We start from the raw sequence: 56,898 nt of genomic DNA, 5'->3' as shown, positions 1-56,898 counted from the left end.
TAATATAGAAATGAAATGTGTCAATTTTATGAGTATATTGCGATAAACAGATGATAAGCGTATAATACATGTTATATGTGAAAACGTATTATTAAAATAAAAAAATGTTATATAAAAATGGAAAGGAAAGGGCAGAAATATGGGAGAGAAAAATCAAGTATTAGCTAGACCACAAAGAAGAAAAAGGAAGTTTGATATTTCTAGCCCAGTGGGCATTATAGTAGGTTTCATTATAGTGATAGCGGCAATTATGCTTGGTGGCGGTGGAATAAAAGCTTTCAAAAACTTTTTAGATATTTCATCTATTTTAATTGTCATAGGGGGAACAACAGCGACAATTGTTGTGGCATATCGATTTGGAGAAATAAAAAAATATACGAAAAGCATTTTTACTGTTTTACATAGAAGAGAAGAAGATTTAGAACAGTTAACGGATTTGTTTGTCGATTTTTCGAAAAAGTCTAAAAAGAACGGCTTGCTTTCTTTAGAGGTAGATGGAGAGCAAGTAGACAATCCTTTTATTCAAAAAGGAATTCGATTAATGTTAAGCGGTTACGATGAAGATGAATTAAAAGAAGTGTTATTGAAAGATATTGAAACGGAAGTGTATGAGTTAAGAAAAGGAGCAGCATTATTAGATAAAATTGGTGATTTTGCTCCAGCTTGGGGAATGATTGGTACGTTAATCGGTCTTATCATTATGCTCCAAAACTTACAAGATACATCGCAAATTGGTACAGGAATGGCAGTTGCGATGTTAACGACATTATATGGGTCTGTACTTGCGAATATGATTGCAATCCCTCTTGCGGAAAAAGTATATCGTGGTATTGAAGATTTATATACAGAGAAGAAGTTTGTAATAGAAGCAATTTCAGAATTGTATCGTGGACAAATCCCTTCTAAATTAAAGTTGAAACTGGATACATACGTATACGAAACAAAGGTAAAAAAGGTAAAAGGAGCAGCCTAATATTTCAAGGAGTGGTATGATGAGTAAAGGACCGCAAAAGGGATCGCCTCGTTGGATGACGACTTTTACAGATTTAACGATGTTATTATTAACTTTCTTTGTATTACTAGTTGCTACATCAAAGCAAGATGCAGTAAAATTGTCAAAGATGCTTGAAAAGTTTAGTGATACGGGGCAAGTAGATGCAAAAGTAATGGAAAATACAATACCGGATATTTCACATGAAAAAAATGATGAAAAAATGATTTCAAAAAAGAGAATGGATGAATTATATAAGAAGTTAAAAGCGTATGTAGATAATAACGGTATTAGTCAAGTGAATGTATATCGAGAGGATACAGGGGTAAGCGTCGTTATAGTAGATAATTTAATATTTGATACAGGCGATGCGAACGTTAAGCCCGAAGCGAAAGGGATAATAAGTCAATTAGTTGGATTTTTTCAATCCGTACCTAACCCAATTGTTGTAGAGGGACATACAGATAGTAGACCTATTCATAATGAGAAATTCCCTTCTAATTGGGAGTTATCTTCAGCACGAGCGGCAAATATGATTCACCATTTAATTGAAGTGTATAATGTGGACGATAAAAGGCTAGCTGCGGTAGGATATGCAGACACAAAGCCAATTGTACCAAATGATTCACCGCAAAACTGGGAAAAAAACCGTCGCGTTGTTATTTATATAAAAGAGTAGTATATTATTATTTTAATAATAAAATAATAAAAACACGAAAATTCTTTTAAAAAAATATTAAATTTTATCATTTTATTTTGTATAATGAGTGAGAATGATAAGGTGAAATATTAAGATATATTTATACATAGAAGGAGAGAATTAAAAAGAATGGCACATAAAATTTTAGTAGTAGACGATGCGATGTTTATGCGAACGATGATTAAAAACTTATTAAAAAGTAATGCTGAATTTGAAGTTATTGGCGAAGCAGAGAATGGGGTAGAAGCAATTCAAAAGTATAAAGAACTTCAACCTGATATTGTAACATTAGATATTACTATGCCAGAAATGGACGGGCTTGAAGCATTAAAAGAAATTATTAAAATTGATTCAAGTGCAAAGGTTGTTATTTGTTCTGCAATGGGACAACAAGGTATGGTATTAGATGCAATTAAGGGCGGGGCAAAAGACTTTATTGTAAAGCCATTCCAAGCGGATCGTGTAATTGAAGCTTTAACAAAAGTAGCAAATAGTTAATATAGAAGGGGTGCCACAAGGAATCAAAACAGTGATAGCGGATCGACGTGTGGCCCCTTTTTTCTCATTATAAAACACTAAATTGTTATACATAAATGAAATGTTTGTTAGACAGGTAGGGGATAAAAATGCAAACAGATCTATTAAATATATTTTTCGAAGAGTCAGAAGAACATTTACAGTCGCTAAATGAAAATGTGCTAGTGTTAGAACAAAATCCTGCTGATATGGATGTTGTAGGAGAAATATTCCGATCCGCTCATACATTCAAAGGTATGTCTGCGAGCATGGAATTTACGGAAATGGCTGATTTAACGCATAAGATGGAAAATGTGTTAGATGAAATTCGTCATGGAAATATAGTTGTAAATGCGGATATTATTGATGTGATTTTTGAGTGCATTGATAATTTGGAGAAGATGGTTGCAGATGTGCAACAAGGTGGAATGGGCAATATTGATGTAGCCTCAACTAAACAGAAATTAGAAGCATTATTGAACGGCAATGTAGAAACTCCTACGGAACATATAGAGCAAAATCATATAGACACCGATGATGGAGTTTCGCATGAAGTTCATATAACAGTTGAACAGCAAGCGATTTTAAAAGCAGTACGTGCCATTATGTGTATTGAAGCATTGCAAAATGTAGGGAATATACAAAAAACAGCTCCGAGTATTGAAGAAATTGAAGCAGATGCTTTCGGATTTGAATTTACAGTATTTATGGATACGGATTGTAGTATAGAAGAGTTGAAACAAGTAGTACTTCATGTTTCTGAAATTGAGAAAGTGGAAGTAAAGCAAGGAGAACCTATATCGAAGGAAGTAGCTTCTAAAAAAGTCGTTACACAAGAAGTTGTGCAAGTAGAAGGAAAGCTACAACCAGCTGTGGCTACGCAGGTAGAATCACCAATAGAGGCAACGAATCAACCTTCAAGTGCTATGCCAGCTAAAAGTACTACAAAAACGAAAAATGCTAAAGTGGAGAATCGTTCAATTCGTGTTCAATTAGAGAAAATCGAAAGATTAATGAATATGTTTGAAGAAAGTGTAATTGAACGTGGGCGCATTGATGAATTGGCTCAAACGATTCAAAACAAGGAGCTAATTGAACATTTAAATCGATTAGGCGATATTTCAAAAGATATTCAAAATGTACTATTAAATATGCGTATGGTGCCGATTGAAACTGTGTTCAATCGTTTCCCGCGTATGGTACGTATGTTAGCGAAAGATTTAGGGAAAAAAATCGATTTACAAATTACAGGTGAAGATACTGAAGTAGATAAAATTGTTATTGATGAAATCGGTGATCCGCTCGTTCATTTAATTCGAAATGCAATCGATCACGGTATTGAAACTGTTGAAAAACGACGTGATGCAGGTAAAAATGAGACAGGTACGATTAAATTAGAAGCCTTTCATAGTGGAAATCATGTCGTTATTCAAATTACGGATGATGGAAACGGTATTAATAAAGGGAAAGTATTAGAAAAAGCGATTAAAAATGGCGTTGTAACTGAAGCAGATGCGAATAGATTAACAGATCGTGAAGTGTTTGATCTTATTTTCCAACCGGGATTTAGTACAGCTGAAGTTGTATCAGATCTTTCTGGACGCGGTGTCGGATTAGATGTTGTAAAACATACGATTCATAGTTTAGGTGGACATTTAATTATTGATTCTGAGGAAGGAAAGGGAAGTACATTTAGAATTGAACTTCCATTAACGTTATCTATTATTCAATCTATGCTTGTTCAAACGAATGATAAGCGTTATGCTTTACCTCTTGGAAATATCGTTGAAGCAATTCGAATTAAGAGAGAAGACATCCAATCCTTACAAGGAAAAGATGTATTAAATTATCGTAATCAAATTATTGAAGTGAAACATTTAAGTACTGTATTTGGTGAAAAAACAGTAGATGAGGCGTTTGCGTCATATGATGGTCAAATGGTTCCTGTGTTAATTGTTCGTAACACACATCGCAGCTATGGACTTATTGTAAACACAATTATCGGTCAAAGAGAAATAGTCTTAAAGTCATTAGGTGACTTCTTTGCAGAGAGTTCTAACTATTTCTCTGGTGCGACGATTCTCGGTGATGGACGAGTGGTCCTCATTTTAAACCCAGAAGGTTTATAATAGGAATGAAGGAAAGCTCCCCACTTGTATACAATTGGGGAGCTTTTTGGCTAATCGTTACGAATCTAATAATGGATACATAGTAACGTTTTATACTAATGAGTTTGCTAAAATAAGAGTTTATATTATTTGATAGAAAAACAGAAATGAGGAGGCAGGGAAAATGCCTGAGCAACACACAAAAGGGGATACGAGCACGATTGTGCTAGAAAAAGAAAATGAGCATTTAACGCCTCAAGAATGCGATATTCTTGGCGAAATTGCAAATATATCATTTGGTTCAGCTTCGACTGTATTATCAACAATTTTAAATAGGCAAGTAAGCATTACTGCTCCTCGTATAGAGTTGGTAGATTTATATGATTCAAGAGATGTCGAAGTTCCACATGTTGTATTAAACATTCATTTTACAAAAGGATTAGATATGGAAAACCTTCTTGTTCTTAAGCAAGATGTTGCATTGTCCATTGCTGATTTAATGATGATGGGAACAGGTGAAGTCGAGGACGGAAAAGAACTTGGTGAATTAGAGCTAAGTGCTGTACAAGAAGCGATGAATCAAATGATGGGATTCGCAGCTACATCTATGTCGGAATTCTTCCAAGATACAGTAGATATGTCTCCGCCGACGATAAAAGTTGTAAAGTTATCAGAAGAAATGGAGAAAATCTCTGAAATCGATGGGAATCATACGATTGTTAAAGTATCGTTTGATTTAAAGATAGATAATCTTGTAAACTCTAAACTTGTACAAATTGTTTCAGTTGAGCATGCGAAACAAATGGTAAATAAATTAATGCAATTATCTGGTGGAGTAGAAGAAACAGACGAACCAGCAGAAGTAGTGGAAACTGAGATTGTAGAAGAAGTTGAAAAAGAGCATTTAACACAAGAAGAGAAAGATGTGCTTGGTGAAATTGCAAATATTTCAATTGGCTCCGCTTCAACAGTATTGTCAACGCTTTTAAATCAGCCAGTTACAATTAGTACACCAAATGTGGAAGCAATCAATGTTCGTCATTATGATGGAGTACCAGTACCATTTGTTATTTTAAATGTCGACTTTGTTGAAGGGCTAAAGAATGAGAATGTATTCGTATTTACGAAAGATGTTGCCTTAACAATGGTAGATTTAATGATGATGGGAACAGGGGAAGTTGACCCAGAAAAAGAGCTTACTGAATTAGAACTGAGCGGTATTAAAGAAATTATGAACCAAATGATGGGTCATGCTGCTACGGCGATGTCAGAAATGTTTCAAGAAAAAATGGACATGACGCCGCCAAATGTTAAATTTGTAACGTTAAAAGAAGAAATGGAATATTTGGGAGAGTCAATGGAAGTGGACGAACTCGTTCAAATTACGTTCAATCTTGAAATTGGCGATTTGCTTCAATCGAAGATGTATCAAATTTTGCCAATTTCCGAAGCGAAAGAAATGGTAAGGCGACTTCTGTATCCGATGGTGGAAGAAGAAGAGATTGCCACAGAAGAAATTGAAGAAGAAAAAATTGTAGAACCAGTTGTGCAACCTATTGAATTTAAAGAAGTAAAACAAATGGAACCAGTATATATGGACACGTCCATTCTACAAAATGTAGAAATGAACGTGAAATTTGTATTTGGAAGTACAGTGAAAACGATTCAAGATATATTAAGTTTACAAGAAAATGAAGCAGTTGTACTAGATGAGGATATTGATGAACCGATTCGTATTTATGTAAATGATGTATTAGTGGCGTATGGTGAACTTGTAAATGTAGATGGATTTTTTGGAGTAAAAGTGACGAAATCACTATAAGGCATTGAAATAGGAGTTTGAACTAGTAGATGAAAAACGTAAAGTTTTTTCTAATGAGTTGGCTATGCATACATGTGTGCTTGTTCTTCCCCTTGCAAAGTCAGGCTGAGGAACAAATTGAGTCAGATCAAAAAATAAATGAAGTGAATGTACAAGAAGAAAATAAGGAATCTCAAGAATCGTCAGAACAAGTGGAAACGAAGCAAGATGAAGAGAAACAAAAAGAAGCAGAGCAACAAGAAGTAGAACAACAAGAAGTAGCAAATAAACAATTGAATGAAAGAAAGATAGAAACGGAACAGGGAATTATTACAGTAAATAAGCCGGAGCTTAAAGTTGGCGAAGAAGTGCGAATTGCTGTAGAACCAAATGGGAAAAACATTCAAAGTATGAAAGGTATATTGCAGCTACAAAAAAATGGCGAGCAATATGCGCAAGAAAGAATACTATCTTTTGAGTATGATGAAGAAACGAAGAGCTGGGTTGCTAACTATAAAGCAGGGAATTTTGATTTGCAAGGTGATTGGAATCTTCAGCTCGTTCAAAGTTACAAAGAGAATGAGAAAGAAGAAATCGTAAAAAATGAAGTGAAAGTCCCGCTTATTCGTATTAAAAATGAAACGCCAACTATAGATAAAGAATTGCCTAAGTTACAGAAAGTTACTATTGATGAAGTAAAAGAGAACTTAGTTGAACGAAAACAGGGAGATTCTATACATATACGAGTAAAAGCGTCAGATATAGAATCGGTTGTAAAAGAAGTGCGCGTTACATTAAAAGGGAAAGAAAATAAAGAGCTTTCGTTTTTATTAGACTACAACAAGCATGATATGGATTGGCAAAAAGTATTTGAAATAACAGAAGCATTGCCGGCTGGGCCATACGAATTACTTGTAGAGATAATAGATGCAGCAGGTAATAAACTTGTTGAAGAAAGTGAATATACCATTTCTGTTTTGGCGCCAAAAAACGAAGATGATAAAAAGATAGAAGAGAAAGAGAAAGAAGAGAAATTAGATAATAAACTAGAAAATGAATTAGAAGATAAGAAAGAAAATGAGAAGCAAGAAGATTTGAAAATCAAAAACCCGCTTCTAGAAGAAAAATTGCCGGTTGTTCAAATTCCGAAGCAAGATGAGAAAGTAAATAAGTTTATAAAAGAACCGTTGAAAGAGAAAGAGAAATTTACTTACGTTATAAAAGAGCCGTTCGAAGACAACAAGGAAGTACATAAGGCGAAGGACCAAAAAGAGAAAAATAACAAACAAGTTGTCTCTAAAAAGAAAGAACAAAAAGAAGAAACGAAAGACAAGGAAGAAGAAAAAGGTGAACAGGGAGTACAAGCTTCGGATGTATTTACTATCATGTCAGGTTTGTTCGTACTGTTTTTAGTTTTAAAGAGTAATAAAGAATGGGGCTAATTATTTCATAGTAGTGGAGGCGCTTAAATGGAGATTAAACGTACGACAATTGAAGATAAGACGCTACAACCATTAAAACAGCCTGCAGCTATTTCGGAACATGAAATCCAGAAAGAACGAAAGCGTAGCAATTTAGTGTTTACTGGACAGTCTAAAATTATTTCGAAAAATAATGAAATAGGTATTTTACTTGCAAGTTTAAGTGATGGAAAGATTATGAAGGAAATACTTTCTAAAGAGATGGATACAGTGTTACAACTTTTTAAAAAGTTACATACGTTATCTCAAGAAGGAAAGCAATCAGAAAAAGTGTTTGAACAAGTAATTAGAAGCCTACAAGGACTTATTAAGCAGGCGCACATAAAAGAACTTCCTTTGTTAGATGGAACATATGATTTCGCTGAAGTGCAACTATCATTTGGTAGAAAAGTACATATTCCTTTACTAGATGTAAGTGCACTCATCTCTAGAGTGGAAAGTGATTCTTCAGAAGGAAATATAAATTTGATGGTAACGGTAATTACTGCTTATATAACAAAATTGTCTAACGAAACGATTTTAATTAGCGTTACAGACCGCATTGCTAAAGATCGGGATGTAAGTGTATGGAGAGCGCTTGCGGAAATGAACATGACACAATTGTCACAGGCGTTGAAACAAACGATGCAAGAACATAAATGGTCTATGACGTTTCTTTTTCTCTTCATATGGATTGTCGGTATTATTTTAATTCGAGTTATGTAAAAAGGTCGTCACTCCATTGTGACGACCTCTTTTATATTTTTTCGTAGAAGAACGTATCAAATCGCTGAAGATTGTAACGTTCGGGTGTTAAAATTTGTTCTGTACTACCAACAAATAGTACACCGCCTTTTCGTAAAGAACGACTAAATTTTTCGTAAAGTTTTACTCTTGCTTCTTCGGTAAAATAAATCATTACGTTGCGACAAATAATCAAATCATAATTTGTATCGAATGACTGCATTAAAAGGTCATGTTGTTTAAACGAGACGTTTTGTTTAATGTTTTGATGCAATGAATATATGTCATTCTCTTTTGTGAAATGACGTTCTTTCAAATCAGTAGGTAATTCCTTTAACGAACGTTCTGTATATTGACCGCGTTTTGCAGTTTCTAAAATATGAAAATCAAGATCTGTTGCTTGAATTTCAAAACGGAATGGAGCTAGATGCTTTGATAAAATTAAAGAGAGTGTATACGGTTCTTCACCAGCAGCGCAAGCGGCACTCCATACCTTTAATTTTCCGCTATTTTGTTCGAGTAATTTTGGTAGTGCTTTCGACTCTAAAGTTTGCCATCGTTCTTTATTTCTAAAAAACTCTGAAACGTTAATTGTAATATAGTCAATAAAATTTAAAAATAAATTTTGATCAGCACGTAATTTGTTTAAAAAATTAGTGTAGTTTTCAAAGCCTTTTCTCGAAATGAAAGCATCGATTCTACGGCGCATTCTATCTTGCTTATACGAAGCGATATCCATATTGAATTGTTGTTTAAAACTCGCGATAAAATGATCATAATCTTGTTCAATTATCATATTTACAATAGGCACAATAATGATATTGTGCCTCCCCCTTTACATCATACGAATTTTTTGTTCAAAGCTTTTTTTCATTTGTTTTTCATGTAATCCTGGTAAATCATAAATGACAGCATCAATACCTGCTTCTTTTGCGACATCGACAGGGATGACAGATGTATGTTTGTCCCCGTTATAAAAACAGAGAACTAAATCAGTGTCTTCAATAATTTGTTTAACAAAAAACATATAATCTGATCGGTAAATGGAGTCAGAAGGATGATCAAAAGCAACATATTCGGCTCCGTGCTTTTTTAAGTAATCAACGACTTCTTGAAATTCATCTGTTATTGCTTGTAATGGTTGCAGCGTGTAAAGGCATAAATTTTGAGCGAGTCTTTCATTCTCAACGAAAAAACGAAGAACCTCATTTTCGATAGATTTATAACATAATATGTAAATTTTATGTTTGTGAGCATAGTCAGTTAAAAATTTTTTAATTTCTTCTTGATCTAATGCTGTTAATTGATTTGAACCACAAAGGAAAATATTCATAGAATTGTGCCACCTCATGCTAAATTGTAACATATCTTTTATAAAAAATAACTGCAAAATATTACTGTTCAGAGTATAATTATAAATAACTGGATTTTACGATTAAGTTTAGGAAGAAATAAAAAAATAAATAGGTGATATATATGCTACGTTCTATCTCGCATAATCCAATTTTATCGCATATACCGCCTGCTACTCAAATGCCGAAAGAAGCAAATGTCAGGACAGGACTTGCATTTTCGGATAATTTGCATGCAGATCCGAAAAAAGATAAATTGCTAGAACAAATGGAAGCGTTTGTCGATAATATTGGAGAAATTAAAGAGAAAATTGAAATGGAATTAACGCTTGATAATGTAATGGAATACAAAAATACAGTAAAATCATTTTTGAATTTTTACGTTGATAATGTATTGCAGTATAAAGATGTCATGTCTCGTCACCCGCGTTACGGATATTCACAGAAAATGACGATTGTGAAACAGGCAGAAATGGGATTGAATGAATTAGAAGATGTTATGAATTTAATTAATACGAAAACAGGACATTTAGAAATGTTAAATCAAATTGGAGAAATCCATGGTTTAATTGTGAATTTAGTCTTGTAAAAGAAAGGAAGCTATATGTACATACAATTATATGAAAAACTCGTTATTATTCAAAAAGCGTATGAAAATATTCAAGCGCTTGGAGAGCAAATATATGAGAATTTAAAAAATAAAAATGTAAATGCAGTTCAAAAATTGCAAGTAGAGCAATTGCAGTACATTGATGGTTTAAAAGGGTTATCAAGCTCATTAGAAGAAATGGTTGTTCAGTTCTGTAAAGAACAAGGGGTTGAATCGTTTCGTGTAAGTGCGTTATTTTCGTATTTTTCTCAAGAAGAAATTGAAAAAATGGAAGAATTACAAAAAAACGTAACTGAATTAGAAGAGAATGTAAAAATGCTTCTTTTGAAAAATCAATATTACTTAAACGTACTATTAAAAACTACAGAAAGTATTGTGGATTCTGTTTCTGAATATAACTTAGAGCGAAACAATAATTCGCAAATCTTTATGAACGAACTATTGTAAAGGAGAAGTGAAGCTTTATGAGATTATCTGATTATAATACACCGCTATCGGGCATGTTAGCGGCTCAAATGGGGTTACAAACAACGAAACAAAACTTGTCTAACATTCATACACCGGGTTATGTTCGTCAAATGGTGAATTACGGATCTGTTGGAGCAAGCAATGGTCATACGCCAGAACAGAGAATTGGTTACGGTGTACAAACGCTAGGTGTTGACCGTATTACTGATGAGGTAAAAACGAAGCAGTTTAATGATCAATTATCTCAGCTCTCTTACTATAACTACATGAATTCGACTTTATCACGTGTAGAGTCTATGGTTGGAACGACAGGGAAGAATTCATTATCTAGTTTAATGGACGGTTTCTTTAATGCCTTTCGTGAAGTAGCAAAAAATCCAGAACAACCAAACTACTACGATACATTAATTTCTGAAACTGGGAAGTTCACTAGTCAAGTAAATCGTCTTGCGAAAAACTTAGATACAGTGGAAGCGCAGACGGCAGAAGATATTGAAGCGCATGTTAATGAATTTAATCGTCTGGCTGCTAGTTTAGCAGAAGCGAATCATAAAATTGGACAAGCGGGTACACAAGTGCCGAATCAACTTTTAGACGAACGAGATCGCATCGTTACAGAGATGTCTAAGTATGCAAACATCGAAGTATCTTATGAATCTATGAATCCTAATATCGCGAGTGTTAGAATGAATGGTATTTTAACAGTAAATGGACAAGATACATATCCACTTCAATTAAATAAAGAAAAAGACCCAATGTCAGTTGAGATTTACGGTTCAGAAATCTCTGTAACTAGCGGAGCGATAAAATCAGCGATTGATACGAAAGCGAAGATTGTTGATTATAAAAAAAATCTCGAAGACTTAATGAGTTCAATGAAAAATCAAGTGAATACAGTGATGGGAAAAGATTTCTTCGTTGGAGATTATGCGAAAGAGATGAAGTTAAATCCAGAATTCCAAAAAGATGTTTCGAAAATGAAAATGTCTGCTGAAACAGCAAATAAACTAGCAGCAATTACAGATGGAGATTATAAAGAAGGTCTTTCTTATAAACAAGCATTAGACCAATTTATAGTTCGTGTAGCCTCTGATAAAAGTGCAGTGAATGCTTATCAAAAAATTCATGGAGACTTACTAGAAGGTATTCAGCAAGAAAAAATGAGCGTCGAAGGGGTAAATATGGAAGAGGAAATGGTAAATTTAATGGCCTTCCAAAAATACTTCGTCGCAAATTCTAAAGCTATTACTACGATGAATGAAGTGTTTGATAGTCTATTTTCGATTATTCGATAAGTGATAGTAATTGATTGGAAATATATAAGGAGGAGATAGAAATGAGAGTATCTACATTTCAAAATGCAAACTGGGCAAAGAATCAGTTAATGGATTTGAATGTGCAACAACAATACCATAGAAACCAAGTAACTTCAGGGAAGAAAAATCTTCTTATGAGTGAAGACCCACTTGCAGCGAGTAAATCATTTGCGATTCAACATTCATTGGCAAATATGGAGCAAATGCAAAAAGATATAGCGGATTCGAAAAATGTATTAACACAAACTGAAAATACTTTACAAGGTGTTTTGAAATCTTTAACGAGAGCAGATCAATTAACAGTACAAGCATTAAGTGAGCAAAATGGTGAAAAAGAATTGAAAGCAATCGGTGCAGAGATTGATCAAATTTTAAAACAAGTTGTATATTTAGCGAATACGAAAGAGCAAGGCCGTTATATTTTCGGTGGTGATAGTGCAGAGAAGCCACCATTTACAGAAGATGGTACATACCAGGGCGGAAAAAATGATGTGAACTGGCAACTAAATGACGGTTATGAATTCAAAGCGTTCCGTAACGGAGAAGCATTATTATCCCCGGTTATAAAAACGTTAAAACAGATGAGCGAAGCGATGCAAAAAGGTGACCAAAAAGCGTTACAACCGTTATTAGGAGAAAATAAGAAAAACTTAGATGGCATCATTAACCGTACAACTGAAGTTGGTTCAACAATGAACACAATGGAGACGTTTAAAACAATTTTAAGTGAACAAAATTTAGCGCTTCAAGAAAATCGTAAAGAAATTGAGGATGTCGATTTAGCGGTCGCAATTTCTGACTTAGCATATATAAATGCAACGTATGAAGCGACGCTTAAAGCAGTTAGTACGATGAGTAAAACGAGCATTTTAGATTATATGTAAACGAATAAGGAGTGATACAACATGGCAGGAACATTAACAGGTATTGGCGGTAGACAACAAATTTGGAACCTCGGAAATAATATGATCGATACTTCTAATCTTGTAGAATTAGAACTACAAGCATTAAATATGAAAAAAACACCCTATACAACGGAAAAACAACAACTTACACAAGATAAACAATTATACACAAGTTTAAAAACAGAATTTAGTTCTTTTACACAAACATTTAAAAACTTAGCATCATTTAAAGGAAATGAAAAAAAAGTTACAACAACACAGGATGGCTATATTAATGTAATAGCTGATGGCGGAGCAATCTCGGGAACATTCAATATGACAATTAAGCAACTTGCGCAACGCCATCAAATTGCTTCAAATGATATTAAAATTGATGAAAAATTACCTGCAGAAGAAACATTAGAAATTAATGGGAAACCACTTAAAGTAACAACGGATATGACTTATAAGGACTTAATTAATAAAATTAATGATGGTGACTATGGTGTTTCTGCATATACGCTTGGTGGCAAAGTATTTATGTCTGCTAAAAATGAGGGAATGGGAGGCAAAATTAAGTTTACAAGTGAAAAATCTGATTTGTTCCAAAAAATGGGTTTATCTACAGTGGATGGTAAAGCAGTGAACGTCATTAATGAAGCACAGGATGCAATATACAGTATTAATGGCATTGAAGGGAAAAGTGCTAGTAATACAATTGAAACACTCCCTGGTGTAAAAGTGGAGTTATTAAAAGTAACTGAATCGAAGGTAACGGACGGTGGAACTGGTACAGACACAAAAGGAATAGATTTAAAATTTACAGTAAGTGATTCAAATGTAACCGACGCATCCAACCTTATTAAAAAAATGGTGGCAGATTATAATAAAGCGGTTTCTACAGTAGATCTTTTTGCTGGAAAAGGTGGAGCCTTCCAGGGACAAGTAATTATGCAAAGCATACGTCAAGTAATGAATAGCGTTGTAACATTTTCTCAAGATGATAATTATTTATTTAATTTTGGTATCCAAATAAAGCAGGATGGGACATTAGAAGTCGATGATGAAGCTCTAACAAAGGCATTAAAAGAAAAGCCAGATACAGCTAAACAGTTTTTCTTTAGCTCAAATGGTTTAGGGAAAATGATGGAGGCCCCGCTTGAAAAGCTTTTCGGTGATAAAGGTGTCGTTGGGGAACGAGTAAAGAGTATAGATTCGCGTGTAAGTGATTTAGATAGAAAAATTAGCGATATTGATATGCAAAATAAACAAAAGCAAGATGAAATTGTGAAGAAGTATCAAAAGCTAGAAAGTACATTGGCGGCGCTTGATAGCCAACTAAAAACAATTAAAGCAATGACAAAACAAAAAAGTGATGATTAATGAAAGTTGAGGAAGTGATCGTATGCAAGCATGGCAACGTTATATGCAAAATGATATTATGACGAGTAACCCAATTAAAAATACAATTTTTATTTATGAAAGATGTATTGTAGAGTTTCGTAATTTAGAAGAACTTTTACATACTTTTAAACTACAAGAAGGGGACGCACTTCTTGAAAAATTAGAACGTATTTTTGAAGAACTAAAGCTTCAATTAAATCCTGAGATTACGAAAGATTTATATGACAGTCTCTATGGTTTATATGATTGGATTAGCATTCAAATTCAAACGATGAAAGTAACGCGTGAAGCGAAAGATATTGATGCAATTGTGAAAGTGTTACAAGATTTAATAGACGGCTACCGCGGAGCACTTGAAAATGAACAATGATATTTATCGGACGTTTGTCGACTGTTTTAATGAAATCGGTGAATTGCAAGTGTCAGATAGAGAGTTTGCTGAGAAGAGTGAGATGTTAAATCGCTGGATGATGACATTGGATGAAGAAACGCGTGCGCAAGTTGCAATAGAAGTAAGCCCGCTAATTATTAAGGCAGCTCAGCATATTCGGGATAAGCAAAGGATTTTAGAAGAAATGATTATGGAAAACAATGGGCGAATGAAGGCTAATTCATTTTACGGTAAATATTAATAATAACGTCTGGAAACAGATTCCCCTTTTAAAAGGGGGTCTATTCCTTCGTTTACATAAAGAACTCCACTGATTGAGGTTTCATTTTATGACTGTGATGAAAAAATAATAGTAATCTAAATAATAGAAAAATGGACTTTAGTTTGTAGTTTATATATTGAAATGTTCTATAGATTACTAAGTGTATACAGTTTTTTGCATTCTTTTTTATATTTTTGTATTTTTCTAAAGACAACAATGAAAAAATGGAATAAAATATGTAAGGGTACATAATAGTAAATATTTTAATAAACGCATATAAGAAAATAAATAATGAAGTGAAACTTCTATCAGTGGATCATTACGTTAGAAAAGAAAGGGTGTGGAATATGCCAGATTTAGTGAGTGATGTAAGCCATTATATGAATTATTTAGTGACGAAACGAAATACTGTTTCTAGTAATATTGCAAATGCAAATACACCTGGCTATAAAGCACAGGATGTAACATTTGTTGAGCAGATGAATAAAAGTAGTGCATTATATAAAAATAATGCGGCTGATTTAAAGAGCAATCCAGATTTATATCAAACGAATGAAATGCACTTACCGACAGTAAATACGAAAAATACATATGCAAAGATTCAAACAAAATCAATGCAAACGAATAAAGACGGAAATAGTGTGGATGTAACGACAGAAATGCTAGATTTAATGAAAGCAAATCAGTTATACGGTATTTCAATTAACGCAATTAATACACAATATGCAATTAACCAAGCGGCACGCGGACGTTAAAAGTAGAAGGAGAGACAACGGATGTTTCAGGCAATTAATGCAAGTGGCTCAGGACTAACGACAGCGAGAAAGTGGATGGAAGTTACTTCTAACAATATTGTAAATGCAAATACGACGGCGGCTCCGGGGGCAGATCTATATGAGCGTCGTAGTGTGGTGTTAGAATCAAACAATAGTTTTGCAAGTATGTTAGATGGGGCTCCTACTAATGGAGTAAAAATAAAAAGTATTGAAGCAGACAAAACGGAAAATTTAGTGTATGATCCGACGCATCCGCACGCAAATGAAGAAGGATATGTACGTTATCCCAATATTGATGTAACTGCTGAAATGACGAATGTAATGGTTGCTCAAAAAATGTATGAAGCGAATACGAGTGTATTAAATGCGAATAAAAAAATGCTTGATAAAGATTTAGAAATTGGCCGAGGATAAGGGGGAAGATAGTAATATGAAAATTCAACCAATGTTACATACACAACCATTTGGAGCAATTCAGTCAATTGGTGCACCGAAAACTTCTCAAACATCTGTAGTTGAGGGGAAAAAGTTTATTGATTTATTGGAAGATATGAATCAAACACAAAACAATGCACAAACAGCAGTATATGATTTACTAACTAAAGGGGTAGGAGAAACACATGACGTTTTAATTCAGCAAAAGAAAGCTGAGTCTCAAATGAAAACGGCTGCTCTCGTACGTGATAATCTTATTGAAAATTATAAGTCACTAATTAATATGCAAATTTAGGAAAGTGGACGGGTGTGTTTAAATGGAAAAGATGAAAAATGTTATCCAATCGTTAAAAACGTGGCATAAGTTAGTAATCGGTGCTGCGCTTTTAGCGATTGTAACAGGAGCACTTTTATACTTCACCTTGCCAGATAAATATGTTGTTGTATATCAAAATTTAAATGATGCAGATAAACAAGAGATTACAGCAGAATTATCGAAGTTAGGTGTCGATTACCAATTAGCGGCCGATGGTTCAATTCGTGTGCAAAAGAATGATGCTCCATGGGTTCGAAAAGAAATGAATGGGATGGGCTTACCGTTTAATTCGAAAAGCGGTGAAGAAATTTTATTAGAAAGCTCTCTCGGTTCAAGTGAACAAGATAAAAAAATGAAGCAAATTGTCGGTACGAAGAAGCAATTGGAGCAAGATATTGTAAGAAATTTTGCGACAGTTGAAACGGCAAATGTTCAAATTACATTGCCTGAAAAAGAGACAATTTTTGATGAAGAAAAAGCAAAAGGAACAGCGGCGATTACCGTTGGAGTGAAGCGTGGACAATTGTTAACAGCTGATCAAGTTGCAGGTATACAGCAAATGATTAGTGCAGCGGTTCCTGGTGTGAAAGCAGAAGAAGTAAGTGTTATTGATAGTAAAAAAGGTGTTATCTCAAAAGGAGCAGATGAAGCACATTCTAGTAGTTCCTCTTCTTATGAGAAAGAAGTAGAGATGCAGCACCAACTTGAAGGTAAATTAAAGCAAGACATTGATGCAACGTTAATGACGATGTTTAAACCGAATGAATATAAAGTGAATACGAAAGTATCTGTAAACTACGATGAAGTTACACGTCAGTCAGAGAAGTATGGTGATAAAGGTGTACTTCGTAGTAAACAAGAGCAAGAGGAAAGCTCTACTGCGCAAGAAGGGGCAGATACGAAGCAAGGTGCTGGTATTACAGCTAACGGTGAAGTGCCAAATTACGGTACGAACAATAATCAAAATGGTAAAGTTGTCTACGATAATAAAAATGGCAACAAAATTGAAAATTATGAAATAGATAAAACAGTTGAAACAATTAAGAAACACCCAGAATTAACGAAAACGAATGTTGTTGTATGGGTAGATAATGATACGTTAGTAAAACGTAGAATTGATATGACAACTTTTAAAGAAGCAATCGGAACAGCGGCAGGACTTCAAGCTGATCCGAACGGTAACTTTATAAATGGTCAAGTTAACGTTGTAACTGTTCAGTTCGATCAGCCGAAAGCCGAAAAAGAGAAAGAGCCAGAAAAAAGTGGTATGAACTGGTGGTTATTCGGTGGAATTACAGCTGGCTTATTAGCAATCGGTGGCCTAGTATGGTTCTTATTAGCAAGACGTAAGAGAAAGAAAGAAGAAGAGGAATATGAAGAATACTTAGCAGAAGAGGAAATTGCTGCAAGTAATGAAAGTATCTTGGAAATTCCTGAAGAAAAAATAGTGCCAGAGCCAAAACCTGAACCAGAAGAACCGAAAGAACCAACGTTAGATGAACAAGTGCAGGATGCTACGAAAGAACATGTAGAAGGTACTGCAAAAGTAATTAAAAAATGGTTAAACGGACAGTAAGGGAGGAACAACGATGTTAGATGAAATCTCCTCCAAAGAAAAAGCTGCCATCCTTATTCGTACATTAGAAGAAGGGGTGGCAGCAAAAGTCATTGAATATATGACAGCTGAGGAAAAAGAAGTATTACTTCGTGAAATCGCAAAGTTTCGTGTATACAAACCAGAAACGTTAGAAAATGTACTAGGAGAGTTCTTATATGAACTAAATGTAAAAGAATTGAACTTAGTCACTCCAGATAAAGAATACATTCGTCGCATATTTAAAAACATGCCAGAAGACGAACTGGAAAAATTATTGGAAGATCTTTGGTATAACAAAGATAATCCGTTTGAGTTCTTAAATTCACTTACAGATTTAGAGCCACTTCTTACAGTGCTTAATGATGAGTCACCACAAACAATTGCAATTATCGCTTCTTATATTAAACCGCAACTTGCGTCTCAATTAATTGAGAGATTGCCAGATCATAAGCGCGTTGAAACGGTAATGGGTATAGCGAAACTAGAACAAGTTGATGGTGAGTTAATTAATCAAATTGGTGAGTTGTTAAAATCGAAATTAAATAATATGGCATTTAGTGCAATTAATAAAACTGATGGCTTGAAAACAATCGTAAATATTTTAAATAATGTTTCACGAGGTGTTGAAAAAACAGTCTTTCAAAAGCTGGATGAAGTCGATTATGAGTTATCTGAGAAAATTAAAGAAAATATGTTTGTCTTTGAAGACTTACTTGGTCTTGAAGATCTTGCGCTTCGCCGTGTATTAGAAGAAATTACAGATAACGGTGTTCTTGCGAAAGCACTTAAAATTGCAAAAGAAGAAATTAAAGAGAAATTATTTACATGTATGTCTTCAAACCGTAAAGAGATGATTCTAGAAGAATTAGATGGCTTAGGACCGCTTAAGATGACGGATGCTGAAAAAGCGCAGCAAACGATCACTGGTACAGTGAAAAAGCTAGAGAAAGAAGGAAGAATTATCGTTCAAAGAGGTGAAGAGGATGTCCTTATTTAAAAACAGAATTCCGAAGAATTCTGTTTCTTTTTCTGAAGAAACGTATGAATTACAATTTCCAAAACCAGCTTCAGTTCAAATAGAAGAGCAAGAATTACAAGCTGATCATGCAGAACTTCGCGCCCAGCAAGAATCGTTACATATGGAAATGAATCAGCTAAGGCAAGAGAAGCAAATGCTAGAACGAGAGCGGCAGCAGTTATTACAAGATAAAGAACAATTTCAAATGCATATTCATGAGCAAATGGAACAGATGGAAGCAGCGCGTGTGCAATTTCAAAAAGAACAACAAGAAACAGCGTATGAATGGACAGAGTTGTTATGGGATCAATCTTTTCATCTAGCAGAAAAAATCGTGAATCAAGCGGTAGATTCACGATTGCTTGATGTGTTACCTATTTTAACTGGCATCGTGCAAACATTGCCAACTTCGTTTGAAAAATTAATCATTACAGTACATCCAGAAACGTTTGAACGTATTCAAGAAGAGAAGGAGAATACGAAAGAATATTGGTTACTACAATTAGTAGAATGGAAATATGATTTCTCCCTGCAGTTTGGTGAATTTGTTCTGGAAGAAGAGAAAGAGTTCTTTGAATTTAAATTTGCACCTATATTTGCGAAACTTCGTCAGAAATGGGAAGAAGAGAAGTTATTTGAGGAGCAAAATGTATGAGCCGCCTGTTAATGAATGAGAACGAAAAATGGAATAAGTTCATTAAAACACCGCTATATACGAAAGTAGGCAAAGTTCATAGTGTACAAGAACAGTTTTTCGTAGCAAAAGGGCCGAAAGCGAAGATCGGAGATGTTTGCTTCGTTGGAGAACATAACGTCTTATGTGAAGTGATTGCCATTGAAAAAGAAAATAATATGCTACTTCCATTTGAACAGACAGAAAAAGTATGTTATGGAGATTCAGTGACATTAGTTTCAGAAGATGTTGTTGTACCACGTGGTAATCACTTGCTCGGAAAAGTGTTAAGTGCAAATGGTGAAGTGTTAAATGAGGAAGCTGAAAACATTCCATTACAGAAAATAAAACTAGATGCACCACCTATACATGCATTTGAACGTGAAGAGATTACCGATGTATTTGAAACAGGAATAAAATCAATTGATTCTATGCTAACAATTGGTATCGGTCAAAAGATTGGTATTTTTGCTGGGTCAGGTGTTGGTAAATCAACTTTACTTGGAATGATAGCAAAAAATGCAAAAGCTGATATAAATGTTATTAGTTTAGTAGGGGAACGTGGCCGGGAAGTAAAAGACTTTATTCGAAAAGAGTTAGGCGAAGAAGGGATGCGAAAAAGCGTCGTTGTTGTAGCGACGTCAGATGAAAGTCATCTTATGCAACTTCGTGCAGCGAAACTCGCAACGTCTATTGCTGAATACTTCCGTGATCAAGGTAATAACGTATTACTTATGATGGACTCTGTTACTCGTTTTGCCGATGCACGAAGAAGTGTTGATATTGCTGTTAAAGAATTACCGATTGGTGGTAAAACACTGTTAATGGAAAGTTATATGAAGAAGTTGTTAGAGCGGTCCGGAAAAACACAAAAGGGATCTATAACAGGTATTTATACGGTGCTTGTTGATGGGGATGATTTAAATGGTCCTGTACCAGATTTAGCACGTGGTATTTTAGATGGACATATCGTATTAAAGCGTGAGCTTGCAACGCTTAGTCATTATCCTGCAATTTCAGTATTAGATTCAGTAAGTAGGATTATGGAAGAAATTGTTTCGCCACATCATTGGCAACTTGCAAATGAAATGAGAAAGATTTTATCAATTTATAAAGAAAATGAATTGTATTTTAAGCTAGGAACGATTCAAGAAAATGAAGAAAATGCTTATATTTTTGAATGTAAAAATAAAGTAGAAGGCATAAATACATTTTTAAAGCAAGGTCGATCGGATAGTTTCCAATTTGATGATATCGTTGAAGCGATACAGCATATAGTATAAGGCCTCTGCCCAAGAGGTCTTATTTTTTTGTTTTTTAATATTTCACAGATTTTTTTGGAAAAAAACTATATAATAGAAAAAGAGAACGTTATAATAGAAAGGGGCTATGAAAACAGGTGGATAAACAGCAGTACGACACAATAAAATTGCAAATAAACCAAGAAAAAGAACATATTTTAAAAGAAGTGTATGAATTAACAGCTGAAAAAAGAAAAATAGAACAAAAAAAAGAATATGATTTATATGTTGTGAAATCGCGTAGTAAAGTCGTACAAACTGGGCAACGTATTATGGCTGGCATGCTTTCTTCACATACGTTTTCACCTGAAAGAATAGAAGAATGGAATCGAAAAATTAAAAAAACGGAAGGTTTTATTCAAAAAAATGAAAGCCTTTTAGAGCAAGTAAAAGAAAAAGAACGTGTCATTGATGAGATGTATCAAGAAGATTGCAAAAAGCTTGCGAAAGAACAAGAAAAGCTGGAAGAAAAAATGCTTCTGGATTTGAAAATGTGTATGAATGGATGAGGTGAATGTAGTGATACAGTCTGTATTACCGGTGCAACAAAGTTTACCTCCGCAAAAAGAAAAAGGGCTAGAAGTACAATCAAAAAATGAAGATTCTTCATTCGATCGTACGATGAGAATGGAAAATAAAAAACAGCCGCAAACGGAGAAAACGAAACGAGAAGAAGCACCAAAAGAAGAGAGAAAAGATTATATTCTTTCTAAAAAATCGGTAACGGAAGAAGAACCTATTGTAAAGAAAGAAGAAAAAAAAGAGACAGAACAGTTGTTATTAGCTGTATCTGAGCAAATGGTTGCAATTGAGCAATTACATGTGCAGCCGGAATTGTTATATCAATACATACAAAAAATACAAGAGCTATATAAAGAATATGGCAATATTAAACTTAATGAATTACCTGCAGCTGAATTACAACAATTACAAGAACTTCTTTCAAATATGAATATCAAAAATGCTATATGTTTAGAAGATACAATGCAAATGGTATTAGACAAAATGAAGATGCCAGAGCAAACGATGCAAGCATTGAAGGTTGTAGAAACAGAAACTTGTAATATTGCAAAGGAACAAGAAGAGTTTAAAGAGGTAGATCTTCCGAAACTTGAGAGCGATGATGCAAAGGTAGAGTTGCCAGAAGTTGATGCATTAAACGATTCGAGCTCTGCAGGTGCAGAATTATTAAATAAAACGACGAGTACCGAACAAATAGGGAAATCAAATAGTGGTGCTGAGAAAGTTTCGTTACCTGACTTAGGAAAGAAAATGGAAGCGCAAGTAGAAGCGCTGCAAAAATTTGTAGTGAAACAAGAACGTGTTTTATTCCAGTTAAATCCAGAAAAACTTGGTACATTAACAGTGTTTATGAAAAAACACGGAGATCAAATTGACGTTCACGTAGAAATGGAAAAACACGATGCGAAAAAACGTGTTGAAATCATTTTTGATGAATTGAGATTAAAGTTAAAAGAAAAAGAAATCAATATTCAAATTAGCTATTCAGATAAAGATGAAAATCGTAAAGAACAGCGAGAACAAGAGCAAAGGCAAAAACAGAAATTAGCAAATACAAATCATGAAAAACAACAATCAACAGAATTTGCGGGATTATTGGAGGAATAAAGCGTGCCAACAGTTGGATTAAATACAACGAGTACAAATCATATTCCGTTACAAGCAGGAGCGCAAAAAAGTAATGTACCTGTTAATGGTGTACAATCGCCAGTGCAACAAAGTAATGGAGTTTCAGCAGGAGCGCAAAAGACTCCTGGGGTAATGGGGAAAGATGATTTCTTAAAATTGTTTTTATCAAGTTTCCAACATCAAGATCCATTTAATGCGATGGATATGAATCAAATGATGAATCAGACAGCGCAGTTATCTCTTATGGAACAAGTACAGAATATGACGAAAGCAGTAGATAAGCTGCAATCAACGATGTATTCAACAGCACTTGATGGTGGAATGAAGTTTTTAGGGAAATACGTAAGAGGTGTTGACGGTGACGGAAACAAAGTAACCGGTCAAGTAGAAACAGTTCGTCTTGCGGAAAATAACGATGTACAGCTCGTTATTAATAATAAAGTTGTCTCTCTTCGTTTCGTTGAGAGAGTGTCTGATAAACCGATTGGGGAAACGAACCCAGAAGACGCAAAGAAAGACGATCAAAAAGTAACTGAAGAAGTAAAAAATACAAATTCATAAGGAGTGTCCATACGTTATGATTAAAGCGTTATATACAAGTATTACAGGGATGAATGCAACACAAAATGCATTAAGTGTAACTTCAAATAATATTGCCAATGCACAAACAGTAGGTTATAAAAAACAAAAAGCAATGTTTGATGATTTACTATATAACAATTCGATTGGTGCAAAAGGTGACGGTAAATACGCAGGAACGAATCCGAAAAGTATTGGTAACGGTGTGAAAATGAGTGGTACGGTTACGGATTATAGTGATGGTACAATTACGTTAACAGGTGGCAAAACACAAGCAGCAATGGAAGGTAATGGTTTCTTCGTTGTAGGTGATTCAAAAGGCGGAAATATGGAATTTACTCGTAAAGGTACGTTTGGGATATCTTCAGATTACTATATTACGAATACTGAAGGTCAATACGTGTTTGCATACCCTGCAAATGAGGCAACTGGTGAAGTTGATTTATCTGGAATTCCAGGACCGTTGCAAATTCCAATGGGAACAGCAATTGGTGGTATTCGAACATCGAAAGGGACAATTAAAGGAAATATTCCAACTGGTGAAAAACAAATTACACAAGATTTACCTGTATATGATAATGCGGGGAATACATGGACAATGCGTGTAGAGTTTAAACAAACGAGTGAACATAACTATACATATAAAGTACAAATGCGCAATGACTCGAAAAAAGAAACAGAGTTTAAAGATGTTCCAGGTGCAGGTGGTAATATGACATTTGATGCTGTTGGAAATCCAAATCCGAAAGAGCAAGGAGCTAATATTCCATTTGATGGCGGCTCTATAAAATTAGACTTAAGCCATTTAACAAATCATCCAACAGATAAAACATTATCAGTAACAGACGTAGATGGTAGAGCAGCAGCGACGGTTAAAGATTGCTTCATTGCTGACGGTGGATATGTGATGGTAAAATATTCTGATGGAAGTATGAAATCTGCAGGCCAATTAGCTGTTGCGATGTTCCCGAACGAAGGCGGACTAATGAAAACAGGTAATGGTAACTATACAGCAACGAATACAACAGGTATTTTAGCTCTTGGTACATCTGGTCAAAACGGTGCGGGTAAAGTACGTGGTGGTGCACAAGAAGGTGCAAACGTAGATTTATCTGTAGAATTCGTTGACTTAATGTTATATCAACGCGGATTCCAAGGAAATGCGAAAGTTATTAAAGTTTCAGATGAAGTATTAAATGAAGTTGTAAACTTAATTCGATAATATATATCGCATGGAAAAAATGTAATGGAGTAGAAAGGGTTTTTTATTCGTATGACAAGACAAGAGCGAATTTTACAATTGCCTTTTTTCGAAAATAAACGTGAACTTGCCGAGCAAGTATTAAAAATAGAACGAGAAGAGCATGTATATTTACCAGATCAATTTGAAATTAAGCAAGTGCCACCGTATTCATTTGGCGAAAAACAAGCAATCATTGGCCGTATCCATGAGTTTTATTTCATAAGTGTTGGTAGCGATACTGTTTGGAAGTATCAACTGTTTAAGGATGAGATGAAGTGTCGTGAGTTTTTTGTTATGTTGCCAAATATTACGGATCAGCAGATAGCGTTTTGGTTTAATAACATAGAGTTATTGAAAGGTTCTTAAAAGCACTTTTTAGGTTTTGAGAGAGGACCTGGCGATGTTTTGGAGCGGTTAGTGCCTAATAGAGTCCCGACCGATGTATAAGACCAGAGATATGTAGCGTTACTAGAGTAGTGTGGTAGTGTAAGAAGTGGTAATATAAAATAGTTTTAAGTTAATTTAAGGTAGTTGTATATACAATTAGACTGAATTTCTATAAAAGGAGAGGTGAGGAGGATGGCGCAAAATAAGTATCGCGTTACATTCATTTCGCCGAGTGAGGTTGAGCAGCGGACTGTAATGGCGGCGAATAGTTTGCCAGATTTAATTCGTAAAGTAGAAAGTATTATCGCAGATCCAAACGGTTATTTTGTGAATGATAAAAAAAATAATTGTTATTTTAAAGTGATTAAAGAAAATGTTACGTTTATTCAATATGAGTTACTATTTTCGGATAAGGAAATTCATATTGAAAAATTAAAACATATAGCACCGGCAGTATTAAAGCGATTATTCGAAAAAATAAATGACCCGGAATTATATGCACTCGCGCTACTTGATGTTGATATAGCAACGAAAGAATATGTGCTAGCAGAAATGAATTCTGAACTGAGAATAAGAGTAGAGACAGAGCTTTCGAAAAAATGGGAAGCAATGCCGACGGAAATTGTAGGTGCACAAGAAGTTTTATTAGAGGCACTTGCTTCGTTTATACAAGATTAATTGTTTTTTTTATAAAATGAATCGTTCGACTATCTATATTTTTTATATAGGTAGTTGACTTTTTCTCTTTTGTAAAGCTTAATAATTAGATATACGGAATTAATGGAAGGGGAGCGACACCTTTATGTCACAAGCACAAAGTATTTTATTAGAAAGCGGAACAAATGAATTAGAGATTGTTACGTACACTGTTGGTGAAAACCTATTTAGTATTAATGTAATGAAAGTACGTGAAATCATTAATCCATTTCCTGTTACAACTGTGCCAGAATCTCATCATGCAGTTGAAGGTGTTGTTCAAGTACGTGGTGAAATTTTACCTGTTATTAACTTGGCAATGGCTCTTAATTTAAAGTCAACAAAGCCACTTGATCAAACGAAATTTATCATCTCAGAATTAAACCAAATGAAAGTTATTTTCCGCGTGGATGAAGTGCATCGTATTCAACGTATTTCGTGGGAACAAATTGATGAACCAGCTTCATTATCTATGGGACTAGAAGAAACGACATCTGGTATTGTAAAACTAGATGGAAAAATCATCTTATTATTAGATTATGAAAAAATTGTATGTGAAATTAGCGGCACTGGTTATGACAATAAATCAATTGCAGGGTTAGAACAAAAAACAGATCGAGCTGAAAAAGTAATTTATATTGCAGAAGATTCAGCGATGCTTCGTCAAATATTAGAAGAAACATTATCATCAGCTGGATATACGAAAATGAACTTCTTCAGCAATGGTGCAGAAGCGTTAGCGCAAATTGAAAAATTAGCGAAAGAGCAAGGAGAGAAAATGTTTGAACATATTCACTTGCTAATTACCGATATTGAAATGCCAAAAATGGATGGACATCATTTAACGAAAGTGGTTAAGGATAGTGAAGTAATGAATCGTCTACCAGTCATTATTTTCTCTTCATTAATTACAAATGAATTATTCCATAAAGGTGAAGCTGTAGGAGCAAATGCTCAAGTAAGTAAGCCAGATATTCAAGAGCTAATTGGTTTAGTTGATAAGTTAGTGCTTTAAAAGCTTCTATTTAGCCGGAATAGAAGCTCTAGCTAAGTGTTGAGCGGTCGAGCCCTATGCGATGTTGAGACCAGAGATATGGAGTGGTTATAGGTAAGTAGAAGAGCTGGCGTATAACATTTTTCTATTTAGTAGGAATAGAGGAACTACTTATGTAAGGAAGTTTTCAGTGCTTAATAGAGTCTCATGCGATGTGAGTTCAGAGGTATGAAGTAGTTTTAGGTAAGAAGAAGTGAGACTTTGATTGAGGATTTGAAGACTGGGTTTATAACTCTATTCTGTTAGAGAGAGGAAGGAATTAGCCAATGCTACATATGGCTAATTCCTTTTTAGTATTCTATACTTTAAGCTGGTAGAAAAATGAAAGCTTTCTGGGGTGTTTGGCGCTGTATGTATGAAAAAATCTTTATTTGAAGATTTTTAATTTAAAAATATAAGTGAACGTATTTTTTGGATTACTTTAGTAACATTTCGTGGTAACGCAAATTTTTTCGGTGAAAAAATATTCAAAATACCATATAATATAATTAAATGTAATTAATATGCAATTTTGCATATTAATAAAAAACATTTTCCAAATTTTTATACTTTCTATACATTTTTGTATGTTTATTATTTGACAGATAATTTCGAACTGTTATAATATGGATATGTAAAAATTGCTATTTTCTTAAAAGACATGGGAGTCAGATGAGAATTGTGAAAGGATGAGGGGGAGTGGCACAGATTATGTATCACCACACAGCAATTAATGTATTAGGTCTTTTACAAAACATGTCAAATAATAAAATGAACGATATGCAACTAGAAGCGGAAATTAAAAAAATAGAAAAAGAATTCCAAGTAAAGTATGAAGAGTTAGTTGATTTACATAATAGAATGGTATTATTTCAAATAGATATAGAAAAAAATGGCGGGATGCGAGCATATGAAAAATCAGCAATTACATGGCTGAAGTCTGAACTAGAGCTACTGTATGAAGTGTATCAATTTTGTCAACGTCACGGTTTAAACATTTTAAATATTTCAAAATACGTAAGTAAAAATGAACTAAATCTTTTTCCAAAAACAGAAAGTCAATTGCAAAATACGTATTATAAATTAAAAAAACGTGAAATACCGTTTGAAAATATTGAAAAACAAAAACCAGGACGAAAGCGAAAATATATACCAGTAAAAGAGACAATCGTTGCAAGAAAACAAGAAAACGAGTACGAATTAAAAGAAGAAATCCAGCATAAAGAGGATGAAAAAAATCTTGTAACAGTTATATCTGGTATCGTTGATAACTTTGAAACAATTAATCAATGTAGTGAAAGGAAAGAAGACGAACTACATCAGTTTATGGAAGGTATTTATAAGCTTTCTAGCATGGCAGCAGGGCGTTCTAGAGAAGCAAAGAACACACGTAGTCTAGAAGATGAATTGCAGTCGTTACAACTAGAAAATGAAAGGCTAAAACGAGAGAAAGAAGAGCTTGTACAAGATATTAAAGGTATGACGCAGCTTTTAATTCATTTCATTACAAGTTCTGATATCGATCAAATTCGTAAATTACCAACTTTCGTACAAGATTGTAAAATGGAATTACATAAACTTGGGCTATATAATGCACAAGACGGAAAAATGAAAATAATGGTTGACCGTAGCGGACAAGTTATGACGGTAACACAGTAATAAAATTTGGGTACAAAATAAAAGGGAGATACATAGTTTATATGTATTTCCCTTTTGTTTTGTATGGAATCGTTCCAAAGAAGGAAGATTAATTTTCATGATTGTAGTAGTTTAGAGACCATTTGCGGAATTTGGTTCGCTTGTGAAACCATACTAAGTGCAACTTCAGTCAATAATTTGAACTTTAAAAAATCACTCATCTCCTGCGCCATGTCTGCATCTTCAATTAGAGATGCAGCATCTGTTAACGCCATACTTTGATTATTTAAATTTTCAATATTAAACTGTAAACGATTTATCATTGCACCAAGGTCGGCACGATGAAGTGACACACTTTGCAAAGCCTCTTCGATTTTACGAATTGCCGTTCTTGCTTCTTGTTCCGTTGAAATCTTGATGTCATGTTGTATAGGGGAAGGGGGAATATGTTTCGTCATATTTATTGTATGACCGATATCGTCTAATGTAATAGGGCGGTTTTGACCGTCAAATACGGATAAATCATTAAACTCAGTCGTCTCGCCAATATAGCCAATTTGTTCTGTTAAAGATTGAAACTCTTTATTCAGCGAATGACAGTTTTTATTTGAATTTGTACCGTTTGAGGATTGAACGGCCAAATCACGCATACGCTGTAAAATATTCGTCACAGTTTGAAGGGCAGCTTCGGCCGTGCGAAGCATCGATATCGCATCCTCATTATTACGAATCGCCACGCGCATACCACTTGCTCTCGCATGCATACGAGTCACAATTGCAACATTAGCGGGATTATCAGAAGCATGGTTTAACTTCTTACCAGTCGCCAAATGCTCCATTGACACATTCATACGCTTCTCATTCTCATACAACGACTGCCTAGCATTCCTACTTAAAACATTCGTACCAATACGCATAATAGACACTCCTTATAGATTGATATAGTCAGTGTTCTAAAGCTAATAAACGGTTATGAAGAGAAAAAGAGACTTATGCTCACTTTATCTTTTTGTTTTCATACACGGAACGAGAATAAAATAGGCCCTGACCGCTACTAAATATGGCTAGAGCTTCTCTTTAAGCTAAAAAAATCTTTCAATCTATCTATATAGAAAAAATAAACCTCTCTGCAAGCAGAGAGGTTTATTCAGGAAACTAACTCAAATGGCTTATTGTAATAATTTAGAAACCATTTGTGGAGTTTGGTTTGCTTGAGAAAGCATGCTGATACCAGCTTCGTTCAAGATTTTGAACTTAGTCATTTCAGACATTTCTTTCGCCATGTCAGCGTCTTCGATTTGAGAAGCAGAAGCTGCCATAGAGTTTTCTTGGCTCTTAAGGTTTGTTACGTTAAAGTCAAGGCGGTTTAATGTAGCACCTAAAGTAGCACGGCTAGAAGCAATTGTTTCAATTGCTTTGTCGATTTTTTCAACAGCAGAAGATGGATCAAATTTTGTTGCCGTAGGTGTTGCTAATGTTCCAAATACAGTGTTAACATTTTTTGCGGCATCTGCAATATCAGTATCCTTTGATGCTGGATCAGCAGCTAATTTATCATAAGCTTTGAAAGCATCTTGAATTTTATCAACTTCTGCTGGCGTATAAGCAGATTGGACTTTGTTAAAGGCTGCTTTTGCATCTGCAATGTCTTGAGCTAGTACTTTTCCATCTGTGGCTGGAGTAGCTAGTCGTTTCATAGAATTAGTAGCAGTATCAAGATCAGTTTGGTTAATTGTTGCTGAGCCAATTGCTAAATCTTTAATATCTAAGTTTTTAAGTGATGCAGAATCAAGTGAAATTGTAATTTGTTTATTTTTATCATGTGAGTCAAGAGTTTGGATATTAATAGTACTATTAGATCCGTCTAATAGTTTTTTGTCGTTAAACTCAGTGTTGTCCGCAATGTATTGAATTTGTTCTTTTAATTGATCAAATTCTTTTTGCATTGCAGCTTGGTTTTTATCAGTATTAGTACCACTTGCAGATTGGTTTGCAAGGTCACGCATACGAAGTAAGATGTTTGACACAGAGTTTAAAGCTGAGTCAGCTGTACGAATTAAAGACATACCGTCTTCTGTATTACGGGCTGCAACGTTTAAGCCACCTTCACGTGAACGCATACGAGTTGCGATTGCAAGACCTGCTGCATCGTCAGAAGCGTTGTTGATACGTTTACCGCTTGATAAACGGTCCATAGAATTGCTCATTTTTGCTTGGTTTTGGCGCATGTACTCTTGAGTACGCATGCTGTTAATGTTTGTATTAATTCTCATGTTAAGAAACCCCCATTTTTTTATATTGACTTTTCTGCAAATTGAAAAACGGTAATATGCGAAAAAATCAATTTCGAGATTTATTGTAATCCCTGTCATAGCGGGTGTCAACTAAAAATTCGAATTAATAAATATAAAAAAATAACAGTTTAACAATATATCCATTTTTTTATTACATAATTATTAAAAGGATTATTGCAAACTTTAAAAAAAAACTCTAATATTAGATTATCTTTGTTTACCGAAAAGGTGATATTATGATAGTTGGAAATATAGTAAAAGAAGTGCTTGCATATAAGAAAGGGCAAATTCAGCAAAAGCTAAGTAGTCCACAAGCATTTGTTAGTAGTCGTTTTCAAGAGAAGTTGCAGAGTGAACCTGCGAAGGAGACGAAGGCTACTACGCAGCCGGCAAAAGTAGAAGATATGAGTCAGCCGGTACAATCTACGAAAATAGAAGCGGTTGTTAATAAACCGGCAGAAACTATTAATAAAGTAGAGGAAGCGAGTAAGCTTGAAGAAAAGGCTGAAACGAAGAAAGCAGATGAAGTGCAAGTTGCGCAAAAAGAGTTTGAACGACGTTTCCCAGAAACGAAAAATGAGACCGCTGATACGTGGGAATTAACGAAGAAGTATAATATTCAAAAAATACGTTCTTCCAATGTAGGCAAGTATGAGGATATTATTGATCGAGTAAGTCGTACATATGGAATTCCAAAAACGTTAATTCAAAAAATGATTGAAGTAGAGTCTAATTTTAATCCGAAAACGGTGTCACATGCAGGTGCGATGGGTCTTATGCAGCTTATGCCAGCGAATGTGAAGGAGATGGGTGTGAAGAATCCCTTTTCACCAGCTGAAAGTATTGAAGGTGGCGTGAAAGAGTTAAGCGGTTATTTAAAGAAAAATAACGGCGACTTAGTATTGGCACTTGCTTCTTATAATGCTGGTCCTGGCAATGTGAGAAAGTACGGAGGCGTACCGCCATTTAAAGAAACGCAAGGATATATTAAAAAAATATTAAATATCGACGTTTCAAAATAAGAAGTTTCATATATAGAGAGAACATGAAATTTTCGTGAACATGATATGGGAGTTGGCTAGATTTGAAATTACAAGATGATATTCCGTTAACAATTTATTTTGAAATCGGAAATACGAAAAAGAAAATTGAAGATCTGCTTCATATTACGAAAGGTACATTGTATCGTCTTGAAAATTCAACGAAAAATACGGTGCGTCTTATGCTTGAGAATGAAGAGATTGGAACCGGAAAGATTTTGACGAAGAATGGAAAGATGTACGTTGAAATCGTTGAATTGAAAAGGTAGGGAAGGGGATTGTCATGAGTGGCGAAAAATTAAGCCAAGAGCAAATTGATGCCCTGCTGAAGGCGGTAAATGAAGGCGAGGAAATGCCAGCTTTCGCACAAGAAGCAGGAAAGCAAGAGAAATTTCAAGAGTATGATTTTAATAGACCAGAGAAGTTCGGTGTTGAGCATTTACGTAGTTTGCAAGCGATTGCTTCTACGTTTGGAAAACAGACGTCACAGACGTTATCAGCGCGTATGCGTATTCCAATTGAACTAGAACCTTCAACAGTTGAGCAAGTTCCATTTACGAGTGAGTATGTGGAGAAAATGCCGAAAGATTATTATTTATATTGCGTAATTGATCTCGGTTTACCAGAGCTTGGAGAAATTGTTATTGAGATTGATTTAGCATTCGTTATTTATATTCATGAATGTTGGCTTGGCGGAGATAGTAAGCGTAACTTTACGATGCGCAGACCGTTAACAGCGTTTGAGTTTTTAACGCTGGATAATATATTCTTACTTCTTTGTAAAAATTTAGAGCAATCATTTGAAAGTGTTGTTGCGATTGAACCGAAATTTGTAACGACAGAAACAGATCCGAATGCATTAAAGATTACGACAGCGAGTGATATCATTTCATTACTTAACGTAAATATGAAAACAGAGTTTTGGAATACGACGGTGCGTATCGGAATTCCATTCTTATCTGTTGAAGAAATTATGGATAAGTTAACGTCTGAAAATATTGTCGAACATTCTTCAGACAAGCGTAAAAAGTATACGTCTGAAGTGGAAATGAAAGTAAATCAAGTGTACAAACCTGTTCACATTGCAATTGGTGAGCAGAAAATGACAATGAGTGAGATTGAACAAATTGAAGAAGGCGATATTATTCCGCTTCATACGAAAGTTTCGGATGAATTACTTGGTTATGTAGATGGAAAGCATAAATTTAATTGTTTTATTGGAAAAGATGGAACGCGTAAGGCGCTCCTATTTAAAAGTTTTGTAGAGTAGGAGGATCCATATGAAGCATGAAGTATCTCCCGTGTCATTAATGGGATTAGAAGATTTTGCAGGAAAGCGAAATGAAGCAGGTAAAGCACATATTGATACTGTTTCAGATATTTCGATTGAACTTGGTGTAAAGCTTGGAAAGTCATCTATTACACTTGGTGATGTAAAGCAGTTAAAAGTTGGCGATGTTCTGGAAGTAGAGAAAAACTTAGGACATAAAGTGGATGTGTATTTAAGTAATATGAAAGTCGGCATCGGTGAAGCAATCGTAATGGACGAGAAATTCGGTATTATCATTTCTGAAATTGAAGCTGATAAGAAACAAGCGGCGCTTATGAAAGCGCAAAGTCAAATGCAAGATAAAGAGTAGAGGAGGAGTCATATGTCGTATATGACGACCTTATTTCAAGTCGTTTTACTGTTTGGTGCGCTCGGCTACGGTGCATATTATATGACGAAAAAGACGCGCAAACAGCAGTTTTTTAAGCAGGGTGAAAATGGCCATATTCAAGTAAAAGACGGTGTGTATTTAAATCATCAAACGAGTGCCTTTTTATTTGAAGTGGACGGAAAGCAAGTGTTCACTGTTATTAGTAATAACGGTGTGCAGTCTGTGCAATTAACCGGAACAGGAAATCAGTTTCAACAAGCACTAGAAGACGCGGTGAAGAGTGAAACGAAAAAAGTAGAGGATCCATCATGAGAATAAAGAAACAGTTATCATTATTAGCCGTTATTTTCGTATTTTCTATCGTTTTTTCAATTATTTTTGTAAATCCAGCGTATGCAGCCCCGAACGGTTTTATTAATTTCGAAAATGGAAAAGAGTTTACGAGTAATTCAAGTGTACAACTATTTGCGCTCGTTACCCTTTTATCATTATCTTCTTCTATCGTTCTATTATTTACACATTTTACTTATTTTATGATCGTTCTAGGGATTACACGTCAAGGACTTGGGGTAATGAATTTACCACCAAACCAAGTGCTTGTTGGACTTGCATTATTTTTATCACTCTTTACGATGCAGCCTGTACTTGGGCAACTGAAGAGTGATGTGTGGGATCCGATGACGAAAGAGAAAATAACAGTAAGTCAAGCTGCGGAAACGACAGCTCCTATTATGAAAGAATATATGTCAAAGCATACGTATAAGCATGATTTAAAAATGATGCTGAAAGTACGCGGAGAAGAGTTGCCGAAAGATTTGAAAGATCTTTCACTATTTACGCTCGTACCATCCTTTACGTTAACGCAAATTCAAAAAGGTTTACTAACAGGGATGTTCATTTATTTAGCGTTTGTATTTATAGATTTGATTATTAGTACACTTTTAATGTACCTCGGGATGATGATGGTACCGCCGATGATTTTAAGTTTACCGTTTAAAATACTCGTTTTCGTATATTTAGGTGGATATACAAAAATCGTCGACATTATGTTTAAAACGGTCGCCTGAAGCGTTTGATGCTATGTGATAGGAGTCATATAAATGAATACGTCACCAATTATAGATATTTTTCAAACCTTTTTTTATAAAGGGGTTATGATTTTAATGCCGGTTGCCGGCGTAAGTATGATTGTCGTTATTATCATCGCTGTCATTATGGCGATGATGCAAATTCAAGAGCAAACGCTGACGTTTTTACCGAAAATGGCGAGTATTGTCCTCGTTATTATCATTTTAGGTCCGTGGATGTTCCAAGAGTTAACGACACTTATTTTAGATTTATTTGATAAAATCCCATCGCTATTGCGTTCGTACTAAGATAGGTGAACTGAAATGAATATGGAATTATGGGCGGCAACGTTTTTTGCGTTTTGCCGCATTACTTCATTTTTATATTTTTTACCGTTTTTCTCAGGACGATCCATTCCAGCAATGGCGAAGGTTACAGTTGGACTTGCTCTTTCAATTACAGTGGCTGATCAAGTGGATGTCTCTCACATCAAGACAGTTTGGGACGTTGCAGCTTATGCAGGAACGCAAATTGTAATTGGATTATCACTTTCAAAAATTGTAGAAATGCTGTGGAACATTCCGAAAATGGCCGGGCATATTTTAGACTTTGATATCGGTTTATCACAAGCAAGTTTGTTTGATGTAAATGCGGGCTCACAGTCTACTTTACTATCAACCATTTTTGATATATTTTTTCTCATTATTTTTATTTCACTTGGCGGCATTAATTATTTCGTTGCCACGATTTTAAAGTCGTTTCAATATACAGAGGCGATTTCAAAATTGTTGACGACTAGTTTCTTAGATAGTCTACTCGCAACGCTATTATTTGCGATCACATCAGCGGTTGAAATTGCTCTTCCGCTTATGGGAAGTTTATTCATCATTAACTTTGTTCTAATTTTAATTGCAAAAAACGCTCCGCAATTAAACGTTTTTATGAATGCATACGTAATTAAAATTACGTGCGGTATTTTGTTTATTGCGATGAGTGTACCGATGCTCGGTTATGTGTTTAAAAATATGACGGATGTATTACTTGAAGAGTATATGAAACTATTTAACTTTTTCTTAACGAAGTAGGGGGACGCGCATGGCAAAGGATAATAAAACAGAAAAGGCCACCCCGCAGAAGCGTAAAAAATCGCGTGAAGAAGGGAATATTGCCCGGAGTAAAGATTTAAATAATTTATTTTCCATTCTAGTATTAGCAGTTGTCGTTTATTTCTTCGGAGATTGGCTAGGGTATGAGATTGCAAATTCCGTAGCGGTGCTGTTTGATCAAATTGGAAAAAATACAGATTCAACCGAGTATTTTTATTTAATGGGGATTTTATTACTGAAAGTATCGGCTCCGATATTAATACTCGTATACGCTTTTCATTTATTCAATTATATGATTCAAGTCGGCTTCCTATTTTCTTCTAAAGTCATTAAACCGAAAGCGTCACGTATTAATCCGAAAAACTATTTTACGAGACTGTTTAGTCGTAAAAGTTTAGTAGATATTTTGAAATCACTGTTTTATATGGGATTAATCGGTTACGTCGCTTACGTTCTTTTTAAAAAGAATTTAGAGAAAATTGTCAGTATGATTGGGTTCAACTGGACTGCATCACTTACTGAAATTATTAGGGAAATTAAATTTATTTTCTTAGCAATTTTAATTATTTTAATCGTTCTTTCTATTATTGATTTCATTTATCAAAAATGGGAGTACGAGCAAGATATTAAGATGAAAAAAGAAGAAGTGAAACAAGAGCATAAAGATAATGAAGGGGACCCGCAAGTTAAAGGAAAACGAAAAAACTTTATGCATGCAATCTTGCAAGGAACAATTGCGAAGAAGATGGATGGCGCAACATTTATTGTAAACAACCCGACTCATATTTCGGTCGTACTTCGTTACAATAAACACGTTGATGCAGCACCAATTGTCGTTGCAAAAGGGGAAGATGAGCTCGCGTTATATATACGAACGCTTGCCCGTGAACAAGAAATACCAATGGTGGAAAACCGTCCGCTTGCTCGTTCTTTATATTATCAAGTCGAGGAAGATGAGACGATTCCAGAAGATTTATATGTAGCTGTAATTGAAGTTATGCGCTATTTAATTCAGACGAATGAACTTGAAGTATAATAGCGCGTTTGGAGGAGATCTCTTTGTTTAAGATAGATTCTGCAAGAACCTATTTTTCTATCTTTTTAGCAGCGTCATTCGTAGTGGCGCTCTTAATTCCACTTCCACCATTTATACTTGATATTATTATCGTTTTTTTACTAAGTATGTCAGTGCTTATTTATATGCGAGCGACAAGTATTAACGAGTGGGATGAATTAAAGTCATTTCCAACGATGCTGTTATTAATCGGGATTTTCCGCGTATCGATTAACGTTTCGACGACGCGAGCGATTTTGACAGATGGAAATGCAGGTCATGTTATTGAAGAGTTCGGCCAGTTCGTAATTGGCGGAAACTTATTAATTGGTATCGTTATTTTTACAGTATTAATCATATTCCAGTTTATCGTTGCAAACGGTGCGTCTCGTACAGCTGAAGTAGCAGCTCGTTTTACACTTGATTCTTTACCAGGGAAACAAATGTCTATCGATGCTGATTTAAACCAGCGTATTATTTCAGAAAAAGATGCACAAGCGAAACGAAAAAAATTAAATATGGAAACAGAGTTTTACGGGGCGATGGATGGTGCCGGAAAGTTCATTAAAGGGGACGTTATTTTCGGGATTGTCATTTTATTCGTAAACATTATTTTCGGTTTAATTGTCGGAATGATGCAGCAAGGGATGAGCTTTGCAGATGCGGCTCTTCATTATACACAGTTAACTGTCGGTGACGGAATCGTAAACCAAATTGGATCGCTTATGCTTGCAATTTCAACAGGTATTATCGTAACGCGTGTATTTGACGGTTCACCGGATACAGTAACAGAAGGTATCTTTAAAGAGTTATTAGCGCATGAAGTTGTTGTATATGCGCTCGGTGGTTTATTTATCGCAATGGGTATTTTTACTCCGCTACCGTTTCTACCATTCGCACTCGTTGGCGGAACAATTATCTTCTTAGGAATTCGTAATAAAAATCGAATAAAGAAAGAAAAAGAAGACGAGCTTCAAAAAGAAATAGAAATGATCCAAGGCGAAGATGAACAACTGCAACAAGTGGAAGATTCATTCGGAGTATTTACGGACAAATATCCAATTATAGTAGAACTCGGTTTAGATTTAGCAGCACTTGTAAAGCAGAAAATTAACGGGGAAACAGCCCGTGATAAAGTTGTTCTTATGAGGAAGTCGATTATTACTGACCTTGGTATTAACGTTCCTGGAATTAATTTTAAAGATAATACGAGCTTTAGACCACGCGGACGTTACATTATTCGAATTAAAGGTGCGAAGGCGGCTGAAGGTGTTTTAAAATCAGGTTATTTATTAGCATTGAAAACACCAAATGTAATGGCTGATTTAGATGCAGAACCAGCGAAAGATCCAATTTTCGGTGAAGATGGATATTGGATTTTAGAGCATATGGTGCAAGATGCACAAATGAAAGGCTATCAAGTTTTAGAGCCACTTAGCATATTAATTACACATTTAGATGTTGTCGTTAGACGTAATCTTCATGAATTAATTCAGCGTCAGCATGTAAAAGACTTAATTAACTCGCTTGAAAATGATAATGGCGTTCTATTAGAAGAGATTAAGAAAAAAGAAATTGATTTATCACTCGTTCAAAATGTTATTAAACAACTTCTAAAAGAAGGTATTTCTATTCGTGATTTACCAACAATTATTGAAGGTATTATTGACGGCAAAGAAATTTATCAAAACCACGTGGATGGTGTGACATCATTTGTTCGTGAATGTATTTCAAAAGTTATTTGTGAAAATGCGAAAAATCCAGACGGAAAAATATATGCAGCGCTCTTCTCTGATTCAATTGAGTTAGATGCGGATGTTGTGAATAATTCATATCAAGGTTACTTATTAAACTGGGATTTAGATTTAGAAACACGTGTCGTTGAGCAAGTGCAGCGCGTCTTTAAGCAAGCACGTTTAATGGGAAGAGAGCCAGTGTTATTAACACGTAGAAAAGATTTTAGATTTGCGATTGTAAGACTGCTAGAACGTTATCAAGTGGAAGCACAAGTACTTTGTATTAGTGAATTAGCACCAGAAATTGTTGTGGATCAAATTGCCTATATTGAATAGTAGGGGGTGAAGTAATGGAAAGTACAGAAAAGAAAGAAGCGTTAATGCGAATAAAAGCAGCTTCGAAAAATGAATTGTATCGAAAATTATTTGACCAATATGGTACAGATTATTATTATGTTGTCGATGAAAGTGTAAAACGAAATATACCGTTTTTTTGGAAAAAGGATTATGAAATGTTAGTTGCTTTTCCAGAAGAAAAACAGGAAGAAGTGAATGAAGGTACAGCTCAATTTCATGAACAGTTAATGGATGTTGTGAATGATCCTTCAGAACAAATTGTGAAGGCGAATGGAATTCAATCAGTACTGCACAATTTAGAAAACGTAACGACTTCTATGTCATACGCGGCGATGCAAACAGGAAATAGTGAAGAATGGGCAAGAAAAAAAGAGAAACTATTAAAGCTGTTTGAAAAAGGAATCGTCGTTGTGAAACCGATGAAAGAAACGGAAGTAACGAAAGTAACGAAAAAGAAAAAAGTTGTGAAACAAGTCGTTCCAGTAAAGAAAGAAGAAGTAGTTCCAAAGAAAGAAAATCAAGAATCTGTACCGTTTATTATTCAAAAAGTAATTCGGATGCTAGAACAAAACGATGTGGAACAATATTTCATTCATGCATATGCTGAAAAGTTAAAAATAAAGTTTGAAAATGCAACGATGATTACGGAAGAAGAAGTTATCAGGTACATATTGGAAGATATGAAATCTCATTTCAATACGGAAAACGTCTTTGAAAAAGAAGTACAAACAATTGCATTAATCGGTCCAACTGGCGTTGGTAAAACGACGACACTCGCGAAAATGGCATGGCAATTTCACGGTAAGAAAAAAACAGTTGGTTTTATAACGACAGATCATTCGCGCATAGGAACAGTACAGCAATTGCAAGATAACGTAAAGACAATTGGATCTGAAGTAATTGCTGTGCGTGATGAAGCTGCAATGACAAGAGCGCTTACGTATTTTAAAGAAGAAGCACGCGTCGATTATATTTTAATTGATACAGCCGGAAAAAATTATCGTACGTCAGAAACAGTGGAAGAAATGATTGAAACGATGGGACAAGTAGAACCAGATTATATTTGTTTAACGTTATCAGCGTCTATGAAAAGTAAAGATATGATTGAAATCATTACAAACTTTAAAGATATTCATATAGATGGTATTGTGTTTACGAAATTTGATGAAACAGCAAGTAGTGGCGAATTGTTGAAAATTCCAGCGGTATCATCAGCTCCTATTGTATTAATGACAGATGGCCAAGACATAAAGAAAAATATACATATCGCTACAGCTGAACATTTAGCAAAACAAATGTTACAAACATCGTAGAAAAGAGGTGAAGAATAAGGCGCTTGCCTTATTCAAACGAATATGAACGGTCTTTATATAGGTTCTATGGGCATGATGAATTACATGCAGCGCATTAATGTTCATTCGAATAACGTTGCAAATGCTCAAACGACAGGATTTAAAGCAGAAAATATGACGTCTAAAGTATTTGATGTACAAGACACATATCGCCGCGGAGATGGGGCGGTAACAAATATCGGTTCGGTCGATTACGCTGTAGTACCAGCTGCAACGCATGTGAATTTAGTACAAGGAAATATACAAATGACAAATAGCGCTACAGATTTCTTTTTAGATGACGGCGCGGCCGGCACAACATCATTTTTCGTTACTTCTAAAAATGATGAAACGTTTTTAACGAGAGATGGTAGTTTCACATTAAATAGTGATCGATATTTACAAACATCTTCAGGTGCTTATGTTATGGATGTTAATAATGAGCGCATTCGTATTCCTGAAAATGTTGAGTTCTTCGTATCTAATAATGGAGAAATTTATAGAGAAGTTAACGATGGAACTTTGCAAAAACCAGATATTAAGAGAATAGTAATTGCACAGTTACAAACAAAAACAGTAGATGCAGAAACGAATGCACGTCTCGTGCAACGTGAAAACAAAAGCTTTACACTAGCAGAAGGAAACATTGCTAATTTACCGAACGGAACAGGAATAGTAAAAAATCATATGCTAGAAAATTCAAATGTAGATATGACTAAAGAGATGGCAGATCTTATGACAGATCAAAAGATGATTCAAGCATCACAGCGCGTTATGACGTCATTTGATAAAATTTATGAAAAAGAAGCGAATGAAATATTGAGATAGTGGACTCCTAATAAAGGAGTCTTTTATTAATTTAAAATTTCAGAATTATCAATTGACTTTACGGGGTTTCTTTTTTATATTAGTAGGTATAACTATAACTACTAAAGAGGTGAGAGTATGACAACGGCATTATATTTAGAAGATGCATACAAAACGAGTTGCGAAACAGAAGTGATAAGAGTAGAAGGGAATAAAGTATTTGTAAAAGAAACAGTTTTTTATCCAACTGGTGGAGGACAGGAATGTGATACGGGTGTCATTGTACAAGATGGGTCTGTATTTGAAGTTGAAAAAGTAAAGAAGGAGCAAGGAGAAATAGTTCACTATATAAAAGATGAAGCACAAGTAAAGTTAGGTCCAGTTAAATTAGAGATAAATTGGGAAAGACGTCATAATTTAATGCGTCATCACTCTTTACTGCATCTTATCGGAGCTGTTGTTTATGAAAAGTATGGTGCTCTATGCACTGGAAATCAAATTTATCCTGATAAAGCACGTATCGACTTTAATGAGTTACAAGAGTTATCGAGCGTGGAAGTAGAAGAAATTGTTGAGGAAGTAAATAAACTTATTAAGCAAAATAAAGAAATTTCCACTCGTTATATGAGCCGCAAAGAAGCAGAAAATGCTGTAGGAATGATTAAAACAGCAATAAATCTCCTGCCAACTACTATCCAAGAAATCCGCATTGTTACAATTGAAAATTTAGACGAACAAGCTTGTGGAGGCACACATGTGAAAAATACGAGTGAAATAGGAACACTTGTTATTGATAAAGTAAAAAGTAAAGGGAAGCAAAATCGTCGTTTTGAAGTAAGGGCGATTTAGATTGTGAGGGGTTACCGATGGATGAAATTATAAAGGAATTACAAAAGTTAGGATTTTCTCAGTATGAATGTAAAGCGTATATTGGACTACTAAAACATTCCCCAGTAACAGGCTATGAAGTGAGTAAACAAACAGGAGTACCTCGTTCTATGATTTACGAGGTACTCGGTAAGTTAATGGATAAAGGAGCAGTGCATATTGTACCTTCTGAACCAGTTAAATATGTACCAGTACCAGCTACCGAATTAATGAATCGAATGCGAAAAGACTTTGAAAAGTCCTTTGAATTTTTAGATGAGAAATTAAATTGTTTAGAACAAGAGCGACAAATAGATGTAATTTCGCATATTCGTTCAAATGATCGTGTTTTGAAAGAAATATGCAATATAATTAGTAGAGCTAAGGAAGAGTTATGGGTTTCTGTATGGGAAGAACAAGTGCATGAAATTGAACCATACATTCATCAAAAGGAAGAGGAAGGCGTACATATATTTTCAATCTTATTTGGAGCTCCAGAAACAAAAATAGGAGCGACATTTCACCATAATTATATGACGCCCCACGTTGTTGAAAAGAGAATGGGTGGTCATTTAACTGTTATTGCTCGTGATGGAGAGGAAGTATTAATTGCGAACTTCTCAAATGATAGCACTTCATGGGCCGTTACAACGTATGACCCAGCGCTAGTTCTCGTTGCTACAGAGTATGTGCGGCACGATATTATGGTTGAAGAAATCACAAAGGAATTTGGAGCTGATAAGTTAGATACGTTATGGCGTGAAAATATAGATTTAGTTCATGTCGTAACAGGAAAACGAACTTTAGAAGGAATGGAGGATGATAAGGATGAGTAAAGCTCAGGCACATGTAGCTTTGCAGAGTGACGATACATTTCAGCAAGGAGTAAAAGATTGTTTACCAACTGTATTTGGTTACTTGAGCATCGGTATAGCAGCTGGTGTAATTGCAAAAACAGCTGGTTTCTCCATCATTGAAATTGCGTTTATGTCCACTTTAATTTATGCAGGTTCTGCCCAATTTATATTAGCTGGTATGTATGCAGCCGGTGCTCCTGCTTCCGCAATTATTTTTACTGTATTTTTTGTTAACTTGCGCCACCTTCTTATGAGTGCTGCACTTGCACCGTACTTTACGAAAATTCCTCTATTTAAAAACTTAATCATCGGTTCGCAAATTACAGATGAAACTTTCGGCGTTGCAGTGCAGCATGCAGCGCAAAAAGGATATTTAGGTGAAAGATGGATGATAGGGCTTAATGTAACAGCGTATTTAAATTGGATTCTTGCCACTATCATTGGCGGGCTATTTGGTGAGTGGATACCAGATCCACATACATACGGCATGGATTATGCATTACCAGCGATGTTTATCGGATTATTTGTTCTTCAGCTCATAAGTAGTAAACCGAAACTAGCAATTCATTTAAGTGTTGCAATTGTAGCGATTATTATCGCATACGTTTCACACCTATTTATGCCAGATAGTATAGCGGTTATTATCGCAACCTTACTAGCTGCGACGATTGGAGTGTTGATTGAAAAATGGAAATGAGATTAGATGTATTATTACTTTTACTAGCAGCAGGAGCTGTTACAATCGTGCCACGTATTTTACCTCTACTCGTATTTAGCAAACTACAAATTCCTGACTGGGGTTTAAAATGGTTAAATTACATACCAATTGCGATATTAGCAGCGCTTTTAGCACAAGTTTTATTTATGCATGAAACGATGCAGTGGGATTATCTTATTGCAGCAATTCCAACATTTCTTGTAGCGATATATACTCGTAGTTTATTAGGTACAGTATTAACAGGAGTGATTGTGATTATTTTGTTACGTTTCTTTTTCTAAAAAGGATTACGCTCATATCATAGCGAAAAGTGTAATAATATAAAAAATATAGGGGTGGTGTTATGATACTTTTAACGATAGGAGCAATTTTGTTAACGTTGTTTATTTTCTTTATTATCGGTTTCGTTACGTTTATGATGTTTGTTGATAAGGCGACACCTCAAATATATTATACACCTTGTGAATCAGTGACAGTGAAAACTAAAGGTAAACATAGAAGGAAGAAAAGTTGAACGTTAGCTTTTCTTCCTTCTTCTATTACATCCCCGAAATAACTAACAACAATAATCCAAACAAAAAACTAGTCAAGGAAAGAAAACCGATCCATATGGAGAATACACGATTATTTCCCCATTCACGCCAGAAAGTTATAAAACCTAAAATACAAAGGAAAAACCAAATGGGTAAGAATATGAACTCACTAACTTTCTCGGGGAGTAGCGAATAAAAAGTTGTTACATATAAGATCCAATTAGTAAAAAATAAAATGCAAACGATAATAGATTGTAAGTAGGGGCGGTTGAAAAATCCTCCTTTTTTTACGGTTATAAAAATGATAGTTAGCGCTGAGATAAAGGCAATGAGTATGAAAACAAGTAAGAGTAATGTCAGCGTCATTTGAGTCTCCTTCATAAGCTTGTTTTTATCCTGCATTAACGGGCAGTAAGACCCCCGCCTCAAAATTCAGCGTAAGAAAAGAGGTTATGTGGGGGATGAACAACCCCCACTGATTGAAGTTTCACTTTACAAGAAATGAATCTATTAAATTGTATGCTTGTTTTGTATAGTGCTCGTTATATTTTTCAGTGTACGGATTTAGAAATCCATGTTCACCGTGTAGTTGTTTGATTTCTAATAAAGGATTCTTTTGTTGCTGCAATGTTTGAATGAAAGAGGATACTGAAAAACTAGCTTCTTTTTCAGGGAATATAAGTAGTGTAGCGCATGTAGGCTTTATGTGAACATAGTCGCGTATACGAGAACCGTAACATCCGATAATAAAATTTATTTTCGGATTGTTACTACATAGCCATGAGATGGTAGCTCCAACACTAAAGCCGATAAGTCCAATATGTGTATAACTACTAGAAAGATGAGAAATGAATTCTTCAATTTGCTTTTTTCCATCATCAAATCCAATATGATTTACAAAATGTTCATATGCCTTTTCTTCATCACGATAATGAAATGCATGTTGTAAGTGTAGAAGATTAGGACAGAATACGTCTATATGAGATGAAGTAAAGTGCTGGGTAACGTGATGCATATGGTCGTTCCCACCATATATTTCATGAACAATAACGAGAGCTAATTTTTCCTTCATAGTTATAAAGTACCTCTATGAAACTTAAATTCTTTCTCAACAAGACAAATACGCAGGTGGAAGTTTTCATACCATTGCTCACGACCTCTTTTTTTCGCTTCTTTATGTAAGGTGTTCTTCTTCCAATTTTCAATCGCATCAAGTGATTCCCAATAAGAAATTGTTATTCCGAGTCCAGAATTACCTCGTGCACTTTCTACACCTAAAAATCCAGGTTGTTGCTTTGCAAGTTTCTCCATTTCTTCGGCAACGGTATTATAGTCAGTTGTATCATTTGATAAATTAGAAGTGAATATAACTGCATAATAAGGCTTGTTTTTTTCTAAATTAGATGCCATTATTTTTCCCCCTTAATGTATAGTATGAATAATTAATCCATAGTTTGTATTTTAGCAGGTCACAAAAAGAAAAGAAGTAGAAAATTCTTATTTTTTCAGCTCATGTAAAATAAAGGATTGAAGAAATTTATAATAAGTAATCTGAAAGAAGAAAAATGCCACTTCAAAAGAGAAGTGGCATTTCTTATATTTCCTCTAAGCTATTAACTGGAACAGTTAATTCGCGTCCTGGGTTTTTTACTTCATATATGCGGGCGGTTTCATTGCTTTCATCGACGTGTTGAATCATAACAGGCATGCCTTGAAAATTGACATTGGCTTGTTCTGCTGACATAGAAAGCTCTATTGCACGTTGTATATTCATTTATATTCCTCCCATCATTATTATCTTTGCTAAAAAAGAGGAATAATATACCATTTAGAGACATTCTTAAAGTTTTTGTATTATTTGTAATGTTTCTTTAATAAATGAAGTGAAGATGGAATCAGGATAGGCCTGTACGATTTCATATGCTTCTGTTACTTCTTCAAGAGCTCTTTTTTTATCATTAAGTTTCACATAACAAAGAGCGCGATATGCCCCAGCTGTTGTAAGCCGTGCGTGATCAAGTGGATGGTTTATATAATCTGGTATGATAGCGCGTTGCAATGTTTTTAAAGCTTCTTCGTATTGTTTTAAACCATACAAAGCTTTTCCTTTTTCAAGATAATATGATCCATCATCTTGAAAAATTGGCTCATCTTTTAATTTTTCTCGAAATTGTTCTAAATGTTCTAATGCAATTGTATATTCATTAGCAATTGTGTTGTAGTAGAAAGCTTTTAAAAGATCAATAACCGCCGCAGAGAAATTATCTTCTGTAAAAATGGCGAATTGCTCTGATTTTTTTATGTAATGTAAATATTGTTCTTTATCAGCCGTGATTACTTTTTGATAAGATAAAATACGATAAAATTCATCTGTTTTATAATACACTTGATGTTTTTTTGAAAATGCAAGTGCATCTAAAATGACACTTTCACATTGTTCGTAATCACCACATGCAAGAAAAATAATTGCTTCATATAAATATAATTCGATATGTATAATGAGATCCATTTCTAAATGTTTCTCTTCATAGTCATTTCGGATACTAGCTATAAGTTGTAAACATTCAGCATATTTTTTACGTGTGAATATCGTAAAGGATAATTTTAATTTTGTTTCCGTACTATCCCGGTATAACGTATATTTCTCAAAAATAGAAGTAGCCTTTTCAACGTAATATTCAATATTGTAATCTTTCATTTTAGCCGCAGCTGTTACAAACTGTTTATATAAACGAGCAGTATTCAAAGTGGGAGGTAGCTCTTTTTGAACGATCGGTAGTAAAACCTCATATACTTCATCGTACTTGTTTGCTTTTATTAGTTTCTCCGTTTGTTGAATGAGTCCTACAATTTCTACATCATCTTCTTCTAATAAAAAACTCGTTTCACATTCAAGTTTGTCAGCGATATATTGTAGTGTTTTCATAGAAGGTGTAGCTTTTCCATTTTCAATTTGACTTAGCATACTTTTTGTGAGTTCTGAACCTGCTAGATCAGTTTGAGTAAGCTTTTTTTCTTTTCGTAACGTTTTAATTTTTTCACCGAGAGTAGCCATATAATTGCTCCTTTATAGTTAGAAAGTTAAATATCATTAAACTTTTTGTTGTAAAAATTGGAAAGTTAATTATATAATAAGTTTAACACAATTTAACTTTTAAGGGGAGAGTGTCAAAAATGGGGGATATAAGTATAGGACAAAATGATTCAAGAATGAAGATTGCAACGAGAAATATTATTTTAATGATGATTGGGAAAATGACGTCTTTGCTAGGAGCCGGTATTTATACGTTTGCAATGGGATTATACGTATTAAAGACAACGGGTTCAGGAATGGGGTTTGCAACTACGCTTATTTGTGGATCGATTCCAAGGCTAATCTGTGGACCAATTGCTGGTGCTGTAGCTGACCGCGTCAATCGAAAATGGCTTGTCATCGGTACCGATTTGTTAAGTAGTTTAACAATGTTTATTATGTTTATCCTTGCAACTACTTTTGGGCCATCACTTCTGTTTATTTATGTTTCAGCAGCATTATTATCAATTTGTGCGAGTTTTTACTCTGTTTCATTAACTTCATCTATTCCAAGTTTAGTAGATGAAGGACGTATTCAAAAAGCGAGTGCCTTGAACCAGACGGCAGCATCTTTATCAAATATTTTAGCACCGATTATTGGCGGAGTTGTATTTGGTTTCTTTTCAATTAAATCGTTTTTCCTATTGAATAGCATTACATTCTTTTTAGCGGTTGTTGTGCAATTGTTTATCGTATTTGATTTATACAAAAAAGAAAAGGCTGAAAGTAAAGAGCATTTCTTGACGAGTATAAAAGAAGGGTTTTCATATGTGAAAAGACAGCATGAAATATATGGTTTAATGAAAATTGCAGTAGGGGTAAACTTTTTTGCGAGTGCACTTTTCGTTTCACTTCCATATATTATTGTTCAAAATTTGCATCTATCTTCGAAACAACTCGGTGTTGTAGAGGGAATGTTAGCAGTTGGGATGTTAATTGGTGCAATTGCGTTATCAGTACGTAAAGAAGTGAATAATCCGTTTCGCTCTGTTTATATTGGGTTGTTTTTATTTGCGAGTTTGAGTTTATGTACAGTGTTTCCATTAGTAGTCACCATCCCGAAAGTAGCAAGTTTTATTTACTATATCGCTTTTATGATGTTAACTGGTATATCAATGATGGTTGTAAATATCCCGATGCAAGTACATTTGCAAAAGACGACAGATCCAAGTTATTTAGGACGCGTTTTCGGCTTACTTGAAACAATTTCTACTGCAATCGCACCGCTCGGTATGATTGTGTATGGATTATTATTAGATATGTTGCCAACTAGCATTGTTATGATGACATTAGGCGTAGGTTTATTGTTAGTTGTATTAGTAGGAGTAAAGAAGCATGTAATGAAAAAGCAAGTGGATGTGTCTGTCTAAAAGGAAATGTGACTTAATAAAATAAAAATGACTAAATTAGTATTTTAGTTTTTGAAACTCTTTTTCATGTATGTTAAAGTAAAGTGAGCTTGCAAAGAAAAGGAGACAACAGCATGAAAAAATTAAGTTTTGTTATGCTTTTTCTATTAGTCGTAATGGCTGGATGTAGCAATTATGACACATATATTGAAACAGGTATGCAATCATTGAAAGATGAAAAGTATAGTGATGCAACAATGTGGTTCGAAAAAGCAGAAAAAGAGAAATCAGGAAATGAAGCGAAATCATATAAAGAAGTTGCTGAGAAAATGGATCAGGGAGCAACAGCATTAAAAGACGGTAAGTATTTAGAAGCGAAAGACATTGCAAATGAAGTGTTACAAAAGAAAAAAGATGATGAACTTGAAAAAGCTGTAATATCAAATGCAGAGAATATGCTTCAAAAAGCAAAAGATGTGGAAGAGAAAGTAAATGAAAGAGTGGCAAAGCGTAGAAAGGTAGAAGAAGAGGGAATCGATAAAATTATTAAAGCTGTCGATAGTATAGATGAAGTGAAAGAAAAAGAGAAGAAAGTATCAGAAGCATTAGATAAGGCTGAAGAGGCGCAAGCAAAAATTGAGGCAAAGAAAAATAAATAGATTTATAGTTTAAAAGGCTGTCGTGCATAACGACAGCCTTTTAATTTTTTGTTGCAAATGTAGTGATGCTCTGTAGTAAAAAAGAAATGATTTTAGAATTCCATCTGTCTTCATGATGAATCGTATAAATATTACGCTGAAATTCAAATTCAGGGATTGGTATATAGCATAGCTCATTTCGTTGTATTTCTTGTTCGATAGCCAGTTTAGAAATCAAGGCAATTCCATTACCATATTTTAAAATTTGTTTCATCGTTTCTAATGAGTCTAATTCAATTTCTGATTGGAATGTAATGTTGTGCGCTAACGTCCATTGTGTAAGTAAGTCTCTCGTTGTAGATGGATTACGATGCAATAGTATGCATTCCTTTTCTATATTTTGTAACGATACATTGTCTTTCTTTGAAAAATGATGTTCTTTGGAAAAAGCAAGAACAAGTGTATCGGGCATTATATTCGTTTGTTTTAAAAGTGGTTCATCAAATGGAGCAGCGGAAATTATCCCAAGATCGATTTCGTGATTTTGTAGCATCATTCGAATTTCAGGGGCTGTTTTCACTAGTAGCGTTATTTTTATATTGGGAAATTCACATTGAAATTGATGAACGACTGCTGGCAAAAGATAAGTCGCTGGTACATAACTAGCGCCGATTGTTATAGCACCTTTCTGAAAATCTTTAAACTCTTGCGTGACACGTCTAGCTTCTTTCATAAGTGCATCTATTTTACAAGCATAATGGTGCAAAGCCTCACCAGCCTCTGTTAAGAAATACCTTCCAGAACGTAATTCGAATAAAGACACACCGAGTTCTTCTTCTAAGCTTTTCATATGAAAAGTAATAGTTGGTTGTTTAACGCCAAGTTTTTCTGCAACGATTGTAAGCTTTTTGGATTTCTTAATAAGTACTACAATTTCTAATTTTAAGAGATTCATTATGAATTGCCGCCTTTTTTATTTTAACTATAGAAAAAATCTATAGAAATAAATAGTTTATTAGAAGTTTTTTAATTTAATCTTTACAGTACATTAACATTAAGTATAAATCTTCCATATAGAATGAAAGCAGATTAAGAATGAGGGGAGAGAGGTGAGACGATGGATATTAAAATTAATGGATTAGAAAAAACATTTGGAAAAACACAAGCGTTAAAGCCGTTGCAGATTGTAATGAAACAAGGGGAATTCACTACACTTTTAGGACCTTCGGGATGTGGGAAAACGACTTTACTTAGAATGATAGCAGGACTTGAAGAACCGGATAAGGGAGAAATATATTTTGGAGACCAGTGCATGTATTCTGCTACAAAAAAGATAAAGACATCTCCTAATGAACGGAATATCGGTATGGTATTTCAAGATTTTGCTTTATGGCCGCACATGACTGTTTTTGAAAATGTTGCATTTGGTTTAAGAGCTACAAAGCAAATGAATCATTTACGAGAAAAAGTAGAAGATGCGATAAAGCGTGTTCGCCTGCAAGGTATGGAGAAAAGGTATCCGCACGAACTTTCTGGTGGACAGCAACAACGTGTCGCATTCGCTAGAGCAATTGTAACAAAACCTCATTTTATTTTGTTTGACGAACCGCTAAGTGCGCTCGATGCAATTTTGCGAGAAGAAATGAGAATAGAGCTTATGGATATCGTTCATTCCATTGGTTTAACTGCACTGTATGTCACTCACGACCAAACAGAAGCAATGTCAATGTCAGACCAAATTATTGTCATGAAACAAGGAGCAGTATTACAAAAAGGAACACCCGAAGATATTTATGTGAAACCGTCTCATGAATTTGTTGCCAAATTTGTTGGTAAGGCGAATTGGCTTGTAGAGGGTAAAAAAATGGTTCGTCCAGAGCATGTGAGCTGGACGAAAAATGAAGTGTGCGAAATGTATACAGGTGAAATTAAGCACGTTACATATGTAGGAGAACGGTATGAAATAAAAGTAAACATGGGGGCACTCGGAATATGGACAGCTTATCACAATAGTAAATTAAGCATCGGGAAACCAGTATCGTTATATGTACCAAAAAAATGTATTCATCATATAGGGGGAGAATCGTATGAAGAAATTCAGTTCGCTTAAGTCTTTATTTGTATGTACTTTACTATTTTCTACTGTAGTAACAGGTTGTAGTTCAAAGACAGGTAATGCAGATGCAAAAAGTAAAAATATGAATGAAAAGAAAATTGTTGTATATAGTGCAGGGCCAAAAGGGTTAGCAGAAAAAATTCAAAAAGACTTTGAAAAGAAAACTGGTATAAAGGTGGAAATGTTTCAAGGGACAACTGGTAAAATTTTAGCGAGAATGGAAGCTGAAAAGAAAAATCCAGTCGTTGACGTTGTCGTACTCGCTTCCTTACCAGCGATGGAAGGATTAAAGAAAGAGGGTCAAACGTTAGCTTATAAAGAGGCGAAACAAGCTGATAAGCTGCGTTCTGAATGGTCAGATGATAAAGGCCATTATTTCGGGTATAGTGCTTCAGCATTAGGGATTGTGTACAATACAAAAAATGTGAAGACGGCGCCTGAAGATTGGAGCGATATAACGGAAGGAGAATGGAAAGGGAAAGTGAATCTTCCAGATCCAGCACTTTCAGGTTCAGCTTTAGACTTTGTAACAGGATACGTGAAAAAGAATGGACAAGATGGATGGAATTTATTTGAGCAGCTTAAGAAAAATGAAGTTACAGTAGCAGGAGCAAACCAGGAAGCGTTAGACCCAGTTGTAACAGGTGCGAAAGATATGGTCATTGCGGGTGTTGATTATATGACGTATAGCGCAAAAGCAAAGGGTGAACCTGTTGATATCGTATATCCAAAAAGCGGAACAGTTATTAGCCCACGTGCAGCGGGGATTATGAAGGATAGTAAAAATATTGAAGGTGCAAAAGAGTTTATTGATTATTTATTATCCGATGATGTACAAAAACAAGTTTCTAAAGCGTATTTATTGCCTGGTAGAACAGATATAAAAGCTGAAAATAGACCAAATGTAGAAGAGATTCCAGTATTAAATATTGATTGGAAAACAGTTGAGAAAGGGCAAGATGAAATAGGGAAACAATTTAAGAAAGTATTTCAATAAGATGGTGATTCCATGGTAAATCGATTCGTATCAGTAAGACAAGTTGGAATGACGGTAGCGTTATTACTTGTCGCGATGTTAATCGTCATTCCACTTTTTCTTATTTTATTTTCTAGTGTATATGAAAATAGCAGTTGGAATTTTTTAAAGCCTTTTGAAGTGATGCAGAGTGGTGGATTAGCGGGGATTTTTCTAAATTCGATGCTTCTAGGTGTACTCGTTGTAATAGGTGCTACAATATTTGCATTTCCATTGGCATTTATTATGAGCAAAACAGATGTAGGAAAGTATAGTAAGTTAGATATTGTTTTTATGATTCCATTTATGACACCGCCGTATATTGGATCGATGGGCTGGATTTTGTTCATGCAACCTAACGGCTATTTTGAACAATTTTTCCCGATGCTAAAGACAGTTTCATCATCGTTTTTTAGTTTAGGAGGTATGGTATTAATTATGAGTCTGCATTTATTCCCATTCCTTTATTTCATGCTGAAAAACACGTTACTTCAGATTGGGAGTAGTAAAGAAGAAGCTGCAGCAGTTCATGGCGGAAGTTTTTTCTATCGCTTAAGAAAAATAATATTGCCGTTATTAGTATCAAGTTATGTAATGGGTGCTTTACTCATTTTCGTAAAGACGATTGCTGAATTTGGAACACCGGCTACATTCGGACGTAGAATAGGATTCCATGTGTTAACATCAGAAATTCATAAATTTATTTCGAGTTGGCCAATTGATTTCAGTAGTGCAACAGCATTATCTTCTTTATTACTTAGTGCTTGTATGCTCATTTGGTATATGCAAAATGTATTGAATCGAAAGTATTCATATGCAATGGTTAGTGGAAAAGGTGTGAAATCTAAAAGATATACTTTGTCTATATTTACGCGCGTTGTAGCATGGATGTATGTAATTGGTTTATTAATCGTATCAATTGGAATTCCATACTTTTCTATACTTATTGCTTCTTTTTCAAAATTAAGAGGCGGCGGTTTACATGTAAATAACTTTACAACAAGTCATTATGAGGCATTGTTTACAATGGGGTCTCCGGGATTAGAGGCTTTATGGAATAGTTTTCTTTTTTCACTCGTAACAGCGATTATTGCGGTAATGATTGGAGTCTTTTTGGCACTTATGATTCGAAAGGGGAAAAAAACCTCTGAAAAATGGCTTGATATGTGCGGTATGTTACCGAATATGGTACCAGGAATCGTTATGGTTGTAGGTCTTATTCTATTTTGGAATTCACCATATATGCCTATGTCAATTTATAATACACCAATCATGGTTATCGTAACGTATGTTGTTCTGTTTTTACCTTACACGGTGCAATATGTAAAATCATCACTCGGACAAATTGATGATTCTCTCGTGCAGGCAGGAAGTATTTTTTCTGGAAATTATATTTATATTTTTAGAAAAATAATATTGCCTCTTATTATCCCAGGCATTCTTGCCGGATGGGCGATGACATTTACAATTTCAATAAGAGAGTTAGTAGCATCACTTCTCGTATTACCTCCATCAGTAGAAACGTCAGCAACGTTTATTTTTGCTCAATTTGAACAGGGTGAAGTATCTATAGGAATGGCGATGGCCGTTGTTTCTGTTGGACTTACAACAATGTGCTTATTACTGCTGCAACATATGGAGCAAAAGCGAAAAGGGGTAGCATGATGAGAGTGGAAGTATGGGGAGGAGCAGGAGAATACGGTCGCTCCTGCTATTTTGTAAAAAATAAAGAGACGAAAATAGTATTTGATTGTGGTATTAATCGATCTTATGAGGATGGTTATCCAAAAATAGAGAGAGAAGCTGTTCCATTTTTAGATGCGGTATTTTTATCACATATTCATGAAGATCATACGATGGGTTTACCTTTATTAGCGAAGTATGGCTATAAGAAAAAAATTTGGACGACTCGTTATACGAAGGAGCAACTGCCGTTATATTATGAAAAATGGAGAAACTATAATGTGATGCAAGGGTGGAATTTACCTTATAGCGACCAACATATAAAAGATTTAAATTATGTATGTATTGATGAGATTAGTAATCCAAATGAATGGATACAAATTACTCCTACATTGCGGTTTCAATGGGGATATAGTGGGCATGTATTAGGAGCTGTTTGGTTTTTGGTTGATATGTGTAATACATACGTATTTTATTCAGGCGACTATTCAGCAGAGTCTAATATACTACGAGCTAATTTACCTGAGAAATTGGGCCACAATATAAAAGTTGCAATTGTAGATGCTGCTTATCACACAGAGGATGTTTCGCAAAATGAAAGATTAGACGATCTATGTGCAGAAATTGAACGAGTTATGCAAAATAAAGGAATAGCATTATTACCGCTGCCACAACTTGGTAGGGCGCAAGATATAGTATTGTATTTATATGAACGATATAAAGAATTTCCGCTTATAGTAGATAAAGAAATTTTGGCTGGATTTGAAGAGATGTTCGTATATAAAGATTGGATAAAAAATAATGAAGAATTTAAATGGATTATGGAGAGTTTAAAAAGAAACATAATAGTGATGGATAATGACATTAGTATGCAAAATAGTTACGGAATAGTTGTAATGAGTGATGCGAATATGCAAACGAAACGAGCACAGTTATACTATGAACAACTTCGGAATGAAAAACGGAATGCCGTTATTTTTACTGGGCATATTGCGAAAGGGAGTTTTGCAGAAAAAGTTATGAAAGAGCATGTAAGGAATACATGTAGGGTGAATCGAGTTGCGTATAAAGTTCACCAAAGTATAAGAGACGTTAAAGAGATGTTAAATACATTATTACCAGAACATACGGTGCTAGTACACGCTTTGAAAGAGGATACGGATCGATTACAACAAAAGCTAAGTACAGCAGGATATGAAAATGTATATTCACTTGCAATGGAACGTATAGAAGTCATTTGAAATGTAAAGGGGATAGGTATATGAAAAAAGTATTTGTATTCGTCAGCATTTTCTTTTGTTGTTTCCTTTATAACGTTAAGGAAGGGTTTGCAGCTAGTCCAATGAAACCTAGTTTTGAAGTAAAGTTATTATTGAAGCCAGAACAAGTATTAGGTGATAACAAAGAGATGAAGCAAGAGGTGCTAGAACATTTCCAGGCTGGTACAAAATATGAAAGAATACAAGTGCAATTTTTAGATACTGCGAATAAAAGTTTAAGTGAGGAAGATTGGTTTGCCAGAATTCGAAAGAAAGAATTTAGTAAAGATTTTGAACTAACATATAAAAAAAGATATCCTATTCCAAATGGTGTAATTCAAGATGCACTAGAAGTAGCTAAAAAAGAAGGATTCGATAGTAATACGGATAGTTATGAGGCGGAAATAGATTGGGGATTTGAGAAGAAAACATTAAGCATTTCAAATAAGAAAAGTTACAGCGCTAAAGGATATGGGATACTTGATTTACCAAATGAACAAGCTGCTCAAAACATGTTAATAGAAAAATTACCAGGGAAAATGAACAAATGGTTGTATACAAATTGGGGAGAAGAAATGTTAAAGAATTCCCGTATTTACGGTCCTGTATTAATGAAACGATATACAGGAGAGTTTGAAAACATAAAAGCAAATATTGAAATTTGGCCATTAAGTAATACCGGAAAATTAGAAGATGACTTCGTAATAGAAGTGTCATTTAAAACAAATGAAGAAAGTATTGCGACAAAGCAAAGGGAATTATTAATGGCGAGTTTAGAGAAAAAAGGCTGGTTGTTACCGAAAGATAGTTTGAAGACAGAGCTTATTTTTCAGTAAATGAGAAAAAAAGGAATCCATATTTCTTGGATTCCTTTTTCCAATATATGAGTATTAAGCTAAGTCAGCTGACACGAACATATCACTATTTTGAAGGTTTTTAGAGCGTAAACTATAAGCAACTACCTTCTTTTTATATTGTTTTACAACATCAACATGCTCTTCATGACTGTAAATATAAAATGTGAAATCTTTTTTACCCCGTTTTGCATTGATAATTAAGGGAGTGCCTTCATTATGGGGTGGTGCATAATAGCGATCTAAAAATAAACCTTCGTTAAAATCATGAATAATTTTTGATTTCTGTTCGCCTTCTACGTTATTTCCGTGAATTGTAATAGTCACATTCTCTTCTTCAAGTTTTGGATGTGTTTCGTACTTGCTAATAATGGATTCAATAACAGTGTTAGGAAGGCTAGAAACGATAATTTTAAATGCTCCAAATACAACTAACATTACAATAAACCAAGTCGTCATAGTATATCATCCCCTTTATTCTATTTAATAATATAACTCATATGGTAATAGTACATATGGTGAAGTTTTGTATAATTTGTGAAAAATATGCCATTTTCACGAACGAAATGTTAGAAAAATCAATTTTGTTACAAAAAGTTGAAATCGAAGTATTTTAAAAGAAAAAGGTTTATAATAAAAATATAACTAATAACCACATTACTAATTATAAGGAAGTGTAACTATGAGTACTGTAGCAATCGTATATGGTATTATTCTTTCCACAATTATTGTTTTGTTTTTCGTTGGGGTTTCACGTTATATTCATAAATGGAAAGAAGGCGTTGCGAAATTAAATCACATTGAAGAAGAACTTAGTGATTTAATGTTACATCATGGTAAGTAAACATTTATTTTTTAACTAAACAATGTGAAGAATATCACAAAACGTGCTTTCCTAATGAAGGCATGTTTTTTTGTTGTTTAAGAAAAGAATTGTTTTTGTATAAATAATCTAATTATTACTTAAAAAGGGAAATTTATTTAGTATAATATATAATATGTTTATTTTAGGGGGAGTATCACATGCCCATCAACTTAAGGATAGAAACTCTACGGTTTTCCATTAATTGAAATGAACAAACTTTTAAACAGTATAATCCTCTTAAAAATGAGCATACGAAATAAACCCTAAC

General features: G+C 34.6%; 66 protein-coding genes. 55 read left to right on the top strand and 11 right to left on the bottom strand.

Going from position 1 to position 56,898, the window contains the following annotated elements:
- The first annotated feature begins 139 nt into the window (after positions 1–139).
- The 7 genes from ACS2CR_RS15840 to ACS2CR_RS15810 all read left to right on the top strand — a co-directional run bounded on the left by ACS2CR_RS15840 (position 140) and on the right by ACS2CR_RS15810 (position 8,302).
- The gene (locus ACS2CR_RS15840) at positions 140–973 is read left to right on the top strand and encodes a flagellar motor protein MotP (RefSeq protein ID WP_000504185.1); all 834 of its coding nucleotides are present in this window, start codon (positions 140–142) and stop codon (positions 971–973) included.
- 19 nt (positions 974–992) lie between these two features.
- Positions 993–1,670, top strand: coding sequence for an OmpA family protein (locus ACS2CR_RS15835; protein WP_000033627.1), 678 nt, complete (start codon positions 993–995; stop codon positions 1,668–1,670).
- Between the two features lie 150 nt (positions 1,671–1,820).
- On the top strand, positions 1,821–2,189 hold the full coding sequence (locus tag ACS2CR_RS15830) for a response regulator (protein ID WP_000940568.1): 369 nt from the start codon (positions 1,821–1,823) through the stop codon (positions 2,187–2,189).
- A 128-nt stretch (positions 2,190–2,317) separates the two neighbouring features.
- Complete coding sequence (locus ACS2CR_RS15825; RefSeq protein WP_053514217.1) at positions 2,318–4,336, top strand: chemotaxis protein CheA; 2,019 nt, start codon at positions 2,318–2,320, stop codon at positions 4,334–4,336.
- 163 nt (positions 4,337–4,499) lie between these two features.
- Positions 4,500–6,137: a flagellar motor switch protein gene (locus tag ACS2CR_RS15820; protein WP_001115014.1), complete on the top strand. Its 1,638-nt coding sequence runs from the start codon at positions 4,500–4,502 to the stop codon at positions 6,135–6,137.
- Positions 6,138–6,166: 29 nt separating this feature from the next.
- A complete protein-coding gene (locus ACS2CR_RS15815) occupies positions 6,167–7,558 on the top strand; it encodes a hypothetical protein (protein ID WP_000800079.1) in 1,392 nt (463 codons plus the stop codon).
- Between the two features lie 27 nt (positions 7,559–7,585).
- Complete coding sequence (locus ACS2CR_RS15810; protein ID WP_000403960.1) at positions 7,586–8,302, top strand: hypothetical protein; 717 nt, start codon at positions 7,586–7,588, stop codon at positions 8,300–8,302.
- Positions 8,303–8,333: 31 nt separating this feature from the next.
- Here ACS2CR_RS15810 and cheR read toward each other — a convergent pair whose 3' ends face one another.
- Both cheR and ACS2CR_RS15800 read right to left on the bottom strand, forming a co-directional pair.
- Positions 8,334–9,116, bottom strand: coding sequence for a protein-glutamate O-methyltransferase CheR (gene cheR / locus ACS2CR_RS15805; protein ID WP_000582877.1), 783 nt, complete (start codon positions 9,114–9,116; stop codon positions 8,334–8,336).
- 39 nt (positions 9,117–9,155) lie between these two features.
- Complete coding sequence (locus ACS2CR_RS15800; RefSeq protein ID WP_001020110.1) at positions 9,156–9,653, bottom strand: flagellar motor switch protein FliG; 498 nt, start codon at positions 9,651–9,653, stop codon at positions 9,156–9,158.
- 143 nt (positions 9,654–9,796) lie between these two features.
- Between ACS2CR_RS15800 and ACS2CR_RS15795 the strand changes: the two genes are divergently transcribed.
- The 22 genes from ACS2CR_RS15795 to ACS2CR_RS15690 all read left to right on the top strand — a co-directional run bounded on the left by ACS2CR_RS15795 (position 9,797) and on the right by ACS2CR_RS15690 (position 28,370).
- Positions 9,797–10,261, top strand: a complete 465-nt coding sequence (locus ACS2CR_RS15795) for a YaaR family protein (RefSeq protein ID WP_000946323.1) — start codon at positions 9,797–9,799, stop codon at positions 10,259–10,261.
- A 15-nt stretch (positions 10,262–10,276) separates the two neighbouring features.
- Complete coding sequence (locus ACS2CR_RS15790; RefSeq protein WP_000275885.1) at positions 10,277–10,729, top strand: hypothetical protein; 453 nt, start codon at positions 10,277–10,279, stop codon at positions 10,727–10,729.
- Positions 10,730–10,746: 17 nt separating this feature from the next.
- Entirely contained in the window at positions 10,747–12,045 is a 1,299-nt protein-coding gene (gene flgK, locus ACS2CR_RS15785) for a flagellar hook-associated protein FlgK (protein WP_053514216.1), read from the top strand.
- A 41-nt stretch (positions 12,046–12,086) separates the two neighbouring features.
- Complete coding sequence (locus ACS2CR_RS15780; protein ID WP_001266413.1) at positions 12,087–12,950, top strand: flagellar hook-associated protein 3; 864 nt, start codon at positions 12,087–12,089, stop codon at positions 12,948–12,950.
- 21 nt (positions 12,951–12,971) lie between these two features.
- Complete coding sequence (locus ACS2CR_RS15775; RefSeq protein ID WP_053514215.1) at positions 12,972–14,333, top strand: flagellar hook-associated protein 2; 1,362 nt, start codon at positions 12,972–12,974, stop codon at positions 14,331–14,333.
- Positions 14,334–14,355: 22 nt separating this feature from the next.
- Positions 14,356–14,724 (top strand): flagellar export chaperone FliS, encoded by a 369-nt coding sequence (gene fliS / locus ACS2CR_RS15770; RefSeq protein WP_001149516.1) that lies wholly within the window; start codon positions 14,356–14,358, stop codon positions 14,722–14,724.
- Positions 14,714–14,986: a hypothetical protein gene (locus ACS2CR_RS15765; protein WP_006922667.1), complete on the top strand. Its 273-nt coding sequence runs from the start codon at positions 14,714–14,716 to the stop codon at positions 14,984–14,986. Before fliS ends, ACS2CR_RS15765 begins: the two co-directional genes overlap by 11 nt.
- Positions 14,987–15,303: 317 nt before the next feature.
- Entirely contained in the window at positions 15,304–15,762 is a 459-nt protein-coding gene (gene flgB / locus ACS2CR_RS15760; RefSeq protein WP_374050086.1) for a flagellar basal body rod protein FlgB, read from the top strand.
- 21 nt (positions 15,763–15,783) lie between these two features.
- A complete protein-coding gene (flgC, locus tag ACS2CR_RS15755) occupies positions 15,784–16,197 on the top strand; it encodes a flagellar basal body rod protein FlgC (protein ID WP_000484680.1) in 414 nt (137 codons plus the stop codon).
- 16 nt (positions 16,198–16,213) lie between these two features.
- On the top strand, positions 16,214–16,513 hold the full coding sequence (gene fliE / locus ACS2CR_RS15750; RefSeq protein WP_000701672.1) for a flagellar hook-basal body complex protein FliE: 300 nt from the start codon (positions 16,214–16,216) through the stop codon (positions 16,511–16,513).
- A 22-nt stretch (positions 16,514–16,535) separates the two neighbouring features.
- A complete protein-coding gene (locus ACS2CR_RS15745; protein ID WP_053514213.1) occupies positions 16,536–18,110 on the top strand; it encodes a flagellar M-ring protein FliF C-terminal domain-containing protein in 1,575 nt (524 codons plus the stop codon).
- 13 nt (positions 18,111–18,123) lie between these two features.
- A complete protein-coding gene (fliG, locus tag ACS2CR_RS15740) occupies positions 18,124–19,128 on the top strand; it encodes a flagellar motor switch protein FliG (RefSeq protein ID WP_000883364.1) in 1,005 nt (334 codons plus the stop codon).
- Positions 19,115–19,804: a FliH/SctL family protein gene (locus tag ACS2CR_RS15735; protein ID WP_000051705.1), complete on the top strand. Its 690-nt coding sequence runs from the start codon at positions 19,115–19,117 to the stop codon at positions 19,802–19,804. Before fliG ends, ACS2CR_RS15735 begins: the two co-directional genes overlap by 14 nt.
- Positions 19,801–21,105: a flagellar protein export ATPase FliI gene (gene fliI, locus ACS2CR_RS15730; RefSeq protein WP_000088699.1), complete on the top strand. Its 1,305-nt coding sequence runs from the start codon at positions 19,801–19,803 to the stop codon at positions 21,103–21,105. Before ACS2CR_RS15735 ends, fliI begins: the two co-directional genes overlap by 4 nt.
- Before the next feature lie 116 nt (positions 21,106–21,221).
- Positions 21,222–21,632 (top strand): hypothetical protein, encoded by a 411-nt coding sequence (locus ACS2CR_RS15725; RefSeq protein ID WP_053514212.1) that lies wholly within the window; start codon positions 21,222–21,224, stop codon positions 21,630–21,632.
- Positions 21,633–21,642: 10 nt separating this feature from the next.
- Positions 21,643–22,752, top strand: coding sequence for a flagellar hook-length control protein FliK (locus ACS2CR_RS15720; protein WP_016117521.1), 1,110 nt, complete (start codon positions 21,643–21,645; stop codon positions 22,750–22,752).
- A gap of 3 nt (positions 22,753–22,755) precedes the next feature.
- Positions 22,756–23,334: a flagellar hook assembly protein FlgD gene (locus ACS2CR_RS15715; protein WP_001143460.1), complete on the top strand. Its 579-nt coding sequence runs from the start codon at positions 22,756–22,758 to the stop codon at positions 23,332–23,334.
- Positions 23,335–23,350: 16 nt separating this feature from the next.
- Positions 23,351–24,574 (top strand): flagellar hook protein FlgE, encoded by a 1,224-nt coding sequence (locus ACS2CR_RS15710; RefSeq protein WP_000588321.1) that lies wholly within the window; start codon positions 23,351–23,353, stop codon positions 24,572–24,574.
- A 51-nt stretch (positions 24,575–24,625) separates the two neighbouring features.
- On the top strand, positions 24,626–24,961 hold the full coding sequence (locus tag ACS2CR_RS15705) for a DUF3964 family protein (protein ID WP_000198169.1): 336 nt from the start codon (positions 24,626–24,628) through the stop codon (positions 24,959–24,961).
- Between the two features lie 213 nt (positions 24,962–25,174).
- Positions 25,175–25,660 carry a hypothetical protein gene (locus ACS2CR_RS15700; protein ID WP_053514211.1) on the top strand — a complete coding sequence of 162 codons (486 nt, stop codon included), beginning with the start codon at positions 25,175–25,177 and terminating at the stop codon, positions 25,658–25,660.
- Between the two features lie 124 nt (positions 25,661–25,784).
- Positions 25,785–26,693 carry a chemotaxis protein gene (locus tag ACS2CR_RS15695; protein ID WP_000075943.1) on the top strand — a complete coding sequence of 303 codons (909 nt, stop codon included), beginning with the start codon at positions 25,785–25,787 and terminating at the stop codon, positions 26,691–26,693.
- 729 nt (positions 26,694–27,422) lie between these two features.
- Positions 27,423–28,370 (top strand): DNA-binding domain-containing protein, encoded by a 948-nt coding sequence (locus ACS2CR_RS15690; RefSeq protein WP_153602571.1) that lies wholly within the window; start codon positions 27,423–27,425, stop codon positions 28,368–28,370.
- Between the two features lie 95 nt (positions 28,371–28,465).
- Here the strand turns inward: ACS2CR_RS15690 and ACS2CR_RS15685 are convergent, their stop codons facing one another.
- The gene (locus ACS2CR_RS15685) at positions 28,466–29,266 is read right to left on the bottom strand and encodes a flagellin N-terminal helical domain-containing protein (protein ID WP_044584278.1); all 801 of its coding nucleotides are present in this window, start codon (positions 29,264–29,266) and stop codon (positions 28,466–28,468) included.
- Between the two features lie 252 nt (positions 29,267–29,518).
- A complete protein-coding gene (locus tag ACS2CR_RS15680; protein WP_053514210.1) occupies positions 29,519–30,622 on the bottom strand; it encodes a flagellin N-terminal helical domain-containing protein in 1,104 nt (367 codons plus the stop codon).
- A 257-nt stretch (positions 30,623–30,879) separates the two neighbouring features.
- Here ACS2CR_RS15680 and ACS2CR_RS15675 point away from each other — a divergent pair, with 257 nt between their 5' ends.
- The 17 genes from ACS2CR_RS15675 to ACS2CR_RS15595 all read left to right on the top strand — a co-directional run bounded on the left by ACS2CR_RS15675 (position 30,880) and on the right by ACS2CR_RS15595 (position 43,759).
- A complete protein-coding gene (locus ACS2CR_RS15675) occupies positions 30,880–31,665 on the top strand; it encodes a lytic transglycosylase domain-containing protein (RefSeq protein ID WP_153602567.1) in 786 nt (261 codons plus the stop codon).
- 62 nt (positions 31,666–31,727) lie between these two features.
- On the top strand, positions 31,728–31,952 hold the full coding sequence (locus ACS2CR_RS15670; RefSeq protein WP_000775712.1) for a flagellar motor switch protein FliN: 225 nt from the start codon (positions 31,728–31,730) through the stop codon (positions 31,950–31,952).
- 14 nt (positions 31,953–31,966) lie between these two features.
- Positions 31,967–32,953: a flagellar motor switch protein FliM gene (gene fliM, locus ACS2CR_RS15665; protein ID WP_053514209.1), complete on the top strand. Its 987-nt coding sequence runs from the start codon at positions 31,967–31,969 to the stop codon at positions 32,951–32,953.
- Positions 32,954–32,963: 10 nt separating this feature from the next.
- Entirely contained in the window at positions 32,964–33,323 is a 360-nt protein-coding gene (fliN, locus tag ACS2CR_RS15660; RefSeq protein ID WP_000680010.1) for a flagellar motor switch protein FliN, read from the top strand.
- A gap of 12 nt (positions 33,324–33,335) precedes the next feature.
- Positions 33,336–33,656, top strand: a complete 321-nt coding sequence (locus tag ACS2CR_RS15655; RefSeq protein WP_000121176.1) for a hypothetical protein — start codon at positions 33,336–33,338, stop codon at positions 33,654–33,656.
- Positions 33,653–34,411 (top strand): flagellar type III secretion system pore protein FliP, encoded by a 759-nt coding sequence (locus tag ACS2CR_RS15650; protein ID WP_001220582.1) that lies wholly within the window; start codon positions 33,653–33,655, stop codon positions 34,409–34,411. Before ACS2CR_RS15655 ends, ACS2CR_RS15650 begins: the two co-directional genes overlap by 4 nt.
- Positions 34,412–34,444: 33 nt before the next feature.
- Positions 34,445–34,720, top strand: a complete 276-nt coding sequence (locus ACS2CR_RS15645; RefSeq protein ID WP_001098085.1) for a flagellar biosynthetic protein FliQ — start codon at positions 34,445–34,447, stop codon at positions 34,718–34,720.
- Positions 34,721–34,735: 15 nt separating this feature from the next.
- Positions 34,736–35,497: a flagellar biosynthetic protein FliR gene (locus ACS2CR_RS15640; RefSeq protein ID WP_053514208.1), complete on the top strand. Its 762-nt coding sequence runs from the start codon at positions 34,736–34,738 to the stop codon at positions 35,495–35,497.
- A 10-nt stretch (positions 35,498–35,507) separates the two neighbouring features.
- A complete protein-coding gene (gene flhB / locus ACS2CR_RS15635; RefSeq protein ID WP_001030111.1) occupies positions 35,508–36,554 on the top strand; it encodes a flagellar type III secretion system protein FlhB in 1,047 nt (348 codons plus the stop codon).
- A gap of 23 nt (positions 36,555–36,577) precedes the next feature.
- On the top strand, positions 36,578–38,644 hold the full coding sequence (flhA, locus tag ACS2CR_RS15630) for a flagellar biosynthesis protein FlhA (RefSeq protein ID WP_000472534.1): 2,067 nt from the start codon (positions 36,578–36,580) through the stop codon (positions 38,642–38,644).
- A gap of 14 nt (positions 38,645–38,658) precedes the next feature.
- Entirely contained in the window at positions 38,659–39,978 is a 1,320-nt protein-coding gene (gene flhF, locus ACS2CR_RS15625; RefSeq protein WP_000446174.1) for a flagellar biosynthesis protein FlhF, read from the top strand.
- Positions 39,979–40,020: 42 nt separating this feature from the next.
- On the top strand, positions 40,021–40,824 hold the full coding sequence (locus ACS2CR_RS15620) for a flagellar basal-body rod protein FlgG (RefSeq protein WP_001013939.1): 804 nt from the start codon (positions 40,021–40,023) through the stop codon (positions 40,822–40,824).
- A gap of 117 nt (positions 40,825–40,941) precedes the next feature.
- Positions 40,942–41,652, top strand: a complete 711-nt coding sequence (locus tag ACS2CR_RS15615; protein ID WP_053514207.1) for an alanyl-tRNA editing protein — start codon at positions 40,942–40,944, stop codon at positions 41,650–41,652.
- A gap of 17 nt (positions 41,653–41,669) precedes the next feature.
- Entirely contained in the window at positions 41,670–42,506 is an 837-nt protein-coding gene (locus tag ACS2CR_RS15610; protein ID WP_053514206.1) for a TrmB family transcriptional regulator, read from the top strand.
- Positions 42,499–43,224 carry an AzlC family ABC transporter permease gene (locus ACS2CR_RS15605; protein WP_000030478.1) on the top strand — a complete coding sequence of 242 codons (726 nt, stop codon included), beginning with the start codon at positions 42,499–42,501 and terminating at the stop codon, positions 43,222–43,224. The genes ACS2CR_RS15610 and ACS2CR_RS15605 overlap by 8 nt, the downstream gene beginning before the upstream one ends.
- Complete coding sequence (locus ACS2CR_RS15600; RefSeq protein WP_053514205.1) at positions 43,215–43,526, top strand: AzlD domain-containing protein; 312 nt, start codon at positions 43,215–43,217, stop codon at positions 43,524–43,526. The genes ACS2CR_RS15605 and ACS2CR_RS15600 overlap by 10 nt, the downstream gene beginning before the upstream one ends.
- A gap of 62 nt (positions 43,527–43,588) precedes the next feature.
- Positions 43,589–43,759: a DUF3951 domain-containing protein gene (locus tag ACS2CR_RS15595; protein ID WP_000602244.1), complete on the top strand. Its 171-nt coding sequence runs from the start codon at positions 43,589–43,591 to the stop codon at positions 43,757–43,759.
- A 25-nt stretch (positions 43,760–43,784) separates the two neighbouring features.
- On the opposite strand, the gene ACS2CR_RS15590 is transcribed toward ACS2CR_RS15595, so the two are convergent.
- The 5 genes from ACS2CR_RS15590 to ACS2CR_RS15570 form a co-directional block, all read right to left on the bottom strand.
- A complete protein-coding gene (locus ACS2CR_RS15590) occupies positions 43,785–44,144 on the bottom strand; it encodes a hypothetical protein (protein WP_053514235.1) in 360 nt (119 codons plus the stop codon).
- A gap of 121 nt (positions 44,145–44,265) precedes the next feature.
- Entirely contained in the window at positions 44,266–44,850 is a 585-nt protein-coding gene (locus tag ACS2CR_RS15585) for a dienelactone hydrolase family protein (protein WP_053514204.1), read from the bottom strand.
- 2 nt (positions 44,851–44,852) lie between these two features.
- Positions 44,853–45,188 (bottom strand): antibiotic biosynthesis monooxygenase family protein, encoded by a 336-nt coding sequence (locus ACS2CR_RS15580; protein WP_053514203.1) that lies wholly within the window; start codon positions 45,186–45,188, stop codon positions 44,853–44,855.
- Between the two features lie 184 nt (positions 45,189–45,372).
- Positions 45,373–45,552: an H-type small acid-soluble spore protein gene (locus ACS2CR_RS15575; protein ID WP_001025731.1), complete on the bottom strand. Its 180-nt coding sequence runs from the start codon at positions 45,550–45,552 to the stop codon at positions 45,373–45,375.
- Between the two features lie 66 nt (positions 45,553–45,618).
- Positions 45,619–46,833 (bottom strand): transcriptional regulator, encoded by a 1,215-nt coding sequence (locus tag ACS2CR_RS15570; RefSeq protein ID WP_000212386.1) that lies wholly within the window; start codon positions 46,831–46,833, stop codon positions 45,619–45,621.
- A gap of 119 nt (positions 46,834–46,952) precedes the next feature.
- Here ACS2CR_RS15570 and ACS2CR_RS15565 point away from each other — a divergent pair, with 119 nt between their 5' ends.
- Both ACS2CR_RS15565 and ACS2CR_RS15560 read left to right on the top strand, forming a co-directional pair.
- Positions 46,953–48,221, top strand: coding sequence for an MFS transporter (locus ACS2CR_RS15565; protein ID WP_000502490.1), 1,269 nt, complete (start codon positions 46,953–46,955; stop codon positions 48,219–48,221).
- A gap of 113 nt (positions 48,222–48,334) precedes the next feature.
- Positions 48,335–48,859 carry a DUF4398 domain-containing protein gene (locus tag ACS2CR_RS15560; protein WP_000736440.1) on the top strand — a complete coding sequence of 175 codons (525 nt, stop codon included), beginning with the start codon at positions 48,335–48,337 and terminating at the stop codon, positions 48,857–48,859.
- A gap of 40 nt (positions 48,860–48,899) precedes the next feature.
- Here ACS2CR_RS15560 and ACS2CR_RS15555 read toward each other — a convergent pair whose 3' ends face one another.
- The gene (locus ACS2CR_RS15555; protein ID WP_053514202.1) at positions 48,900–49,793 is read right to left on the bottom strand and encodes a LysR family transcriptional regulator; all 894 of its coding nucleotides are present in this window, start codon (positions 49,791–49,793) and stop codon (positions 48,900–48,902) included.
- Positions 49,794–49,955: 162 nt separating this feature from the next.
- Here ACS2CR_RS15555 and ACS2CR_RS15550 point away from each other — a divergent pair, with 162 nt between their 5' ends.
- The 5 genes from ACS2CR_RS15550 to ACS2CR_RS15530 are packed head-to-tail and all read left to right on the top strand — an operon-like array spanning position 49,956 to position 55,747.
- Complete coding sequence (locus tag ACS2CR_RS15550) at positions 49,956–50,948, top strand: ABC transporter ATP-binding protein (RefSeq protein WP_021728685.1); 993 nt, start codon at positions 49,956–49,958, stop codon at positions 50,946–50,948.
- A complete protein-coding gene (locus tag ACS2CR_RS15545; RefSeq protein WP_053514201.1) occupies positions 50,926–51,951 on the top strand; it encodes an ABC transporter substrate-binding protein in 1,026 nt (341 codons plus the stop codon). Before ACS2CR_RS15550 ends, ACS2CR_RS15545 begins: the two co-directional genes overlap by 23 nt.
- Before the next feature lie 12 nt (positions 51,952–51,963).
- The gene (locus ACS2CR_RS15540) at positions 51,964–53,634 is read left to right on the top strand and encodes an ABC transporter permease (protein WP_053514200.1); all 1,671 of its coding nucleotides are present in this window, start codon (positions 51,964–51,966) and stop codon (positions 53,632–53,634) included.
- Positions 53,631–54,893 carry an MBL fold metallo-hydrolase gene (locus tag ACS2CR_RS15535; RefSeq protein WP_053514199.1) on the top strand — a complete coding sequence of 421 codons (1,263 nt, stop codon included), beginning with the start codon at positions 53,631–53,633 and terminating at the stop codon, positions 54,891–54,893. Before ACS2CR_RS15540 ends, ACS2CR_RS15535 begins: the two co-directional genes overlap by 4 nt.
- A gap of 20 nt (positions 54,894–54,913) precedes the next feature.
- Positions 54,914–55,747: a hypothetical protein gene (locus ACS2CR_RS15530; RefSeq protein ID WP_053514198.1), complete on the top strand. Its 834-nt coding sequence runs from the start codon at positions 54,914–54,916 to the stop codon at positions 55,745–55,747.
- A gap of 54 nt (positions 55,748–55,801) precedes the next feature.
- Here ACS2CR_RS15530 and ACS2CR_RS15525 read toward each other — a convergent pair whose 3' ends face one another.
- The gene (locus tag ACS2CR_RS15525) at positions 55,802–56,224 is read right to left on the bottom strand and encodes a YfmQ family protein (protein ID WP_000214589.1); all 423 of its coding nucleotides are present in this window, start codon (positions 56,222–56,224) and stop codon (positions 55,802–55,804) included.
- Positions 56,225–56,265: 41 nt separating this feature from the next.
- Here ACS2CR_RS15525 and ACS2CR_RS15520 point away from each other — a divergent pair, with 41 nt between their 5' ends.
- Positions 56,266–56,382: a hypothetical protein gene (locus ACS2CR_RS15520; RefSeq protein WP_001987133.1), complete on the top strand. Its 117-nt coding sequence runs from the start codon at positions 56,266–56,268 to the stop codon at positions 56,380–56,382.
- 65 nt (positions 56,383–56,447) lie between these two features.
- Complete coding sequence (locus ACS2CR_RS15515) at positions 56,448–56,609, top strand: hypothetical protein (protein WP_000108701.1); 162 nt, start codon at positions 56,448–56,450, stop codon at positions 56,607–56,609.
- The last annotated feature ends 289 nt before the right edge of the window (positions 56,610–56,898 follow it).

Source organism: Bacillus cereus group sp. BceL291, assembly GCF_051776705.1.
Lineage (GTDB): Bacteria > Bacillota > Bacilli > Bacillales > Bacillaceae_G > Bacillus_A > Bacillus_A cereus.
This window is presented reverse-complemented; position numbering and strand designations above follow the sequence as displayed.

Excerpts from the sequence above, each read along its gene's own strand:
- ACS2CR_RS15545 (WP_053514201.1), top strand. The coding sequence starts at position 50,926 with ATGAAGAAATTCAGTTCGCTTAAGTCTTTATTTGTATGTACTTTACTA.
- ACS2CR_RS15540 (WP_053514200.1), top strand. The coding sequence starts at position 51,964 with ATGGTAAATCGATTCGTATCAGTAAGACAAGTTGGAATGACGGTAGCG.
- ACS2CR_RS15530 (WP_053514198.1), top strand. The coding sequence starts at position 54,914 with ATGAAAAAAGTATTTGTATTCGTCAGCATTTTCTTTTGTTGTTTCCTT.
- ACS2CR_RS15795 (WP_000946323.1), top strand. The coding sequence starts at position 9,797 with ATGCTACGTTCTATCTCGCATAATCCAATTTTATCGCATATACCGCCT.
- cheR (WP_000582877.1), bottom strand. The coding sequence starts at position 9,116 with ATGATAATTGAACAAGATTATGATCATTTTATCGCGAGTTTTAAACAA.
- ACS2CR_RS15600 (WP_053514205.1), top strand. The coding sequence starts at position 43,215 with ATGGAAATGAGATTAGATGTATTATTACTTTTACTAGCAGCAGGAGCT.
- fliM (WP_053514209.1), top strand. The coding sequence starts at position 31,967 with ATGAGTGGCGAAAAATTAAGCCAAGAGCAAATTGATGCCCTGCTGAAG.
- fliS (WP_001149516.1), top strand. The coding sequence starts at position 14,356 with ATGCAAGCATGGCAACGTTATATGCAAAATGATATTATGACGAGTAAC.
- flhF (WP_000446174.1), top strand. The coding sequence starts at position 38,659 with ATGGAAAGTACAGAAAAGAAAGAAGCGTTAATGCGAATAAAAGCAGCT.
- ACS2CR_RS15800 (WP_001020110.1), bottom strand. The coding sequence starts at position 9,653 with ATGAATATTTTCCTTTGTGGTTCAAATCAATTAACAGCATTAGATCAA.
- ACS2CR_RS15815 (WP_000800079.1), top strand. The coding sequence starts at position 6,167 with ATGAAAAACGTAAAGTTTTTTCTAATGAGTTGGCTATGCATACATGTG.
- ACS2CR_RS15780 (WP_001266413.1), top strand. The coding sequence starts at position 12,087 with ATGAGAGTATCTACATTTCAAAATGCAAACTGGGCAAAGAATCAGTTA.
- ACS2CR_RS15570 (WP_000212386.1), bottom strand. The coding sequence starts at position 46,833 with ATGGCTACTCTCGGTGAAAAAATTAAAACGTTACGAAAAGAAAAAAAG.
- ACS2CR_RS15655 (WP_000121176.1), top strand. The coding sequence starts at position 33,336 with ATGTCGTATATGACGACCTTATTTCAAGTCGTTTTACTGTTTGGTGCG.
- ACS2CR_RS15520 (WP_001987133.1), top strand. The coding sequence starts at position 56,266 with ATGGTAATAGTACATATGGTGAAGTTTTGTATAATTTGTGAAAAATAT.
- ACS2CR_RS15790 (WP_000275885.1), top strand. The coding sequence starts at position 10,277 with ATGTACATACAATTATATGAAAAACTCGTTATTATTCAAAAAGCGTAT.
- flhB (WP_001030111.1), top strand. The coding sequence starts at position 35,508 with ATGGCAAAGGATAATAAAACAGAAAAGGCCACCCCGCAGAAGCGTAAA.
- ACS2CR_RS15765 (WP_006922667.1), top strand. The coding sequence starts at position 14,714 with ATGAACAATGATATTTATCGGACGTTTGTCGACTGTTTTAATGAAATC.
- ACS2CR_RS15605 (WP_000030478.1), top strand. The coding sequence starts at position 42,499 with ATGAGTAAAGCTCAGGCACATGTAGCTTTGCAGAGTGACGATACATTT.
- ACS2CR_RS15810 (WP_000403960.1), top strand. The coding sequence starts at position 7,586 with ATGGAGATTAAACGTACGACAATTGAAGATAAGACGCTACAACCATTA.
- fliI (WP_000088699.1), top strand. The coding sequence starts at position 19,801 with ATGAGCCGCCTGTTAATGAATGAGAACGAAAAATGGAATAAGTTCATT.
- ACS2CR_RS15525 (WP_000214589.1), bottom strand. The coding sequence starts at position 56,224 with ATGACGACTTGGTTTATTGTAATGTTAGTTGTATTTGGAGCATTTAAA.
- ACS2CR_RS15640 (WP_053514208.1), top strand. The coding sequence starts at position 34,736 with ATGAATATGGAATTATGGGCGGCAACGTTTTTTGCGTTTTGCCGCATT.
- fliN (WP_000680010.1), top strand. The coding sequence starts at position 32,964 with ATGAAGCATGAAGTATCTCCCGTGTCATTAATGGGATTAGAAGATTTT.
- ACS2CR_RS15710 (WP_000588321.1), top strand. The coding sequence starts at position 23,351 with ATGATTAAAGCGTTATATACAAGTATTACAGGGATGAATGCAACACAA.
- ACS2CR_RS15840 (WP_000504185.1), top strand. The coding sequence starts at position 140 with ATGGGAGAGAAAAATCAAGTATTAGCTAGACCACAAAGAAGAAAAAGG.
- ACS2CR_RS15680 (WP_053514210.1), bottom strand. The coding sequence starts at position 30,622 with ATGAGAATTAATACAAACATTAACAGCATGCGTACTCAAGAGTACATG.
- ACS2CR_RS15775 (WP_053514215.1), top strand. The coding sequence starts at position 12,972 with ATGGCAGGAACATTAACAGGTATTGGCGGTAGACAACAAATTTGGAAC.
- ACS2CR_RS15675 (WP_153602567.1), top strand. The coding sequence starts at position 30,880 with ATGATAGTTGGAAATATAGTAAAAGAAGTGCTTGCATATAAGAAAGGG.
- ACS2CR_RS15615 (WP_053514207.1), top strand. The coding sequence starts at position 40,942 with ATGACAACGGCATTATATTTAGAAGATGCATACAAAACGAGTTGCGAA.
- ACS2CR_RS15685 (WP_044584278.1), bottom strand. The coding sequence starts at position 29,266 with ATGCGTATTGGTACGAATGTTTTAAGTAGGAATGCTAGGCAGTCGTTG.
- ACS2CR_RS15645 (WP_001098085.1), top strand. The coding sequence starts at position 34,445 with ATGAATACGTCACCAATTATAGATATTTTTCAAACCTTTTTTTATAAA.
- ACS2CR_RS15575 (WP_001025731.1), bottom strand. The coding sequence starts at position 45,552 with ATGAATATACAACGTGCAATAGAGCTTTCTATGTCAGCAGAACAAGCC.
- ACS2CR_RS15650 (WP_001220582.1), top strand. The coding sequence starts at position 33,653 with ATGAGAATAAAGAAACAGTTATCATTATTAGCCGTTATTTTCGTATTT.
- ACS2CR_RS15565 (WP_000502490.1), top strand. The coding sequence starts at position 46,953 with ATGGGGGATATAAGTATAGGACAAAATGATTCAAGAATGAAGATTGCA.
- ACS2CR_RS15830 (WP_000940568.1), top strand. The coding sequence starts at position 1,821 with ATGGCACATAAAATTTTAGTAGTAGACGATGCGATGTTTATGCGAACG.
- ACS2CR_RS15820 (WP_001115014.1), top strand. The coding sequence starts at position 4,500 with ATGCCTGAGCAACACACAAAAGGGGATACGAGCACGATTGTGCTAGAA.
- ACS2CR_RS15515 (WP_000108701.1), top strand. The coding sequence starts at position 56,448 with ATGAGTACTGTAGCAATCGTATATGGTATTATTCTTTCCACAATTATT.
- ACS2CR_RS15610 (WP_053514206.1), top strand. The coding sequence starts at position 41,670 with ATGGATGAAATTATAAAGGAATTACAAAAGTTAGGATTTTCTCAGTAT.
- fliE (WP_000701672.1), top strand. The coding sequence starts at position 16,214 with ATGAAAATTCAACCAATGTTACATACACAACCATTTGGAGCAATTCAG.
- flgC (WP_000484680.1), top strand. The coding sequence starts at position 15,784 with ATGTTTCAGGCAATTAATGCAAGTGGCTCAGGACTAACGACAGCGAGA.
- ACS2CR_RS15705 (WP_000198169.1), top strand. The coding sequence starts at position 24,626 with ATGACAAGACAAGAGCGAATTTTACAATTGCCTTTTTTCGAAAATAAA.
- ACS2CR_RS15580 (WP_053514203.1), bottom strand. The coding sequence starts at position 45,188 with ATGGCATCTAATTTAGAAAAAAACAAGCCTTATTATGCAGTTATATTC.
- ACS2CR_RS15835 (WP_000033627.1), top strand. The coding sequence starts at position 993 with ATGAGTAAAGGACCGCAAAAGGGATCGCCTCGTTGGATGACGACTTTT.
- ACS2CR_RS15550 (WP_021728685.1), top strand. The coding sequence starts at position 49,956 with ATGGATATTAAAATTAATGGATTAGAAAAAACATTTGGAAAAACACAA.
- ACS2CR_RS15695 (WP_000075943.1), top strand. The coding sequence starts at position 25,785 with ATGTCACAAGCACAAAGTATTTTATTAGAAAGCGGAACAAATGAATTA.
- ACS2CR_RS15825 (WP_053514217.1), top strand. The coding sequence starts at position 2,318 with ATGCAAACAGATCTATTAAATATATTTTTCGAAGAGTCAGAAGAACAT.
- ACS2CR_RS15745 (WP_053514213.1), top strand. The coding sequence starts at position 16,536 with ATGGAAAAGATGAAAAATGTTATCCAATCGTTAAAAACGTGGCATAAG.
- ACS2CR_RS15595 (WP_000602244.1), top strand. The coding sequence starts at position 43,589 with ATGATACTTTTAACGATAGGAGCAATTTTGTTAACGTTGTTTATTTTC.
- flgK (WP_053514216.1), top strand. The coding sequence starts at position 10,747 with ATGAGATTATCTGATTATAATACACCGCTATCGGGCATGTTAGCGGCT.
- ACS2CR_RS15585 (WP_053514204.1), bottom strand. The coding sequence starts at position 44,850 with ATGAAGGAAAAATTAGCTCTCGTTATTGTTCATGAAATATATGGTGGG.
- ACS2CR_RS15590 (WP_053514235.1), bottom strand. The coding sequence starts at position 44,144 with ATGACGCTGACATTACTCTTACTTGTTTTCATACTCATTGCCTTTATC.
- ACS2CR_RS15555 (WP_053514202.1), bottom strand. The coding sequence starts at position 49,793 with ATGAATCTCTTAAAATTAGAAATTGTAGTACTTATTAAGAAATCCAAA.
- ACS2CR_RS15535 (WP_053514199.1), top strand. The coding sequence starts at position 53,631 with ATGATGAGAGTGGAAGTATGGGGAGGAGCAGGAGAATACGGTCGCTCC.
- fliG (WP_000883364.1), top strand. The coding sequence starts at position 18,124 with ATGTTAGATGAAATCTCCTCCAAAGAAAAAGCTGCCATCCTTATTCGT.
- ACS2CR_RS15620 (WP_001013939.1), top strand. The coding sequence starts at position 40,021 with ATGAACGGTCTTTATATAGGTTCTATGGGCATGATGAATTACATGCAG.
- ACS2CR_RS15690 (WP_153602571.1), top strand. The coding sequence starts at position 27,423 with ATGTATCACCACACAGCAATTAATGTATTAGGTCTTTTACAAAACATG.
- ACS2CR_RS15700 (WP_053514211.1), top strand. The coding sequence starts at position 25,175 with ATGGCGCAAAATAAGTATCGCGTTACATTCATTTCGCCGAGTGAGGTT.
- ACS2CR_RS15735 (WP_000051705.1), top strand. The coding sequence starts at position 19,115 with ATGTCCTTATTTAAAAACAGAATTCCGAAGAATTCTGTTTCTTTTTCT.
- ACS2CR_RS15560 (WP_000736440.1), top strand. The coding sequence starts at position 48,335 with ATGAAAAAATTAAGTTTTGTTATGCTTTTTCTATTAGTCGTAATGGCT.